The 54,080-nt window shown below is 51.7% G+C and carries 53 protein-coding genes (1 of these 53 only partly in view); 18 read left to right on the plus strand and 35 right to left on the minus strand.

The genetic code is table 11. The annotated features are described in order from the left end of the window. Both TSP01S_RS09730 and thrS read right to left on the minus strand, forming a co-directional pair. Positions 1-499, minus strand: partial view of an HD-GYP domain-containing protein gene (locus tag TSP01S_RS09730; protein ID WP_041078116.1) — the 5' portion only. It extends 377 nt beyond the left edge of the window; 499 of the gene's 876 nt are visible here — the first part of the coding sequence; it begins with the start codon at positions 497-499; the stop codon falls past the left edge of the window. A 3-nt stretch (positions 500-502) separates the two neighbouring features. Continuing rightward, entirely contained in the window at positions 503-2,419 is a 1,917-nt protein-coding gene (gene thrS / locus TSP01S_RS09735; RefSeq protein ID WP_041078117.1) for a threonine--tRNA ligase, read from the minus strand. 81 nt (positions 2,420-2,500) lie between these two features. Here thrS and nagA point away from each other — a divergent pair, with 81 nt between their 5' ends. The 11 genes from nagA to TSP01S_RS10120 are packed head-to-tail and all read left to right on the plus strand — an operon-like array spanning position 2,501 to position 14,954. Then, entirely contained in the window at positions 2,501-3,628 is a 1,128-nt protein-coding gene (nagA, locus tag TSP01S_RS09740; protein WP_041078118.1) for an N-acetylglucosamine-6-phosphate deacetylase, read from the plus strand. A gap of 16 nt (positions 3,629-3,644) precedes the next feature. Next, a complete protein-coding gene (smc, locus tag TSP01S_RS09745; RefSeq protein ID WP_041078119.1) occupies positions 3,645-7,196 on the plus strand; it encodes a chromosome segregation protein SMC in 3,552 nt (1,183 codons plus the stop codon). Then, entirely contained in the window at positions 7,177-7,704 is a 528-nt protein-coding gene (locus TSP01S_RS09750; RefSeq protein ID WP_041078121.1) for an NUDIX domain-containing protein, read from the plus strand. Before smc ends, TSP01S_RS09750 begins: the two co-directional genes overlap by 20 nt. A 5-nt stretch (positions 7,705-7,709) precedes the next feature. Beyond that, a complete protein-coding gene (locus TSP01S_RS09755) occupies positions 7,710-8,291 on the plus strand; it encodes a hypothetical protein (RefSeq protein WP_144380662.1) in 582 nt (193 codons plus the stop codon). Then, positions 8,288-8,692, plus strand: a complete 405-nt coding sequence (gene fliS / locus TSP01S_RS09760; RefSeq protein ID WP_041078125.1) for a flagellar export chaperone FliS — start codon at positions 8,288-8,290, stop codon at positions 8,690-8,692. Before TSP01S_RS09755 ends, fliS begins: the two co-directional genes overlap by 4 nt. 12 nt (positions 8,693-8,704) lie before the next feature. Continuing rightward, on the plus strand, positions 8,705-9,544 hold the full coding sequence (locus tag TSP01S_RS09765) for a GNAT family N-acetyltransferase (protein WP_041078127.1): 840 nt from the start codon (positions 8,705-8,707) through the stop codon (positions 9,542-9,544). Between the two features lie 10 nt (positions 9,545-9,554). Continuing rightward, entirely contained in the window at positions 9,555-10,526 is a 972-nt protein-coding gene (locus TSP01S_RS09770; protein WP_041078129.1) for a 2-hydroxyacid dehydrogenase, read from the plus strand. Further along, positions 10,523-10,927, plus strand: a complete 405-nt coding sequence (locus tag TSP01S_RS09775) for a hypothetical protein (protein ID WP_041078131.1) — start codon at positions 10,523-10,525, stop codon at positions 10,925-10,927. Before TSP01S_RS09770 ends, TSP01S_RS09775 begins: the two co-directional genes overlap by 4 nt. After that, positions 10,914-12,569, plus strand: coding sequence for a penicillin-binding transpeptidase domain-containing protein (locus TSP01S_RS09780; RefSeq protein ID WP_041078133.1), 1,656 nt, complete (start codon positions 10,914-10,916; stop codon positions 12,567-12,569). Before TSP01S_RS09775 ends, TSP01S_RS09780 begins: the two co-directional genes overlap by 14 nt. Further along, complete coding sequence (locus tag TSP01S_RS09785) at positions 12,566-14,356, plus strand: TIGR03960 family B12-binding radical SAM protein (RefSeq protein ID WP_041078135.1); 1,791 nt, start codon at positions 12,566-12,568, stop codon at positions 14,354-14,356. The genes TSP01S_RS09780 and TSP01S_RS09785 overlap by 4 nt, the downstream gene beginning before the upstream one ends. Beyond that, positions 14,343-14,954: a CPBP family intramembrane glutamic endopeptidase gene (locus TSP01S_RS10120; protein ID WP_052463587.1), complete on the plus strand. Its 612-nt coding sequence runs from the start codon at positions 14,343-14,345 to the stop codon at positions 14,952-14,954. The genes TSP01S_RS09785 and TSP01S_RS10120 overlap by 14 nt, the downstream gene beginning before the upstream one ends. Here the strand turns inward: TSP01S_RS10120 and TSP01S_RS09795 are convergent. The 8 genes from TSP01S_RS09795 to TSP01S_RS09830 form a co-directional block, all read right to left on the minus strand. Next, positions 14,883-15,245, minus strand: a complete 363-nt coding sequence (locus TSP01S_RS09795) for a hypothetical protein (protein WP_041078136.1) — start codon at positions 15,243-15,245, stop codon at positions 14,883-14,885. The two genes, TSP01S_RS10120 and TSP01S_RS09795, sit on opposite strands and share 72 nt — an antisense overlap. Continuing rightward, the gene (locus tag TSP01S_RS09800) at positions 15,242-15,673 is read right to left on the minus strand and encodes a hypothetical protein (RefSeq protein ID WP_041078138.1); all 432 of its coding nucleotides are present in this window, start codon (positions 15,671-15,673) and stop codon (positions 15,242-15,244) included. Before TSP01S_RS09800 ends, TSP01S_RS09795 begins: the two co-directional genes overlap by 4 nt. Further along, positions 15,651-16,823: an ABC transporter ATP-binding protein gene (locus tag TSP01S_RS09805; protein ID WP_041078140.1), complete on the minus strand. Its 1,173-nt coding sequence runs from the start codon at positions 16,821-16,823 to the stop codon at positions 15,651-15,653. The genes TSP01S_RS09800 and TSP01S_RS09805 overlap by 23 nt, the downstream gene beginning before the upstream one ends. After that, on the minus strand, positions 16,813-17,811 hold the full coding sequence (locus tag TSP01S_RS09810; protein WP_082021700.1) for an ABC transporter ATP-binding protein: 999 nt from the start codon (positions 17,809-17,811) through the stop codon (positions 16,813-16,815). Before TSP01S_RS09810 ends, TSP01S_RS09805 begins: the two co-directional genes overlap by 11 nt. 5 nt (positions 17,812-17,816) lie before the next feature. After that, the gene (locus TSP01S_RS09815) at positions 17,817-18,788 is read right to left on the minus strand and encodes an ABC transporter permease (RefSeq protein WP_041078746.1); all 972 of its coding nucleotides are present in this window, start codon (positions 18,786-18,788) and stop codon (positions 17,817-17,819) included. Between the two features lie 23 nt (positions 18,789-18,811). Then, positions 18,812-19,963 carry an ABC transporter permease gene (locus TSP01S_RS09820; protein ID WP_041078142.1) on the minus strand — a complete coding sequence of 384 codons (1,152 nt, stop codon included), beginning with the start codon at positions 19,961-19,963 and terminating at the stop codon, positions 18,812-18,814. Between the two features lie 76 nt (positions 19,964-20,039). Further along, complete coding sequence (locus tag TSP01S_RS09825) at positions 20,040-21,872, minus strand: ABC transporter substrate-binding protein (protein WP_041078144.1); 1,833 nt, start codon at positions 21,870-21,872, stop codon at positions 20,040-20,042. Between the two features lie 66 nt (positions 21,873-21,938). Continuing rightward, on the minus strand, positions 21,939-23,177 hold the full coding sequence (locus tag TSP01S_RS09830; RefSeq protein ID WP_041078146.1) for an aminotransferase class I/II-fold pyridoxal phosphate-dependent enzyme: 1,239 nt from the start codon (positions 23,175-23,177) through the stop codon (positions 21,939-21,941). An 88-nt stretch (positions 23,178-23,265) separates the two neighbouring features. Here TSP01S_RS09830 and tdh point away from each other — a divergent pair, with 88 nt between their 5' ends. Continuing rightward, positions 23,266-24,324: an L-threonine 3-dehydrogenase gene (tdh, locus tag TSP01S_RS09835; RefSeq protein WP_041078147.1), complete on the plus strand. Its 1,059-nt coding sequence runs from the start codon at positions 23,266-23,268 to the stop codon at positions 24,322-24,324. Here tdh and TSP01S_RS09840 read toward each other — a convergent pair. Genes TSP01S_RS09840 through TSP01S_RS09880 form a run of 9 tightly spaced genes read right to left on the minus strand, consistent with a single transcriptional unit; the run spans position 24,297 to position 35,480 of the window. Next, complete coding sequence (locus tag TSP01S_RS09840; RefSeq protein WP_231848638.1) at positions 24,297-25,889, minus strand: DAK2 domain-containing protein; 1,593 nt, start codon at positions 25,887-25,889, stop codon at positions 24,297-24,299. The genes tdh and TSP01S_RS09840 overlap by 28 nt on opposite strands. Positions 25,890-25,912: 23 nt before the next feature. Next, complete coding sequence (locus tag TSP01S_RS09845) at positions 25,913-26,242, minus strand: Asp23/Gls24 family envelope stress response protein (RefSeq protein ID WP_408033229.1); 330 nt, start codon at positions 26,240-26,242, stop codon at positions 25,913-25,915. Further along, on the minus strand, positions 26,214-28,091 hold the full coding sequence (gene dxs, locus TSP01S_RS09850) for a 1-deoxy-D-xylulose-5-phosphate synthase (protein WP_041078748.1): 1,878 nt from the start codon (positions 28,089-28,091) through the stop codon (positions 26,214-26,216). Before dxs ends, TSP01S_RS09845 begins: the two co-directional genes overlap by 29 nt. After that, positions 28,072-28,293, minus strand: a complete 222-nt coding sequence (gene xseB / locus TSP01S_RS09855; RefSeq protein WP_052463590.1) for an exodeoxyribonuclease VII small subunit — start codon at positions 28,291-28,293, stop codon at positions 28,072-28,074. The genes dxs and xseB overlap by 20 nt, the downstream gene beginning before the upstream one ends. Continuing rightward, positions 28,268-29,470, minus strand: a complete 1,203-nt coding sequence (gene xseA, locus TSP01S_RS09860; RefSeq protein WP_041078152.1) for an exodeoxyribonuclease VII large subunit — start codon at positions 29,468-29,470, stop codon at positions 28,268-28,270. Before xseA ends, xseB begins: the two co-directional genes overlap by 26 nt. Next, entirely contained in the window at positions 29,457-30,959 is a 1,503-nt protein-coding gene (locus tag TSP01S_RS09865; protein ID WP_041078154.1) for a MutS-related protein, read from the minus strand. Before TSP01S_RS09865 ends, xseA begins: the two co-directional genes overlap by 14 nt. Position 30,960: 1 nt before the next feature. Beyond that, positions 30,961-33,012 carry a sodium-translocating pyrophosphatase gene (locus TSP01S_RS09870; RefSeq protein ID WP_041078156.1) on the minus strand — a complete coding sequence of 684 codons (2,052 nt, stop codon included), beginning with the start codon at positions 33,010-33,012 and terminating at the stop codon, positions 30,961-30,963. Positions 33,013-33,024: 12 nt separating this feature from the next. Beyond that, entirely contained in the window at positions 33,025-34,329 is a 1,305-nt protein-coding gene (locus TSP01S_RS09875; RefSeq protein WP_041078158.1) for a nucleotide sugar dehydrogenase, read from the minus strand. After that, a complete protein-coding gene (locus TSP01S_RS09880) occupies positions 34,323-35,480 on the minus strand; it encodes a DegT/DnrJ/EryC1/StrS family aminotransferase (RefSeq protein ID WP_041078160.1) in 1,158 nt (385 codons plus the stop codon). Before TSP01S_RS09880 ends, TSP01S_RS09875 begins: the two co-directional genes overlap by 7 nt. Before the next feature lie 293 nt (positions 35,481-35,773). Between TSP01S_RS09880 and TSP01S_RS09885 the strand changes: the two genes are divergently transcribed. From TSP01S_RS09885 to TSP01S_RS09905, 5 genes are read left to right on the plus strand one after another with little or no spacing between them, the layout of a single operon-like run. After that, entirely contained in the window at positions 35,774-36,148 is a 375-nt protein-coding gene (locus TSP01S_RS09885; protein WP_041078162.1) for a cyclophilin-like fold protein, read from the plus strand. Between the two features lie 31 nt (positions 36,149-36,179). Beyond that, on the plus strand, positions 36,180-36,761 hold the full coding sequence (locus tag TSP01S_RS09890; RefSeq protein WP_041078164.1) for a DUF4897 domain-containing protein: 582 nt from the start codon (positions 36,180-36,182) through the stop codon (positions 36,759-36,761). Beyond that, entirely contained in the window at positions 36,758-37,486 is a 729-nt protein-coding gene (locus TSP01S_RS09895) for an NAD-dependent protein deacylase (protein ID WP_041078166.1), read from the plus strand. Before TSP01S_RS09890 ends, TSP01S_RS09895 begins: the two co-directional genes overlap by 4 nt. A 26-nt stretch (positions 37,487-37,512) precedes the next feature. Beyond that, complete coding sequence (locus TSP01S_RS09900; RefSeq protein ID WP_041078168.1) at positions 37,513-38,445, plus strand: carbohydrate kinase family protein; 933 nt, start codon at positions 37,513-37,515, stop codon at positions 38,443-38,445. Next, the gene (locus TSP01S_RS09905) at positions 38,442-40,016 is read left to right on the plus strand and encodes a CTP synthase (RefSeq protein WP_041078170.1); all 1,575 of its coding nucleotides are present in this window, start codon (positions 38,442-38,444) and stop codon (positions 40,014-40,016) included. Before TSP01S_RS09900 ends, TSP01S_RS09905 begins: the two co-directional genes overlap by 4 nt. Before the next feature lie 212 nt (positions 40,017-40,228). On the opposite strand, the gene TSP01S_RS09910 is transcribed toward TSP01S_RS09905, so the two are convergent. The 16 genes from TSP01S_RS09910 to TSP01S_RS09985 are packed head-to-tail and all read right to left on the minus strand — an operon-like array spanning position 40,229 to position 53,808. Then, positions 40,229-41,176: a radical SAM protein gene (locus tag TSP01S_RS09910; protein ID WP_041078172.1), complete on the minus strand. Its 948-nt coding sequence runs from the start codon at positions 41,174-41,176 to the stop codon at positions 40,229-40,231. Further along, positions 41,173-41,973, minus strand: coding sequence for an NAD(P)/FAD-dependent oxidoreductase (locus TSP01S_RS09915; RefSeq protein WP_041078174.1), 801 nt, complete (start codon positions 41,971-41,973; stop codon positions 41,173-41,175). The genes TSP01S_RS09910 and TSP01S_RS09915 overlap by 4 nt, the downstream gene beginning before the upstream one ends. Further along, positions 41,934-42,524 (minus strand): isochorismatase family cysteine hydrolase, encoded by a 591-nt coding sequence (locus TSP01S_RS09920; RefSeq protein WP_041078175.1) that lies wholly within the window; start codon positions 42,522-42,524, stop codon positions 41,934-41,936. Before TSP01S_RS09920 ends, TSP01S_RS09915 begins: the two co-directional genes overlap by 40 nt. Positions 42,525-42,563: 39 nt before the next feature. Next, the gene (rny, locus tag TSP01S_RS09925) at positions 42,564-44,087 is read right to left on the minus strand and encodes a ribonuclease Y (RefSeq protein WP_408033239.1); all 1,524 of its coding nucleotides are present in this window, start codon (positions 44,085-44,087) and stop codon (positions 42,564-42,566) included. 2 nt (positions 44,088-44,089) lie between these two features. After that, complete coding sequence (locus TSP01S_RS09930; RefSeq protein WP_052463591.1) at positions 44,090-44,524, minus strand: regulatory protein RecX; 435 nt, start codon at positions 44,522-44,524, stop codon at positions 44,090-44,092. Continuing rightward, the gene (gene recA, locus TSP01S_RS09935) at positions 44,511-45,554 is read right to left on the minus strand and encodes a recombinase RecA (RefSeq protein WP_041078178.1); all 1,044 of its coding nucleotides are present in this window, start codon (positions 45,552-45,554) and stop codon (positions 44,511-44,513) included. Before recA ends, TSP01S_RS09930 begins: the two co-directional genes overlap by 14 nt. Further along, a complete protein-coding gene (gene thpR, locus TSP01S_RS09940) occupies positions 45,547-46,110 on the minus strand; it encodes an RNA 2',3'-cyclic phosphodiesterase (RefSeq protein WP_041078179.1) in 564 nt (187 codons plus the stop codon). Before thpR ends, recA begins: the two co-directional genes overlap by 8 nt. 3 nt (positions 46,111-46,113) lie before the next feature. After that, positions 46,114-46,632, minus strand: coding sequence for a CDP-diacylglycerol--glycerol-3-phosphate 3-phosphatidyltransferase (pgsA, locus tag TSP01S_RS09945; protein WP_041078181.1), 519 nt, complete (start codon positions 46,630-46,632; stop codon positions 46,114-46,116). Then, positions 46,629-47,921 (minus strand): 30S ribosomal protein S12 methylthiotransferase RimO, encoded by a 1,293-nt coding sequence (gene rimO / locus TSP01S_RS09950; protein WP_041078183.1) that lies wholly within the window; start codon positions 47,919-47,921, stop codon positions 46,629-46,631. Before rimO ends, pgsA begins: the two co-directional genes overlap by 4 nt. Continuing rightward, complete coding sequence (locus tag TSP01S_RS09955) at positions 47,833-48,468, minus strand: DUF4416 family protein (RefSeq protein WP_041078185.1); 636 nt, start codon at positions 48,466-48,468, stop codon at positions 47,833-47,835. Before TSP01S_RS09955 ends, rimO begins: the two co-directional genes overlap by 89 nt. Continuing rightward, positions 48,456-49,037 carry a helix-turn-helix domain-containing protein gene (locus TSP01S_RS09960; RefSeq protein WP_041078187.1) on the minus strand — a complete coding sequence of 194 codons (582 nt, stop codon included), beginning with the start codon at positions 49,035-49,037 and terminating at the stop codon, positions 48,456-48,458. The genes TSP01S_RS09955 and TSP01S_RS09960 overlap by 13 nt, the downstream gene beginning before the upstream one ends. A gap of 22 nt (positions 49,038-49,059) precedes the next feature. Continuing rightward, the gene (locus tag TSP01S_RS09965; RefSeq protein WP_041078189.1) at positions 49,060-49,734 is read right to left on the minus strand and encodes a deoxynucleoside kinase; all 675 of its coding nucleotides are present in this window, start codon (positions 49,732-49,734) and stop codon (positions 49,060-49,062) included. Next, the gene (locus TSP01S_RS09970) at positions 49,727-50,386 is read right to left on the minus strand and encodes a deoxynucleoside kinase (RefSeq protein WP_052463592.1); all 660 of its coding nucleotides are present in this window, start codon (positions 50,384-50,386) and stop codon (positions 49,727-49,729) included. Before TSP01S_RS09970 ends, TSP01S_RS09965 begins: the two co-directional genes overlap by 8 nt. Continuing rightward, positions 50,383-51,147: an inositol monophosphatase family protein gene (locus TSP01S_RS09975; protein ID WP_041078191.1), complete on the minus strand. Its 765-nt coding sequence runs from the start codon at positions 51,145-51,147 to the stop codon at positions 50,383-50,385. Before TSP01S_RS09975 ends, TSP01S_RS09970 begins: the two co-directional genes overlap by 4 nt. Next, entirely contained in the window at positions 51,131-53,107 is a 1,977-nt protein-coding gene (gene uvrB / locus TSP01S_RS09980; protein WP_041078193.1) for an excinuclease ABC subunit UvrB, read from the minus strand. The genes TSP01S_RS09975 and uvrB overlap by 17 nt, the downstream gene beginning before the upstream one ends. A 29-nt stretch (positions 53,108-53,136) precedes the next feature. Beyond that, positions 53,137-53,808 (minus strand): lipid-binding SYLF domain-containing protein, encoded by a 672-nt coding sequence (locus TSP01S_RS09985; RefSeq protein ID WP_041078195.1) that lies wholly within the window; start codon positions 53,806-53,808, stop codon positions 53,137-53,139. An 89-nt stretch (positions 53,809-53,897) separates the two neighbouring features. On the opposite strand from TSP01S_RS09985, the gene TSP01S_RS09990 reads away from it, so the two are divergent. Beyond that, on the plus strand, positions 53,898-54,080 hold the full coding sequence (locus TSP01S_RS09990; protein ID WP_041078197.1) for a ferredoxin: 183 nt from the start codon (positions 53,898-53,900) through the stop codon (positions 54,078-54,080).

Genomic DNA, 54,080 nt, shown 5'->3' on the forward strand with positions numbered 1-54,080 from the left:
GAGTGTACATCATCAACTGTTCTATGCCTATCTTTCCTACGTCGTGAAGCATCGCACACTCTTTCAACAGAGTTTTCTGCTTTTCATCCAGTCCGAGCTCTTCAGCCATCTCGAGACACAAACGTGCCACTCTCTGTGAATGACTGAACCCTTCCTTGTCCTCCGTCTCCATCAGGACAACCATCGCCTGCAGTATGCCGCTGATCACTCTCCGAGCGAGTCTGTAACTGGTCAGCGAGGCTTTAGAGTCTTCCCTGTCAACGTAAGATTTCACGAACGCCCAGATCGAATCGTAACTGCCAGGCTCGTTCACGAATCTGGCTACCAGCTTTCCAGCATCGTACAGTTCCACAGATTCCTTCTTTACGACCAGCTGCGGCGATAGGCCTTCTTTCAAAGAATCGGTGATGAACAGAGTGGAAGTTGGTTCTTCTGCCAAACACAACCTTTCAAAGCGTTCACTCAACGCATCTTTCTCCTTGAGAATTCTACACACCATCCTTCATCCCTCTAACAAATTCTTCAATGAACGAGTCTTTATTTCCTCAACAATAATACTCAAAACTTGATCGACATGCTTGGGCCCGAGATCTGTTCCTTTCCTCGTCCTCACGGAGACCTTGTTCTCGTTCATTTCCCTGTCACCAACGATGAACATGTAGGGTATCTTCATCGTCTGCGCTTCTCTCACCCTGTAAGACAGAGTTTCATGACGCGCGTCGAGCTTGATTCTAACACCGCTGTTTGAAAATTTCTCAACGATCTTTTCTGCATAATGTGTGTGACGATCAGAAATCGGTAGCACCACGACCTGCGTCGGAGCGAGCCAGGTGGGGAATGCACCGGCGAAATGCTCTATGAGTATTCCCAAAAACCTTTCCAAGCTTCCGTACTTGGCCGTGTGTATCATCACGGGCCGAACCTGTGAACCATCCGAATCGACGTAGTAGAGGTCGAACCTCTGCGGCATGAGAAAGTCCAGCTGTACCGTCGCACACTGCCAGGTCCTGCCTATGGAATCCTTCACGTGAAAGTCGATCTTGGGACCGTAGAAAGCCCCTTCGCCCTCTTTTATCGTGTAAGGTAACTTGATGGAGTCCAGCGCATTTTTCAGCGACTCCGTGGCCATGTTCCATGTTTCCACGTCACCCATGTGGTTCTCCGGCATGGTGCTCAGCTCGACGGAGTATTCAAAACCGAACTGTGCGTAAATTCTTTCGATGAGTCTTATGATGCCGACGATCTCTTTTTCTATCTGGTCTATCCTGCAGAAGATGTGCGCATCGTCCTGTGTGAAGCTCCTCACGCGCAACAAGCCGTGCAGCACTCCGCTCCTCTCGTACCTGTGGACCCTACCGAACTCGAAGTACCGGATCGGCAAATCCCTGTAGGACACAGGCCTGCTCTTGTATATGAGTATGTGGCCTGGACAGTTCATCGGTTTTATGGCGAAGTTCTGATCTTCTTTCGATGTGAAGTACATGTTTTCCTTGTAGTGATCCCAGTGGCCCGACATCCTCCAGAGTTTTTCACTCATCACCAGAGGTGTCATGACCTCCTGATACCCGCTTGCCAGATGCAGCTCCCTCGAAAAATCCATTAGCTCGCGCAGGATGATCGTTCCAGCGGGTGTGAAGATGGGCATACCGGGCGCGTTCTCGTGATCTATGAAGAATATACCGAGTGCGGGCCCAAGTTTTCTGTGGTCTCTCCGCTTGGCTTCCTCGATCATCTCGATGTATCTGTTCAACTCGTTCTCGTTCGCAAAGGCTGTTCCGTAAATCCTCTGGAGCATCGGGTTGCGCTCATCACCCCTCCAGTACGCCCCAGAGAGCGAGAGCAACTTGAAATGCTTCACCATTCCGGTGGAAGGAAGGTGTGGACCTCTGCACAGATCGACGAACTCTCCCTGCTTGTAGAACGTCACGGTCTCTTCCTGCATCTCGCTCAGCAACTCCACCTTGTATTTCTGACCTCTGCTCTTCATGAACTGGATGGCTTCATCCCTCTTCATCGTGAAACGCTCTATCGTAAGGTCTTCTTCGATGATCTTTCTCATCTCCTCTTCGATCCTTGGAAGGTCTTCTTCCACGATCCTGCCATCGACGATCTCGAAATCGTAGTAGAAACCGTTCTCGATGACCGGGCCTATGCCGAGCAGGACTCTGTTTTCACCGAAGATCCTCATCACCGCCTGGGCCATTATGTGTGACATGGTGTGGCGGTACACCTGGGGAGCCACAGGGTGATCGAGCGTGACGAACTCTATCTGTCCAGAAACGACTTCGTCCCGAACGTCGATCAGCTTCCCATCGAGCAGTGCCGCTATAACTCCGCTGTATTTCATTCTCTCCGCGAGGGCCTTCACAGAGATCGGAGCCTCAAGCTTCACCTCTCCTGTGTTTTTCACGATCAGCATCCCAACACCTCCTCTTTTAGATCAATAGTACCACATAGGTGTATCATAATTGTTGAAGTGAAGAGTGGGGAGCTGGTGCGATTGAGAATAAAAGTGAAACGGTTGTTCACCCCAATCAGAGAGCTTCAGGATGTTTCTATCACTGTGGAAAACAGCAAAATCGTCGCGATAGAAAAAACTAAGCTTCACGCTGATCGATACTATCCGATAGTTGTACCCGCGTTCGTGGACAGTCACACACACGGTGCTGCGGGCATAGACGTGATGAACGCGAGCTTCGAAGAATTTTTGAAGCTCTCCTCCTTTTACGCCCAGCACGGTGTGGGACGTTTTTTTCCAACGACCGTGTCTGACACCTTCGAAAACATTGCACGCGTGGCAGAAAAGGTCAAGAAGGCGATGCAGATCAAAACTCCAGCTGCAAAGATCGCAGGCCTGTACATCGAAGGACCGTACCTCAGTCCCGGCAAACGCGGTGCTCACAGACGAGAACTTTTGAAAGAACCGGACCCCGACGAACTGGAAAAATTCCTCTCTCGGTACGGCGACATCGTGAAGGTGTTCGCCATAGCGCCGGAACTGAAGGGTGCGGAGCGAGTCATCAAGCTCTTGCGGAGGCGTGGAATAATCGTGAGCATCGCGCACACGAACGCCACCTTCAACGAAACACTCGACGCCATAAAAGCCGGGGCAACCAGGGCGACGCACGTGTTCAACGCGATGAGGGAGTTCAACCACAGAGAGCCCGGTGTGGTTGGGGCCGTTCTGACGAACAAACGAGTCTATTGTGAGATCATATGTGATCTGGTTCATCTCCATCCAGCGACGGTTCAGATCGTTACGAAAACGAAGGGACCTTTCAAAACTCTCCTGATCACCGATTCGATGTCCGCCACGGGACTCGACGATGGGGTGTACGAGCTCGGTCAGATGAAGGTCGAGGTCAAACATGGTGTAGCGAAGCTTTATGGTCAGGAGACACTCGCCGGTAGCACGCTCACCATGGATCGGGCCGTCAAAAATCTCGTCTTCGAACTCGGTGTGCCCCTGAGATCTGCGTTCATCATGTCGAGCTTTACACCTTCCAGGGCGAGTGGTATCGAACCGAACCTGCTCGAAGAAGGTACGATGGCGGACTTCGTCGCACTGGACGAAGAACTGAACCTGCTGGCAGTTTACATCGATGGTCAGCTGGTTCACGGAGTTTGATCGAGGGGGCAGGGCGATGAAACTCAAAAGCATGTTCCTGCACGGGTTCAAATCTTTCGCCAGACCGACACGACTGAACTTTTCAGAAGGCGTCACCGCGATAGTCGGTCCCAACGGAGGGGGAAAGTCGAACATCGTCGATGCGATCCGCTGGGTCTTCGGTGAACAGTCGATGAAACAGCTCCGCGCGGAGGAAAAGTTCGACATCATCTTCGCAGGTTCCAGCACCACCCCTGCCAGCTCGTCCGCCTACGTTGAGCTGACCTTCGAACACGATGGTGACACTTTCACCGTCGCACGTTCACTCTCCTCTGATGGGAAGAACGTTTACATGCTCAACGGTGAACCGGTACGTTTGAAAGACATCCACGAAAGGTTCGCTGGCACGGGGGTGGGCAAGGAGCTCTATTCCATAGTCGGTCAGGGACAGATAGAGAGAATCACCAACGCGACGCCCGAGGAGATGAGGGCCCTTCTCGAGGAAGCGGCTGGAACTTCCTTCTACAGGGAGAAGAAGAGAGAGGCCCTGCAGAGACTCGAAAACGTCTCCAGCAACCTGACGCGCATACAGGATCTTCTGGTAGAGCTTGACAGACAAAGAAAATCGCTCTATCTGAAAGCGAAAAGGGCGGAACGGTACAAAGAATACTCGGAAAGGCTCGAAGAAGTGAGAAAGTTCTTCTTCGGAAACGTTCTGAAGAGGGATTTAAGAAGGTTGGAAAACCTTGAGGCGCAGTTCGCCGAGAACCAGGAAAAGATCAACCAGGTGCAGAAAAGGCTCATAGAACTCGAATCTCAATGGTCATCGATCAAAGAAGAATTCGCAGAGGTTGATAAAGGTATAGAAGCTTTCACCAACCTGCTCGAGGACTACAAGAAACGTCAAGCTGCCCTCAGCGAGATGAGGGAGATTTACAGCAAAAAGCTGAACGAAATGGAAAACCGGTACGTTGAACTCACAACGAAGGTCTATCTGATAGACGAGCAGGTGTCACAGTTGAAGAAGAGAAAAGATGAACTCAGTCTCATCTTCAAAGCCCTGCTCGAAGAGGTGAATCAGAAAGAAGAACAGCTCAGAGAGGTGGAGGCGATCAGGCAGGAAATACTGTCCAGATACTCGGAAAAGGAAAAGAACGCGTTGCTCTTGAGAGAACAGCTCGCCGGTGTCGAAAAGAAAAAGATCGCTCTGGAGAACGAGCTGACCAAACTCGACGAGACCATGGAAGATCTCAGAAAGAGGCTCTCCATGTTGCAGACACAGCTTGCGGCGAAGATAGAACGTTTGAACGCACTTCAGTACGAACTTTCCACCCTGTTTGAAAAATCAAGCAAGGCGAGCGATCGCAAGAACAAACTTTCCGAGGAGCTCAAACAGATCGAGTTACGAACCAGCGAATTGAAGACCAGACGGGAACAGCTGGTTGCGGACCTTGAAGAAATTCGCAGGAACCTGAGATACCTGGACGAAGAAGAGAGAAGACTGCGCAATTTGATCGCCAGTTACGAGGGCTATTCCCGAGCGGTGAGAGCCATCTTTGCGAAGAAAGCCGAGGGGGAATTTCCCAACGTTCATGATGTGGTCGGAAACCTGCTCAGCTTCCAGCTCGAACACGCGAAGGCGATAGAAGCACTGCTGGGTGGGGCTGTACAACACGTTGTGGTCGAAACTGCGGAAGACGCTCAGAGAATCATAGAGTGGCTCAAGAACGAAAAGATCGGTCGCGTGACGTTCCTTCCTCTGGATCTGATAGAACCGCAATTCACGAGAATGAGAGAGGCGGAAAACCATCCCGGTTTCGTGGGTTACGCCGCACAGCTGGTGAAAGTCTCTCCACAGTTTTCGTCCCTGCCGAGTTACCTGTTCGGAAGCGACATAATCGTGAAAAAACTGGAAGACGCGATAGATATGAAACGAAAGTACAGGCTGAGATGCAGGGTCGCCACGCTCGACGGAGAACTCGTTGGACCACACGGTTCCATAACGGGCGGCGAATCTTCACTCGACAGGTCCGATTCTCTCATCGTGAGGAAGGCCAGGCTCGGCGAGATAGCAGCGCAGAGGATGCAGTTAGCGTCGAGCGAAAAACGGATAGACTCGGAGTTGAAAGAAGTGGAAAGGGAACTGGAAGAGCTCAAAAAGCATCATGAACTCGTCGAGAGGGAGCTCGTGGAAGTCATGACACAGGACAGTCTGACGAAGAGGATGATAGAGGAACTGTCCAGGAGTTTCGAAGATGTGAAGAAGGAACTCGATTCGCTCCAGCAGCTGGAAAGGGAATACAAGAGCCGTTCTGAGGGATTGAAACTCAGAAAACAGGAAGTTCTGAACCAGCTGGACGAACTGCGTCTTCAAGAAGAAAAACTACATGAAAGCATCGAAGGCTTCGACAAAGAACTGCAGCTCGAGAAGCAGTCGCTCGATGAGATCTCCACAAGGTATTTCGATCTGAAAGCGGAACTCACAGGAGCCTTGGAGAAGAAGCTGCACTACGAATCTGAACTGGAGAGGATAAAGAACCAGACGGAGAAACTGGCTGAAGAAAAGCTGAACCTGCAGAGGCAGAGCGTTGAACTCGAGACACAGATAGAAAAGATCAAAGTTGAGCTTCTGGAGAACGCAAAGGAACTCGAATCGATACGCAAAGAGACCGAAGAGCTCTTTGAGACCATGAGGATGCAGAGGATGGACAAGGATCAAAAACTCGCCCAGCTGAACGATATAGAAATGAGGATGAACGAACTCAAGGAAGAAAGGGAAAGGCTCAGAGAAAACGCTCACCATTTAGAATTGCTCGTTCAGGAAGTTAAAAACCGTATAGAGCAACATCTGAAGGAGATCGACATGGAATCTGCGCAGAAAGTGGAAGAATTGAGCGAAGAGGTTCTCGAATCGCTGAAAAACGAGATGGAGGATCTCCAGAACAAGATAAAGTACCTCGGTCCGGTCGATCTGACCGCCATCGAGGAGTACAACGAGATCGAAAGAAGGTACGAAGAACTGCTGGTGGAGAAAAAAGACCTTGAGGATTCCAAGAGAAAGATCGAGGAGCTCATAGAAAAAACCGATGAAGAGGCACGGAAGAGGTTCCTGGACGTGTACGAGCAGGTCAACGCGGCCTTCTCTCGCTACATCTCGCAGCTCTTCCCGGGAGCCGAGGGAGAAATCAAGCTGGAACCGGGCAAGGACCTGCTCGAGGCGGGCCTCGAGATATCCCTCAAGAAACCTGGAAAGAGGGTTCAGAAATTGCAGCTGCTTTCTGGCGGAGAAAAGTCCCTCGTTGGCATAGCGTTGCTCTTCTCACTCATGGAGGTCAATCCGAGTCCCTTCTACGTACTCGACGAGATCGACGCCGCGCTCGACGAGTTCAACGCCGAGAGATTCAAACGCATGCTCACGATAAACAAAGAACGCGCACAGTTCATCGTGATCACGCACAACAAGGTCGTCATGGAGGCCGCGAGCACGCTCCACGGTATAACTATGGTGGATGGGGTATCGAACGTGGTCCCGGTGGAGCTGGAAACGCTGGCCGTTCGGGAGGAGACGTATGGAAGAGAAAACACTTGAAAGCAAAACCGTTTTTGCTGGTAGAATCATCACGGTCAAGGTCGATCGTGTGTCGCTGACCAACGGGCGGACTTCCTTAAGGGAAGTCGTGCTGCATCCCGGTGCCGTGGCGGTACTTCCGCTCTTCGATAACGGTGACGTGGTCTTGGTGAAACAGTTCAGATATCCTGTGGGAGAAGTCCTGATCGAGGTACCCGCAGGCAAACTGGATCTGGGTGAGAAACCGGAACAGTGCGCTCTCAGGGAACTTCGCGAGGAGACCGGTATAAATGCGGGCAAACTTGAGTACGTCGGTTTCTTATATACCAGTCCAGGTTTCTCCAACGAGAGGATACACCTTTACATCGCCGAGGAGCTCAGCCAGCACGAACAGGATCTCGACGTCGATGAAATCGTCGAAACGATCAGATTACCTCTCAAAGATGCGCTCAGGATGTGTATCGATGGTGAGATAACGGATGCGAAGACGGTGGCCCTGCTGTCACTGGCATTCTTGAAAAGGGGTTGAAGAGCGTGGTTAAGGTTTTTCTCAACGGTCAGGAACTGACGTTTTCGAAAGACGAATTCGGCAATCTCGGAGAGCTTTACGAACGCGTCGCCCCGAAAGGCATGGTACTGAAAACGATCAGCATAGACAGCGAGAGAGTCGAACCCCACAAGCTTTCGGAGAGGCTTTCAGAACCACTCCACGAAGACGAAACGATCACGATGGAGTTCGCCACCCCGCAGGACTATCTTGAAGAAATGTTGCCCAGCATCCTGCACTACATAGACACGGTGATCAACTTGCTGCCGAACGTGGCCGCAAAGGTGAGGGAGCTGGAACCCAGCGCGTTCAAGGACATAGAGGATCTATCGAACGCCATCTCGGCACTCGATGATTTGAGGCAGAGTGTGCTGGCAATCGTACCGATGGAGATGGATGACAATTCTGAAGTGGTCGCCAAACTGAAGAACTTTTTGAAAGCGCTCGAGCGGCAGGATATGTCCTCCATAGCCAGCTGCTTGGAACAGGAAATACCGCAGGTCATGAAATTCTACTCGAACCTCTTCCAGAGGGCTCTCTTGAAACTGAGGGAGGCGAAGCTTTCATGATGAAGGACCACTATCTCGAAAATGCGGTACTGACAGCCAGCCCTGCCAAGCTGATCGAGATGCTGTATGAAAGATCTGTGGAGCTTCTGAAGGAAGCGAGGGAGTTCATAGAAAAAGAGTACTTCATAGAGGCCAACGAACGGATCAAGAAAGTGCAGGACATACTGATAGAGCTGAACGCTTCCTTAGACATGGAAAAAGGTGGGCAGATCGCGCAGTCTTTGAGGTCGCTGTACCTTTACATGTACAGAACGCTGGTGGAAGCGAACATCAAGAAGGACTTGAAGAAACTCGACGAGATCTTAGGTTATTTTGAGGAACTCCTCGAAGCTTGGCGGACCGCGATGAAGTCTACCAACGTCGATAAAAAGTCCCAGGGTGGGTTCAACATCTCGGTGTGACGGGGTGAACCCATGTACGAAACGGTTAGGGTTTCTGAGTTTCCGACACTCAGATTCTTGCAGCTGGTGAACCAGATTTTTGAAGATTACCCGATACCTATCAAGTGGGATCTGTTTTCCTTCAATCTGGATGTGCGTGAGAACTCCGTTTCACTCACGGATTCCTACGTCTTTTTCAAAAACGGCAAGCCCGTGGGATTCGTTCTGTGCTGCATCAGAAAGAACAGGGGAAGGATCGATTCGATGGGAGTCGTCAAGGAAGAGAGAAACAAAGGGCTGGGAGGGGAAATCCTGTCTTTCTGTCTTGAAGCAATGAAGAAGAGAAACGTCACAGACGTGGTGCTCGAAGTTCTCGCGAACCAGGAGAAGGTTGTACGTTTCTATTCCCGCTTCGGATTCAGAGTCTCAAGAAGGCTCGTCTCCATGATCAGACACCTGCCAGTCCCGTCGGTCTCTGCCAGGTTTCTCAAAGCGGAGAGAGAATCCATTCACAAAAGTGCGCTCGAAGCTCTGGTGAAATTTTCCAGACGCCCCAACTGGCAAAGAGAGCCTCTCACCCTCTTACTGTCCGCCGACAGGTACAGGATGGCCAGAGCCGCACATCCTCTCTCTGGTTATGTCGTCTGGGGAAGGAGCGAAGAAAACGCGTTCATCGTGGACTGTGCCCCAACCAGCACAGAAACTTCTTACACAGAGCTTTTGGAGCAAGCCGTCAACTACGTCTGCTCGATCGAGAACAGAAAAGTTTGCTTCATGGGGAACGTTCCTGAAGACGATCCGCTCTACGAAGCGGCGGATCAGACGGGTTTTAAACCGCTCTTCGAACAGTACGAAATGATTCTCAAGCTCTGAGGTGATGTTGATGCTGGTACTCTTTCTCAACAGACTCGACGATCGATGGCTGAAAAGGATCGAAGAGATGAAGAACAAGTATCCCGGTATCACTTTCAAAACGCGCCACGAAGGCTCTCTGGATTCTCTCCTCAGCATGGCCGACGTGGTGGTTACCGCGAGGCTCTCCGCAGAGGAGATTCAGAAGGCGCAGAAGCTGCGATTGATCATCGTTCCGATGGCCGGCGTCAACGCCTTGGACTGGCAGGCAATCAGAGAAAGAGGAATACAGGTGTGCAACTGCCATTCGAACGCTTCCGCCGTTGCCGAAAGGGCGCTCGCACTCGCACTCTCTTTACTCGGCCGCGTGGTCGAATACGATCACGATCTGAGGTACGGCGTATGGCACGGCTATTCGGTGCACGGGGGAGAGAAAGACTACTGGGTCAGCTTGCAGAAAAAGAAGGTTTGCATCGTTGGCTTTGGGCACATCGGTCAACACCTCGCACGACTTCTACAACCGTTCTCCTGCGAGATCGTGGCGGTCAAAAGGACTGCCCCCATGGTGAAGGATCGGATCACCTCCGATTTGGATTGGGCGATCGAAACGAGCGATGTGATTTTCATAACCGTACCGCTCACCAAAGAGACCAGGAACCTTTTCAACAGAGAAAGATTGTTCAGAATGAAGAACAAGTTTCTCATCAACGTGTCGAGGGGCGAGGTGGTCGACGAACAGGCGTTGTTTGAAGCCCTGAGGGACGGCGTGCTCGCGGGTGCCGCGATCGACACCTGGTACACGTATCCCTCTACCGACAGGGAATGTGTCCTTCCGAGCAGGTTCCCATTCAACACGCTCCGCAACGTGGTCATGTCGCCGCACGTCGGTGCTCACTGTGAAGAGGCTTTGAACAGCTTGATGAACGAAACGTTCGAAATCCTTGAGAAATACATTGTCACCGGTGAGCTGATGAACCGGGTGGATCCAGAGTGTCAGTATTGAAAAGTCGCCTTTCAAGGAATTTGACCCTGTTTGGCATCGGAACGGCGTGCATCGTTCTGGATGGCGGGTTCTTCGATCTTTTTCCTTCTTTGATCCTCTACATGCTGCTGGAATATCTCTGGTTCGAATCCGTGTTCGATCCTCTGCGTGTCATGATCGTCCTCATGTTCCACTCGATAGCTTGTTTTGCCGATCTACACATCGGTTACATTGTCCTGTTCATTCTCTACGTTCTATCTCTGGTCTGGCGGGAATATTTTCTGAAAGCTTTCGTTCCATTCCTGATCTATTCAGCTGCACTCTGTGTGAGCTTCGTTTTCATGAAGAGCCACTGGATCGGTGCGGTAATCTTCTCGTTGCTGGGCTTAACGCTGTGGAGGGTCAGAATTGAAAAGGTCTAAGATCGCCGTGTACGTGCTGCTCATCGCGCCGTTTCTCCTCTTGCTCGGCCGGGCGTTCGTGCTTCAGGTCCTTGAAGAGAGAGCGCACAGAGAATACGTCGAATCGCTCAGAATCCATTTGAGGAGTCTGGATGCCCCGCGCGGTCGCATACTGAGCAGAGATGGTGTGGTGCTCGCGTGGGATGAAGAAGAACTCGTGGCACACGCCACGCTCGCGACGGATTTCGATGAAGTTGAGAAGATATTGGGACAGGAAAGAAAGCTCCAGCTCATACTCGAAGGCAGACTGACCGTCACGCAAGTTGAGGCGGCGAGTCTTCAGAAGGCGGGAGTCTACATAGAAAAACGTTATGTGCGTAAATACAGAGGAACAGCGCCGCACGTTGTTGGCTACGTCGATGCTTCCCGAAACGGTGTGGCTGGGGTGGAGAAACAGTACGATTCCCTTCTGAAAGGCAAACTCGGATACGAACTGGTGAGCATTTCTCCTTCGGGAAAAACCCTGGGCAGGTTGCTCACCTCTCCTCCGCTCCCTGGAAAAGACGTGGTTCTCACGATAGATTCAAGACTTCAAGAGTATGCAGAAGAACTCCTGAAAGAGTCAAATCACAGGGGAACGATCATAGTTCAATCCATCAACGGAGAGATCCTCGCGATGGCATCGAATCCCGGTTTCAATCCGAACGATCTGGTTGGCGGTATCGAGCCAAGACGATGGGAAAAACTTGTAAACGATCCCAACGCACCGCTTCTGAACCGTGCAACGAGTTCGCTTTATGCTGTCGGTTCGGTGATAAAACCACTCTACGCGATCGCGTACTTGGAGGAGTTCGGTTCGGAACAATTCGTGGTGAACTGTCCGGGTTACTACGAATACAGGACGTCCGACGGTAGAGTCGCAGGGGTGTACAAAGACTGGTACAGTCCTGGACACGGTGTGACAGACCTGCGAAAAGCACTGCGCGTTTCGTGCAACGTTTTCTTTTACCAGCTCGCTTTGAAACTCGGCATCGAAAAGATGAAACTGTGGGCGGATAAGTTCAGGATCGCCTCCAGAACGGGCATCGATCTGCCGGGTGAAGTGGAAGGATTGTTTCCAGATCCATCCTGGAAACAGAGAAGGTTTGGAGAGATTTGGTATCCCGGTGATACGATCCTCTGCGGTATAGGCCAGGGTTTCATACTCATGAGTCCCATACAGGTTCTCAATTTCTTCAACACTGTAGCGAACAGAGGAACGTGTTACACACCGCACGTACTGCTCGAGATTTTCGATCCGAACACCAGGTCGAAAGAGACAGTCCAACCTGTGGTCTCTTTCACAGTTGATCTGGAACCCTCGGTTTGGTCTTTTCTTTCGAACGCGCTCGTCGAGGTGGTTTCTTACAGGGACGGTCCGGCCGACGAAGGCACGGCCTATCAGGCATTCAGGGGTGCGACGTTTCAAGCGGCTGGAAAGACTGGAACGGCCGAAGTGGGTAAGCCTGGAGAAAAATCACATTCGTGGTTTGCCGGTTTCAGCCCCGTCGAGAAGCCGCAGGTGGTGGTCACGGTGTTGCTCGAGAATGCGGGTGCCGGTGGTGAAGCGGCCGCGCCCGTAGCGAGGAAAATTCTGGAATACTACTGGGAGTTGAGAAAATGATCCTGAGACGGCTCCACGAAATTCTCGAGAGTGTCGAAAAGCCCGCAAGGTACATAGGCGGTGAATACAACCAGATCGTCAAAGATCCATCCCGTGTGAAGTTGAGGGTTGGACTGCTGTTTCCGGACGTCTACGAAGTTGGCATGTCGAACCTCGGACTGATGATCATCAACGATGTGCTCAACAGTATGGAAGAAGTGTGGGCCGAGAGGATCTTCATGCCCTGGATCGACATGATGAACGAGATGAGGAGGAAAAATCTTCCTTTGTTCACCCTCGAATCGAAGACAGCGGTCAGAGATCTGGACGTTCTTGGAATTTCGCTCCAACACGAATTGCTGTACACCAACGTACTCCACGCACTCGAGCTCGCAGGGATACCCATCCTCGCGAGAGAAAGAACGCAGGTCGATCCCATCGTGATCGCCGGTGGTCCGTGCACGGTGAATCCAGAACCGATCGCACCCGTGTTCGATGCCATGGTGATCGGGGATGGAGAGAGTGTGGTGAGAGAAATCGTACAGGTTCTGATCGAGACGAAGGGCATGGAGAGAAGCGAGAGGTTGAAGGTTCTCTCAAAGATCGAAGGTGTCTACGTTCCTTCTCTCTACAGCGACGACGTTCCACCGAAACCAGTCGAACCTGGCGTTCCCGAGAGAGTGAAAAGAAGGATCGAACCAATGCTCAAACGAAAGCTGATCAGACGCATCGTACCACACATGCAGCTCGTCCACGATAGAATCTCCATCGAAATCATGCGCGGTTGCACGAGGGGATGCAGGTTCTGCCAGGCAGGATTCATCTACAGGCCTGTCAGGGAAAAGTTCTCGAGCGAGGTCCTCGAGGAGGCGTTGCAAACCCTGGCATGTACAGGTTACGAAGAGATTGGATTACTTTCACTTTCCAGTGCGGACCACACGGCGATAATCAAGATCGTCGAAGATCTCAAACAGATCTCAGATTCAAGGTTCATATCCGTTTCCATACCTTCGACCCGTCTGGATGCCTTCGGTGTCACGCTGGCAAACAACATCGGTGGGGCGAGAAGAACGGGTTTGACGTTCGCTCCCGAAGCGGGAACGCAGAGATTGAGGAACGTCATAAACAAGAACGTTTCGGACGAAGATTTCGTCCGGGCGCTGGAGCTCGCAAGAAAAAACGGCTGGCACAGGGTGAAACTGTATTTCATGGTGGGACTCCCGACGGAAACAGACGAGGATCTCAGAGGCATAGTTTCCATGGCGAAGATCGCGAAGAAAATTGGATTCGACCTCGTCACTCTGTCCGTAGCGATGTTCGTTCCCAAACCCCACACACCTTTCCAGTTCGCCGAACAGAAGGATCTGGAGTACTTCGAACATGCGAAGAGTGTCCTTTCAGAAGCCAAGAGATTCGCGAAGCTCGACTTCCACGATCCGAAGATGAGTATGGTTGAGGGTTTGCTGTCGAGGGGAGATCGAAAGGTGTTCTCCGTAGTCATGAAAGCTTACGAGCTGGGCGCGTGTTACGACAGCTGGCAGAATTTGTTCGATTATTCGAAGTGGACGAAAGCCCTGGAAACGGTAGGTTTAAAGCTGGAACAGTTGCTGAAAAGCAGATCGGTCGATGAACCCTTACCCTGGGATCACATCGACATCGGTGTGGACAAATCTTTCCTGGTGGAGGAATTGAAAAAGGCTCTGAAGGCAGAGACCACACCGGATTGCAGGGAAATCTGTCAGCTCTGCGGCGTGTGCAGTTCCAGGGTGAGAAACGTTCTGGAGAGGAATGTCCTTGAAGCTCGCTGAGGTTTTCTTCATTCTGGCAGGTCTGGCCGTGATTCAAAATCTGTTCAGGTTCGTGGGGTTCAGGTCGAGACTCGTCTACCTTTCCATCGCACAGATCTCTTACTCTGCCCTGATCTACATTCGACAGCCCATGTTCGGTTTTTCACCCCATCTGAAAGGTTTTATCCCTTTCGCGTTGCTGTTCGCTTTCACGATGATTCTGGGAAAATTTCTTGGGGCAAAGGCTGCGAACGTGAACATCGAACCTTCGACCACGAACATGCTCACGCTGGGTCTGCTGTTACCCGTGTCCGAGGAACTCTTGTTCAGGGGAGCCATACTCACACTGTATCCGAACGCGTTCGTCAACGGTCTGATCTTTTCAGCGATACACCTGTTCAACGTTGTCTCCGGCTTCGAACCGTTTTCTTATTACAACATGATCTACAGGCTTGCGGCCGGATTCATCTTCGCAGATTCCACGTTGAAAACTGGCAGCCTTTTCTCCGCGACGGTTTGCCACATCCTCAACAACTGTCTTGGAATCTTACTGCCTTGGTTTGAACATGAATCCGAGAAACGCCGCCATGATGCTGGACGTGAAAAAGACGAGCAGTGAAACGGACACCGCCTTCATCGTCAGCGTCTGAACGATGAACTGAATGGTCTCCTTCATGTAGTAACCTATCAAAACGTAGCTCAAAACTCCCGCGATGATGAAAGAGACCGTGAGTACGAGCAGCGTTTTAGAAAAATGTTCAAGTTCTCTTCCCGCCCACCAGGATAAGACGAGCGAGAGCAACCACACCACACTCACCGGCAACGGGGAAAATTGGTCCAGAAGCAGTTCGAAAACAAAGGCGTGGTAAGAAAGGATCGTGACCGCGACAAAGAAGGCGATCTTTCTCATTCGATCTCCACCTCTAAGGGGAGATACAGGTTTATCTTCAACCAGAGCCATTCGATCGACACGTTACTGTAACCCTGAGCGTGCCAGCTTCCTTGTTCGTAGCCTGCCCACGCGTCTGTGACGAATTCGGCTTCCTTTTGGCCAAACATGGAATTGGAAACGAGTTTCAGAACGTTTCCCCTTCTGTTGTCCTGGAAATAGACCTGATAATCCACAGGATGGATCTTCAAACCACTGAAACCTTCGATCACAACTCTTCCGCGGATGGTTCCATCTTCGAAGCGAACCTTGCAGACGGCCTTCGCTTTCGAGAGTTTATCCGCGTAATTTCTATAAACGAAAACCCCGGTGGTGTAGTTGAGCACCACCAGGGCCAGCGCGATCCAGAAAACGAACTTCCAGAACTCAGCTCGCTTCGCCCGAGACAACATAGCACGCAACGAAATGTTTCGGCGCAACTTCCTTCAAAGGAGGATGATCGTTCTTCTCGCAAAAGTCAACGGCATAAGGGCATCTCTCGAAGAATCTGCAACGTGGAGGAGGATTTATGGGCCTTGGGACGCTACCTTTTATGTTCGGCTCTCCTCGCTTCACTTCGGGATCGGGGATCGGAACGGCCGCGAGCAACGCCTGCGTGTAAGGATGCAGCGGATTTTTGAGAACCTCCTCCGTTGGACCCTTCTCGACAATCTTGCCAAGATACATGACAGCTATGTCGTTGCTCATGTACCTGGCAACCGCGAGATCGTGCGTGATGTAAAGGTAACTCATCTCGTGTTCTTCCGCAAGCCTCATCATCAGTTTCATCACACCGGTCCTTATCGAAACGTCGAGCATGGAGGTTGGCTCGTCCGCGACCACGAAAGAAGGATTCAGTATGAGCGCCCTGGCTATCGCCACGCGCTGCCTTTGACCGCCGGAAAGCTCGTGCGGGAAACGGAACATGAAAGTTTCCGGTGGGGTGAGCCCAACATCCGCTAATATTTTCGCGACCATTTCCTCCCTCTCTTTGAGATTGCCAATTCCGTGTATGTTCAGTGGCTCCGCGACGATATCGAAAATCGTCATCCTCGGGTTCAAAGATTCGTACGGATCCTGAAAGATCATCTGGATCCTCCGCCTCAACTGCCAGATGCGCTCTCGCCTGTTTTTGAGCAAATCATCCACGAATTTGGCTTCGTTTCTGCCAAGATCGAGAAACCTCTGCGCGTAGATGGCATCTATGCCCTTCAAAGACTTCAGCTGTTCGTCACTCATGCTCGCAAACCTCTTCACGTAAGTCTGCTGCACGTATCTTCGCGCTGCCGATTCGTCTTCGTACAGCAACGGTGTCACGTCTTCCTGCTCGACTACGATCCTGCCAGAGGTCGGTTCTTCCAGTCCGACCAGCACTCTCCCGGTGGTGGTCTTCCCGCAACCGGATTCACCCACCAGAGCGAGCGATTCCTTCCTTCTTATCTCGAAGCTTATGTCATCAACTGCGTAGACGAAATTTTTCACCTTTCCGAAGATCTTCCGCTCCGCAGGAAAGAGTTTTCTAAGGTTCTCTATCTTCAGCACCACATCGTTAGTCTGCATAGAAACGCACCACCTCGTTAGGCTGGACAGGATGATGACAGGCCAAAAAGTGGCCTTTCTCCACTTCACGGTACTCCGGTTCGATCTCCATACACGTTTGATCCGCCTTGGGACATCTCGGTGCGAAGCGACAGCCCTTCGGTGGGTTTAAAAGGTTCGGTGGCTCACCGGGTATCGTCACGAGCTCGGTCTTTTCACCGACTGTGCTCGGGAACGCGTGCATCAAACCGTACGTGTACGGGTGCATGGGCCGTTTGAAGATCGTCACAGCATCGGCCAATTCTACGAACTTTCCAGCGTACATGACAGCGATTTTATCGCTCACCTCGGCGATCACAGCGATGTCGTGCGATATGTAGATCATCGCCATGTTCAGTTTCTTCTGGATCTTTCTTATCTCCTTCAAGATCCTGTCCTGAACGATCACGTCGAGTGCCGTGGTCGGTTCGTCCGCTATGATCACCTTTGGATCACAGGCGAGTGCCATGGCGATGACGGCCCTCTGTTTCATCCCACCGCTGTACTGGTGTGGATACTGCTCCATGCGGGACGGATCGAGCCCAACCAGGGTGAAGAGCTCCGCAACCTTTTGCTTGGCCCTGTCTATGGGCATGTCCGGGAAGTGGTTCTGGATGGCCTCAACGATCTGATCGCCAACCTTGTAGACGGGGTTCAGAGAGTTCATGGCCGCCTGGAATATCATGGAGATTCCGCGCCATCTGTATTTCCTCATTTCCGATTCCGGCAACTTCACCAGATCCACAGGCCCATTTCCCATATCGAAGAGCACGCTGCCGGATACGAACTCGGCGTTTTCTGGCAACAATCTGAGGATCGTCATCGATATCGACGTTTTTCCACAACCAGACTCACCCACTATACCCAGGCTTTCCCCTTGATCCAGATCGAAGTTTATACCGTCCACAGCCTTCACATATCCCATCTTCGTCCTGTAATACATCCGCAGGTCTCGCACGGACAGGAGCACCGAGATCACCTCTTTCTCAATCTTGGATTGACGATCTCTTCAAGTCCTCGACCCAAGAAGTAGAACGACGAGCACAGCAGCGTGATACACGCACCCGCCGGGAGCCACAACCACCAGTACGCCCCAATGCTGCTACCCATGAGATAACCGGAAGATTCAGCCATCTGGATGATAACGCCCCAGCTCATGCGTATGTTGGCCAACCCGAGGAAAGAGAGGACCGCTTCTGTGAATATCGCGCCGGTGACGTTGAACATCATGTAAAGGAAAGAAAGGGGAAGGATGTTCGGGATGATGTGGCGGAATATGATGTACGCATCGCTCGCGCCCGTCGATTTTGCGGCATCTATGAAAGGTCTGACCTTGACAGTCAATGCCTGAGCCTTCAAAACCAGTGTTATGGACCCAAAGCCCGCAAGGATGCCCATGATGAGGGCAAGTCTGAACAGAGTCAGTTCCATGAACGCGCTCAGGACCATGAGCAGTGCCAAGCTTGGGAATAACATGATGATGTCCGCGAGCCGCATGAAGAACGTGTCTATGACCCCACCGTAATACGCAGCGCTGGCTCCTATGATCGTGCCTATGAAGACGGTTATCAGAGCCGCAGTGATACCGAGCACGAACTCTCTCGGCGTACTGTACATGATCATCGCGAAGATGTCCCTACCCAGCGGATCGGTACCCAGAGGATGTCTCAGCGACGGAGGCGAGGGATGGCTCACTATGTACGGATCAAAACCGACGATCGGATCGTACGGCAGGAAGGTCTGGTATGTGAACAAATCGTTTTTCCAGAAGATGTTCTTCATGATCAGTGGATAAACCGGGTAAAGAAGGCCAAAGATCGCGAAGAATATTATCACGCCCAGGCCAAAAAGAGCGAGCTTTCTCTCTTTGAAAAGTTCCCAACCGGTCCTGAGAGATCTCAACCAGAGTTTGAACCTTATCTTCCAGAGCGGCTCAACAACGACCATCTCAGTCACAATCGATCACTCCCTCAATACCTTATGCGCGGATCGAGCACCGCATACATTATGTCGGCCACCAAATGTGCGATGAGGACGAAGATGCCAGTGAAGACCAGAAGGCCTATCAACAACGGGGTATCTTGACTGTTGAGCGCTTCCAGATAGGCACGCCCCATTCCGGGCCAGGAGAACATGGTTTCGGTGATGATACCCCCACCCACCGTGGCACCAAGACTGATGACGAAATTGGTGACAAGAGGTAAAAGCGCATTTCTCGCCGCGTGTTTGTCTCTAACGACGCCGTCTGGTAAGCCTTTGGCCTTCGCGGTGGTTATGTAATCTTCCTTTATCACATCGAGCATCGTATCGCGCATGACGAGCATGCTACCGGCAAAAGAGTACAACGTGAGTGTGAGCACGGGAAGCACCATGTGCTTTATGATATCCCAGGCGTAGATAGAATAGCCTGAGAGGATCCATATCGAAACTGATACAACAATCGTGGCAATGGAAGAAACGTAAAGTGTGAGCTTTTTTGCGGGAATCGTCTTGAGTCTGTTGGAAACCAGCAACGCTATTAGAAAAACTATGAGGAAAACCAGAGCGTTTGAAAGAAGCCTTATAAAAATCGTTTGGGCGGACAAAGGTGCGTTCTTCCATAAGTTCGGGTCGATGAACTGGTTCAAAGGTAAGATCTTCAGGATCACACCGAACAACCATATGTTGAAGATGGCGAGCAACGGTAAGAATATCGTCCAGAAAACTATGCCAACGAAGGTGGTCGCTTTGTCCAGCACGCCACTCCTCTTCCACGCTGCGCGTTTACCAAGGCTGTATCCAAGGGCATACGACACAAGCGTCGAAGTGACGAAAAGAAAAACGGTCCTGGGGAGCCTTTCAGCGATTATCGTTGTAACCTTCGTGGGAAAGTAAGAAAACGAGATTCCTAGGTCCAGTTTCAGGAAGTTTCTCATGTATATCAAATACCTCATGTGAGCAGGTTTGTCGAAACCGAACTGCCTCTTCAAATTCTCTCTGATCTCGGGCGTGAGTTTCGGATTGAGAAGGTACTGATCGACAAAACTTCCTGGCATCGCCTCGATCAACCAGTAGACCACGGTCACGTAGATGAAGAGTAGTATCACTATTTGCAACACTCTTTTTCCCAGAAATTTGAGCACGCGCGATCTCCTCCCTTTCCAAAAACCCAACCGCCCGGAGAGGGCGGTTGGGAAATCCTACGAGTCTAACGTTCCATCACTGAGCAGCTTTGACCAGAGCGGGAACACCACTGACGTACTGCAATCCAGACAGTGTTTGCTCGTACGGGAAGACGATCTGATCAATCCTGTAAGCTTCGATGATCGGTGTGTCGAAGAGGACGATGTAGGGCAGATCTTCCGCCAGGATTTCCTGCAGCTTGAAGCCAAGTTCTCTCGCTTTGTTTATGTCAGAAGCGGCAAGGAACTCATCAGCGAGCTTGTCGAACTCTGGATTGTTGTAGCCAGCTGCGTTGAAGTCACCAACACCAGCGCGCTTGCTGTGGAAGAAGTCCGCCATGTGGTCTGGATAATATCCCAAGCTCCAACCGAGCATGTAGATATCGAAGTTGAACGGTTCGTCCCAGACCCTCTGCACGATGTAGTTGAAATCGACCAGGTTGGCTTTGATGGGTATACCAATTTCGTTGGCCCATCTTTCGATGTAGAGTGCCATCGTCGCCCTCATCGGATCGTAGCCGGTACCGGGAGCAAGCAATTCAATCTGCTCAATCCTCTGTCCATTCGGTGCGATGAGGCCCCTACCCTGTCTAACCACGTTGTTGCCCTCGATCTTCGGTTCAACAACCCATTTGAAGCCCGCTTTCTTGAGCAATTCTATGGCGAGTTTTCTTCTCTCACCGTAGCTGAGACCGTAACCGGGCGTGAGTTCTGGAACCTTCGGGTTGTACCAGAACGCGTTTCCAACGGGCACCACGCTGTACTGCGGGAACGCCTGACCACCGAGCACTCTGGAGCACAGGAACTCTCTGTCGATGAGCGCCGCTATGGCCTGCCTGAACTCTTTGATGTTCATCGGATACCTTCTCATGTTGAAGCACATGTACCTGAAGCCGTTGGTCGTGTTGCTGATGACCTTCACACCGCTCGCCTTGGCCAGCTGGTCTGCCTCGCCTTTCTGCAGACCGAGCGAGTTGAACACGAAGCTGACATCACCGTTGATCAGTGCCGTGATCGCGGCAGCCCTGTTCAGATAGATTCTGTAAATGATGTCATCGACATACGGACCGGTGACGAGCTCGAGCATCTTTTCACCGGTGGGTTCTCCGTAGCCAACCCAGTGGAAGCCCGTGTTGGGATTCTTGATCTCAACGGCTCCGTTCTTGTAGAGAATCAGCGTGCTTCCTCTGTCGAAATAGTCAGGTCTTGCAGCCTGTTGTACGAACGCACCTTTTTCCCATTTGACGAGCTTGAACGGGCCTATGATGGGCTCGTCGGAATTGTCGTAGTTGTAGAGTGTCTGCAGCGGAGCACCGGTCTTCAAAGCTTCCTGAACTTTTGGCTCCCAGTACTTCTTTTGCAGTATGGGCGCCATCAGAGCTCCAAAGTTTGCCTTGGCCAAACTCGGCTGGGTGAAGTACACCTTCACTGTGAAATCGTCAACTTTTTCTGCCTTGACAAAGTAGTCTGGATCGATCATGCTCGCCCAGTTTCCACCCAGGCCGTATTCCTTGATGAGCTTCAACACCGTGTTCATCGTCCAAACAACGTCATCTGCCGTGAACTTCGTCCCATCGGACCACACAACATCCTGTCTGAGTGGAATCGTGTAGACCCACAGGTCCCCTTCCTGTTCGATCTTCGGAAGGTCCGCTGCCAGGCTCGGGATCCAGTCAAACCTCACGTCGGAATAACCGTAGAGTGCCCCGTACCAGGTCCCGAGTACGTAGCTGTTCCAGACCGTGGCGTTCGGTCCGTAGTGGTTCCACGGGTTCAGAGTTTTTGGCTCCTGCAAGAGCGCCCAGTTGAGCGTTTGTGCGAAGACTGAGAGCACAGCGAGAATCACAGCAAATACCAGCAGTTTCTTCATTCCCTCTACCTCCCTTCACAAGGTTTTGGGTTCGCATAATTATAATACCACATGTTAGCCAGACAATCACACGTTCCAGCGTTCTTTTCTGTACTTCTCGAGCACGCTCAGAACGTAATCAATGTCTGCTGGGGTGTGGTCCGCGTTGATCTGGAACCTTATCGTTTCGTCTCCCTTAGGGACCACCGGGTAGTTCAAACCCGTCGCGAGCACACCGTGTTCGATCAGGTAGTTCACCAGATCCGCCGTTTTCTTCGTGTCCCTGACGAGGAGCGGTACGATGGGATGTTCGCTTTCGATCGTCTCGTAACCCAATCTGATCAGACCTTCACGGAACCTCCTCGCCAAGCCTCTCAGATAAGAGAGTCGTTCCCTTCCCTCCTGGCTATCCAGAATCTGCAGAACCTTCAACGCGCAGGCGGCCTCGGCGGGCGTGATCGGGTTCGAGTATATGTACGTGATCGCTTTTTCTCTCAGATAAGTGATTATCGTTTCACTCGAGACAACGTAGCCACCGTTGACACCGAAGGCCTTACCGAGCGTTCCTACGAGAAGGTCCGCCCTGCCGTTGGTGACTTCCTCCGTTCCCCTACCCGTCGGGCCGAAGGCGCCCACGCCGTGTGAGTCGTCCACGACGGTGATGATGTTCTGAGGGAAATGATGATCGTACTTCTCTGCAAGTCTCTGAATCACGTCGAGCGGTGCGTAATCTCCCCTCATACTGAAGACCCCATCCGTCACTATGATCAACCTTTCAGCCTTGTTGATGCTCTGAACGATCTTTTCTTCAAGGTCTTTCATGTCCAGATGTTTATAAATGAACCTCTCCTTTGGACGGGCCAGCCTTATGGCGTTTATGATGCAGTTGTGGTTCAGCTCGTCGCTGATCACTATCGTTTCGGGCGTGACGAGCGACGCTATGACACCTATCACCGTCACGTATGCGGCACTGTAGATCATGGCTTCTTCCCGTCCGTGGAACCGTGCCAGGGCCTTTTCCAGGTCTCTGTGTGGCTGGAAAGTTCCACTTATGAACCTGACGGCACCGGGTCCAACCCCGAACCTCCGTGCGGTCTCTTCCTCGACCTTTATGATGTCCTCTCTCAAAGACATTCCAAGGTACGAATTCGAGTTCATCCTTATGAACTCTTTGTCTCCGAAGCCTTTGATCAGATACCTTGGACCTTTGCCATTGGCTGGTTTTTTCACATCCACTATTATGAACTCTTTTCCCTTCGCCCTTCCTTCACTTCTGAGTTGTTCGAGTTCCGCATTCAGAACCTTTTCCAATCTATCTGTCGCCAAGAATTCCACCTCCTCCGAACCCATTATACAATGTTTCGTTTTTGAATCCGTTTGTTGTACACTGTGTGGTGGAAGAGGAGGGATAGAGATGAAAGCGTTGATGAAAACATCCATGGCGGAAGGTCTGACGATGGTGGAGGTACCGGAACCCGGTGAACCCGGGCCGACCGAAGTCCTGATCAGGGTGAAAACGGCTTCCATATGTGGCTCCGACGTGCACATCTTCAGATGGGATAGCTGGGCACAGAGTCGCATAAAACCCCCCCTCATCATCGGTCACGAGTTCTCCGGGATCGTTGAACGGGTCGGGGAAGCCGTTCAAACTGTCAAGGTCGGAGATTACGTCGCCTGTGAAACTCACATACCATGTCTGAGCTGTGTTCAGTGCCGCACGAACAGGATGCACGTCTGCCGAAACATGAAAATTCTCGGCGTCGACACCAACGGAGCTTTTGCAGAATACGTGAAGGTGCCACAAACAGTCGTGTGGAAGTTGTCGAAAGAGATCGATCCCATCTTCGCATCTGTGATGGAACCTTTCGGTAACGCTGTTCACACAGCGCTCGTCGAAGATCTAACGGGTAAAGTTGTCCTCATCAGCGGTGTGGGACCCATAGGTGCCATGGCGATACAGGTGGCGAAGGTTTCTGGAGCCGCTCTGGTCATCGCCTCGGAGATAAAGGATTACAGAAAAGCCCTCGCGCTGAAAAACGGTGCGGATATCGTGATAGATCCCACAAGGGAAGATCTCGAAGATAGGGTGATGCGTTTGACCGAAGGAAACGGTGTCGATGTCTTTCTCGAAATGTCCGGTAGCGTGGACGCACTCAAGCAGGGCTTGAAGGTGACGACCAACGGTGGAACGGTGGCGATCCTGGGACTGTATGGAAAAGAGATCTCATTCAACGTGGACGAGCTGGTCACGTTCAAGGCCCTCAAGGTCTTCGGCATAACGGGAAGAAAAATGTTCGAGACGTGGTACATAGCCGATAGACTCTTGAAACACAAAAGGATCGATCTCTCAAAGGTTGTCACCCACGTGATCAGCTTTGACGAGTGGGAATATGGATTCGAATTGATGATGAAGGGAGAATGCGGCAAGGTGGTCATGAAGTTCGATCATTCGATCATCAAAAGGTACGGATAGTGCGGCTGACCACCTTCATGAATGTCTATCTGCGGGTTGTCCATGACTTTTCTGAAAACGCTTTCCAGGATGGCCACCTCTTCGTCGGTGGCCTCCTGTCCTTTGAAGATGGTGACGACCTCCCTGTTTCTCAAATCCAGCGACAGCAGCGCCCTGTGCAACGCCTGCTTCAGTGATTGGCCGTGGGCGATCAGTGACTTACCTTTCAGGACCATGTACTCGCCCTTCTTGATCTTCGTACCGTTGTGTTTTGCATCCCTGACAGCCCTCGTGATGCTGAGAGCTATGATGTACTTCGCGGCCTCGTTGAATTTATCGGTGAGAACGTCCTCAGATTCGTTCGGATCGAAGGCCATCATGGCGGAGATACACTCCTGAACGGTGTTGGTGGGTATCAGAATGACTTTCTTACCGTTTATCTGCTCTGCGGCTTGCCTGGCAGCCATGTGAATGTTCGGATTGTTCGGGAAAACGAAGACCACATCCGCGTTGACCCTCTCGATGGCGATCTTCAGATCTGCCGTGCTGGGGTTCATGGTCTGTCCGCCCCTGACGATCTGATCAACACCCAGATTCCTCAGTACCGCGGTTATGCCCTGACCCGGTGAGACAGCCACAAAACCGTACTTTCTCCTCGGTTCACTCTGCTGGACAAGGTGCTCGTGCTGAAGCTTCATGTTGTCTATCTTCACCTTCAGCAGTTCGCCGTACTTCAGAGCTTCCTCTATGACCACGCCGGGGTTGTTCGTATGAACGTGAGTCTTCAGAATCGCAGAATCGTGCACAACGACGGCTGAGTCTCCAACGCTCTCGAGAAAGCTCCTGAATTTTTCTACCTCGGTGTCGGAAAAATTGTTTTCCCTCTTTATCATGACCTCGGTGCAGTACTGGAAAGTCAGTTCTTCGATTGGAAGTTCTACCGTCACTTCTCCGCTCTTGGTCGCGACCAGCTCCAAGTTGGCCTGCTCACCGAGTGAGGCGGCGTGGAAACCTTTGAATATGTAGAACAATCCCTTTGCACCTGCATCCACCACGTTCGCCTCTCTGAGCACGGGCAAAAGCTTTGGTGTCTCTCTCACGGCCTGCTCCGCAACCTGGACGATCCAGCCAAAGACTTCGGGAAAATCTTGAAAACTCGCGGCCTCTTCCGATCGTTCGACAATCCTCCTCAGCACAGTGAGGATCGTACCCTCAACCGGTTTCATCACGGATTTGTAGGCCACGTTCTTTGCCTCTCTGATCATGCCGAGAATGTCCTGCGGTTCCAGAGCTTTCTTCTTCTCACAATAGACCGCAAAGCCTCGAAATATCTGTGAAAGGATCACACCAGAATTTCCGCGTGCTCCCATCAACGTGCCGTTCTTGATGGCGTCCATAACGGACTTCAGGTCCGTTTTTGTCAGTTGCTCTAAGTATTTACATCCTTCGCGCATGGTCGCAAGCATGTTCGAACCTGTGTCTCCGTCGGGCACGGGGAAGACGTTGAGTGCGTTCAGCTCGTCCACATGGAGGGCAAGTTCTTCTGTTGCCTTCTCGAACGCAAGCTTCATGAACTTCCCGTTCACCTTTGGCAAGCCTGAGCACCTCCTCAGCGAACCCCTGTCACGTGCACGTTGACCTCAACGTCCTCGTAACCACCTATATTTCGCATGACGTGAGACACACTCTCCATTATGTTCTTCGCCACCTCGGTGACCTTCACACCGTACTCGACCTCGATGTAGATGTCAACAACGATCTTGCCATTTTCAAGCTCTTCGACCTTGATACGTTCCTCTTCTTTCTCACCGAAAAGTTTCCCAAAAAAACTCTCTGAATCGATTTTCACAGGTCCATAACTCTGGAGTGTCGCTATGTATGCAAGCTTCTTGAGTGCTTTCAAACTTATTTCAAGATCTCCATATTCCAGCTTGATCACCACAGGTACCAACCTCCTTTCTCAAGAATGATACCACACGTTCGCGAATGCCTTCCGGATCGAGTCCTTTCAGCTTCAAAAGTTCCTCTCTGCTACCGTGTGACACGAACTCATCGTTGATCCCCACGATGAGTACACTCCCGCGCCAACCTTTTCTGTTCAGACAGCTCAGCACGGATTCTCCGAATCCACCGCTGACGATACCCTCTTCCACGGTTACAATCAGTTCGTGAGTTTCTGCCACCCTCTCCAGCGTGGTTTCGTCCAACGGTTTAACGCATCGTACGTAAACGACGGTGGCATCGAGATCAGCCTTCAAAGCGTTCTGCACCATCGTGCCAACGGCCAGGATGGCCACGTTTTTCCCCTCTTTGACTATCTCCCAGCGGAATGGATCAATCAAAGCCGATTTTTTCCACATATCGTCGAAGTTTCCTTCCTCTGCCTGCCTGGGATACCTGATCGCCACGACTCCTTTTACATCCTTCTCCACAACCGATCTCAGCACATTGATCAGTTCCTGCAGACAACACGGAGCGAATATCTTACTGTTCGGCACAGTCCTGAAAAAGGCTATGTCGAACACCCCGTGGTGCGTTGGTCCGTCCTCCCCCACCAGTCCCGCACGGTCCACAGCGAAAATCACGTTCAGATCCTGCAAAGCTACGTCGTGGATGATCTGATCGTACGCGCGCTGTAAAAACGTCGAGTAAATCGCGACGATTGGTCTGAATCCAGCAATCGCGAGTCCAGCCGCGAACGTCACGCAGGATTGCTCGGTGATGCCGAGATCGACGAACCTGTCCGGAAACACCTCCGAAAACTTCCTCAACCCCGTTCCATCGGGCATAGCTGCGGTTATGGCGAACAGTCTTTCATCCTTCCGAGCCAATCTGACGAGAGTCTCTCCGAAAACATCACTGTAAGAGAGCCAGCCCTCTCTGACGACTGGCTCTCCCGATTCTGGGTCGAACCTCGGTGAGCTGTGGAAGAACACGCAGTTCTCCTCGGCCGGTTTGTAACCTTTGCCTTTCTGTGTGACGACGTGCACCACCACGGGATAATCGTAATCTTTGATCCTCTCGAACATCTCGACAAGCAATTTCAGATCGTGCCCATCGACGGGTCCTATGTGCTTCAAGCCCAGGGCCTCAAAGAAATCGATTCCTTGAATGAACTGTTTCAGGCCTTCTCTGAACCTTTTCAATTCCTCTTCCAGGTTTTTACCCGTAGAGGAAGCAGACAGCACTTTTTTCACGAGGTTTTTGAACATCACGTACGCCTGACTCGTGCGCAATCTCGCGAAAGCCTCGGACAGAGCACCAACGTTCTTCGAGATGGACATACCGTTGTCGTTCAGGACGATTTTCAGTTTCGAGTTCAAACTCTTCAGCTGGTTCAGACTCTCCAGGGTCTCACCGTTGGTCAGTGCGCCATCACCGAGAACGACGATGACGTTCTTCTTTTGTCCCAGCAGGTTCAAGGCTTTCTCGATACCGAGGGCAGCAGCGATCGCAGTTCCTGCATGGCCCGCACCGAACCTGTCGAATGCGCTCTCTTTGATGGAATTGAAGCCACTTATGCCTCCAAGCTTTCTCAGTGTGGAGAATTGTTCCCACCTGTAAGTCAAGAGTTTGTGCGCATAACATTGATGAGAAGTGTCCCAAACGATGATGTTTTCCCTCGGGTCGAACACCTTGTAGAGTGCAAGTGTGAGTTCCACCACACCCAGATTTGACGCCAGATGCCCCCCGTTCTGGGAAACGACCTCGATTATCCTTTTTCTTATCAATTCAGCGAAGCGCTCAAGGTCTTCGATTCGCGCATCCTTAAGTTGGTCTATCGTTATCACTCTCTCCCACCCCGTTTCGATGCAACTGAGCGTAAAGATCTTCCACTTCTATCTTGGCTCTGTTCAGAGCTTCCTGAAGCCTCTTGTAGATCTCCACACCTTTCCTGTAAAGTTCCAGAGACTCGTCCAGCGACAGGTTTTGAGAGTTCAACAGTTCCACGATCCTTTCGAGTTCATTCATCAGCTCTTCTATCTTCATCCACTACCACCTTCACCGATCCATCGTGGAATCTTACCATCAAAACGTCTCCCGGGGACAGTTCCCTGCTCGAGTGAACCCTGACCCCATCCTTCTCAACGATCGCGTAACCCCTTTCAAGTTCGGCGACGGGATTCAAAAGGTTCAACCTGGCACCCGCCAGCTCGAGCTTCCGGTTCAAAGAATCGACTTTGCCGTCGATCAGTGTTTTCAGTTTCTCAAGACTCTGCTTTGAAGACTTCTCAAAGTCATCCAGCAACTGGGTCACGCCCCTTTTCATCTCGAGCAGAAGCTCGTCTGAGCGTTCCTTGGTGCGATTCCAGAGTCTGATGATGTTCGTGAAGCACGTCTGCAGAGAACGCTCGACATTTCCAACGATCTCTCTCATATCTGGCACGGCGTTCTGAGCGGCGGCTGTTGGTGTGTGGGCAGCCACGTCAGCCACCAGATCGACCAGCACAGAATCTATTTGATGGCCTACACCAGTTATCACGGGATGTCTCAGGGCGTACACACCCATCACTACCTCTTCGTCGTTGAACAACCAAAGATCCTCGGTCGCACCTCCACCACGGGCTATTATCACAACGTCGAGTTCATCGAGATTCGCATCGTACAGGGCCTTCAAAATCTCTTCTTTGGCTCCCTTTCCCTGAACACTCGTGTGGTAGAGCACCACCTTCACGAATGGAAATCTTTCGGATATGGTCCTGAGGATGTCTTGAAGGGCGGCCGAATCCCTGGACGTGATCACCCCGATCGTGGACGGGAATTTTGGGAGTCGCTTCTTTGGTTTGTCAAAAATTCCCATCTTGCTGAGCCGTTCGTACGTCTCTTTGAGTTTCAGGAACATGAGTCCTCTGTCAGGGAGATGTCTCAACCTTCTGCACACCAGTCTGTACTGTCCCCTTGGTGGATAAACCCTCACGTCACCGTTCGCCTGAACCATCATCCCATCTTCCAGATGGATTCCCATGTGCGCTCCCTGGAACATCACGCAGCCGATCGAAGCCTGTTCATCCTTCAGCGAGAAGAACAGATGATCGTTTCTCGTCTTGCAATCGACCACCTCACCGACCACGGTCACGTCGGTCAGATTCTCATCGCTCTCAAAGAGATTCTCTATGTAGAAGGTGATGTCGCTCACACTGTAGACCCGCTCTTCACCCCACTCCACAGTATCTCCTCGCCCTTTCCAGCACGTCGGAAGGCAGGCCGAGTTTACCGGCGATGATTAATCCTATCTTTTCAACATGCTTGACGTTCGGAACGAGCGAATAATCAAACATCTTGTGTGGATCGTCCTCGTCGATATTTTTGATTCTTCCACAGCCATAGACGTTCTCCGCTTTCAGGACCACCCGGGGATAGTGCGTCGTCAAAAAGACGTAATCCTGCGAAGCAGAAAAATGTTCGACGACGGCGAGTACCAGCGCTTCACCCTCGATCGGATTGGTACTCGCGCCGAACTCGTCGAGTAGAAGCAACTTTTTCCCTTCAAGCTTCAAGGCCTGAACCAGGCTGCGGATCTCCATGGCGAACGAACTGAACCCGATTTCTTCCCCCCTCGAGACGAATCGAACGGCGTTGAAGATAGGACTCGTGAACCTATCAGCTGGGACGGGATAACCGAGCTGAAACAGCAACACGAAAGCCCCCACCGTTCTGAGAGCCGTCGTCTTTCCTCCCATGTTGGGCCCGCACAGCACGGTGACCCCACTCTTCGCATCCAGATCGATCGGATAATACTCGTATCCGTTCTGCTCACAATAGTTCAGTGTGGGAATGAACCTGCCTTTGACCACACGCAGAGTTTCCCCAACTTCGGGCCTGCAACATCTGTACGCGAAATACATTTTGTAACGTGACAGGTCCAGATCGATAGTTTCAATGGTTCGTTCACACGCTCTGAGAAGATCGAGAGAACCTTCAATCTGTCGCCTGATATCTTTCAGCAACTTTTCAGTTTCGTCCTGCATCTTTTCTTCCAGAGCCTCAAGATCTCGCTTCAGCGAGGTCGCTTTCTCGGTGTCTATCAAGCGCATGTGCCAGCGCTCACCGTAGTCCTTCAGGAGCTGTGCCAGATTGGCCTCAGTTAGCTTTCTCCCGATCTCTACAGAAACGGTGAACTCTTCACCGAGAGGTCTCAGGCCAACCAGACTGTACACTCGATCACACAGGTGAGAAAACTCTTTTTTGAGTTGTTGCGTTATTTCAAAATGTGCCTTTCTGAGGTTGAGCAACGTTTCCGACTGAAGCTGAAGAGTTTCTCCTTCGCCGAAGAAATGAGAAAGGACCTTCCAGAAACCACTGACATCCGGAAGGTCCCAGATTTGACCAGCGATCTTGCTGAGCGACATGAAATAGAACACGAACCTCTTCAATTTGGCGAAGTCAGATATCTCCGCAAAGCCGTGTTCGATCTGATGGCTCAGATCCGGAACCTTTTCCAAGATCTTTTCCATTCTTTCCACAGATTCTGGACTGAGTGCGAGAACCTTTTCCAGTCGAGCCCAGTGGGATAAAAACTGCTCCTGAGATGTCAGAACACACGAAAAATCATCCAGGGCCCTCCTCCCATACGCGGTTTTCGGTGAGAAGGGCCCCAGAATCTCGTCAACCATCGTGAAGGACCTGGTCGGTCCATCCACGAAACCGCTCATCATATCACCGGCTCACCACGAGCAGCAGCAGCGGTGCAAAGACTTCTGCCACCAGCGACATCACGGTGATCATCGTGTTGAGAGACGGTCCTGCCGTGTCTTTGAACGGATCACCCACGGTGTCTCCCACGACGGCTGCCTTGTGCGCCTCGGAACCCTTTCCACCGAAGTGGCCTTCTTCGATGTATTTCTTCGCGTTGTCCCACGCACCTCCAGAGTTGGCCATGAAGAGGGCGAATATGATACCGCTCACGATGCTGCCGGCAAGGAATCCCGCGAGTGCTTCTCTCCCGAGGACCACGAGTGTGAGTGCGGGAGCCACGATTGCGACTATACCCGGAAGCAACAATTCTTTCAGGGCCCCGGCGGTCGCAATGTCCACACACTTCGCGTAGTCTGGTTTCGCCTTGCCTTCCGCAAGACCAGGTATTTCACGGAACTGTCTTCTTATCTCCTCTATCATCCTTTCAGAGTTCTTGCTGACTGCGAGTATCAACATGGCCGACAGCAATGGCGGCATCATGGCCCCAATGAATATTCCTGAGATGACTTGAGGAGACATCAGATCCAGCGTTGTGATGTCAACCAAGTGTGCATAGGCGGCGAACAGTGCCAGCACGGTCAGTGCAGCCGATCCTATGGCAAAACCTTTCGTTATCGCTTTCGAAGTGTTCCCAGCGGCATCCAGCATGTCCGTCACGGCAACAACGTCTTCGCCGAGACCAGACTGCTCCGCAACACCTTTGGCATTGTCCGAGATGGGCCCGTAAGCGTCGGCGGAGATGATCGTACCCACGATGGACAGCATTCCGAGTGCGGCAGACGCTATGCCGTAGAACGGATCGATGCCGAAAGCCTTCGCGAGGTACCAGGCGGCGATCGTCGCGGCAGCTATGCACAGAATTGGCGGAACGATGCTGATCAAACCGTAAGAAAAGCCCATCAGTATGTTTATGGCTGTACCCGTGACGGACGCTTCAGCGATCGTCCTGGTAGGTTTCTTCTCTATGGAGGTGAAGTAATCCGAGGTCAATCCTATCGCCACGCCCGCACCCAGACCGGCGAGCGTTGGCAAAAACACGCCGAGCCACGAATTTCCTTCAAGGTTTGAAAAGCGCGTCACCAGGAAGAGCAGCACGACGAAGATGAGGCAGGTCAAGAATGTTCCAAGGTTCAGTGCCTGACCCGGACTCCTTTTGATGCTGCGCGCGACGAAGATGAGGGCCAGCATCGAAGCGAACAGACCAGCCGCCGCTATGGTCAAAGGTAACACGGTGAGCGTTTCGTTCGCGATCTCCGCTCCGATGATCATCGTCGCGACAACGCTCGCGATGTAGGAATCTGTCAGATCTGCACCCATACCCGCGACATCTCCAACGTTGTCTCCCACGTTGTCCGCTATGACTGCTGGATTTCTCGGATCGTCTTCGGCTATCCCGAGCTCAACCTTCCCCACCAGATCGGCGCTGATGTCGGCCGTTTTGGTGTAGATTCCCCCACCGGCCTTGGCGAACAACGCCAGCGCGCTGGCTCCAAAGCTGAAACCGAGCACAACACTCGCCGCATCAGGATCCGACCAGCCCAGCAACACCTTGAACACGAAGAACAGCAACGAAATCCCGAGTAAGGATATGCCTACCACGAAGAGACCCATGACCGCTCCACCGTAGTACGCAACCGGGAACGCCGCCTTCAAACCTTTCTGTGCCGCAGCCGCAACCCTGACGTTCGCCTCAACTGCCGCCCGCATACCTATGTAGGCGGCGAGCGTCGTACACACGGAACCCAGCACGTAGGCGATCGCCATGGATAGGCCTATACTGGTTCCCTTGAGAAAGCTTCCTACAGTTCCAAGCACGATCGCCATGACCAGGACGAAAACCGCGAGGGTCCTGTTCTGCCTTTTCAAATACGCCAGAGCACCCTCTTTGATCGCTGCGTGGATCTGCCTCATCCTCTCGTTACCCGTGTCTTTTTTGAGCACGTAGAACATCAATGAGACTGCTAAGACCATCGAGCCTGCCCCTGCCAGCAAACTCAGCACGAACCTGCCCACAACCTCACCCCCTCAAAGCACCACGATGTTTGGCCCCTGGAGATTGAAACTCTTCAGAACGTTCTTCGTATCGAAGATCAATGAACAGTTTTCCACCAGAATTCTGTAATCGATGCGTTTTCTGTGTGCGGTCGTTATGACGGCTATGTCGGCCCATCGTGCCAGGTCCGCCGTCAGTGGTACTGTGTTCCTTTCTGAACCTTTCCATTTGAAAGATTTTACGTAGGGGTCCACCACCACAACCTCAGCCTGTTCTTCTTCCAGAAGCTTGAGAACTTTGAGGGCGGGAGATTCTCTCACATCGTCCACATCGCCCTTGTACGCTATCCCGACGAGCAAAACGTGTGCACCGTTCAGACACTTCTTCCTCTGGTTCAGCAACTTCATGATCCTGTTCACGACGTACGAGGGCATCGAGTCGTTTATCTCACCTGCAAGTTCGATGAGCCTGGTGTGGTAATCGTACTGCCTCGCTTTGTAAGTGAGATAGAACGGATCTATCGGGATGCAATGACCCCCAACGCCTGGACCGGGATAGAAAGGCATGAACCCGAAAGGTTTCGTCGAGGCTGCCTCTATGACCTCCCATATGTTTATCCCCATCTTCTCCGCGATGATCGCCATCTCGTTGGCCAGAGCGATGTTGACGATTCTGAACGTGTTTTCAAGTATTTTTGTCATCTCCGCGGCCTTCGCCGAGGAGACCACAAAAACCGGTGCATCGAGCACGCTCTCGTAGAGCAACTTAGCGAGTTCTGCAGATTTCTTCCCCACCCCGCCCACAACCTTGGGTGTGTTCTTGGTTTTGTAAAGCAAGTTTCCTGGATCGACCCTCTCCGGGCTGAAGGCCAGATAGAAGTCCTCTTCGCATTTCAAGCCACTCGATTCCAAGATCGGCTTGACGACTTCCTCGGTGGTGCCAGGATAGGTTGTCGATTCGAGAACCACGAGCATTTCTCTGTGCAACCTCGATGCGATCTCTTTCGATGTGTTCACGACGTAAGTGAGGTCGGGCTGTTTGAATTCGTCGAGGGGTGTTGGAACACAGATGGCGACCACGTCGCACTGGGCAAGCTCATCGTAATCGTTGGTCGCACGCAGTTTGCCCTCCTTCACGAGCCTTTCCAGATCCTCAGGCACCACATCACCGATGTAGTTTTCTCCACGGTTCACCTTATCCACACGTTCCTTCTGAATGTCGAACCCTATGACCGTGTAACCCGCCTTCGCCTTCTCCACCGCGAGTGGAAGGCCCACGTAACCCAGACCTATCACACCCACAACTGCAGTCTTGTTGATGATTCTGTCCCTCAGCATGCACATTCCCCCTCAAAATAATCCCTGATACACTCTACGACGTATTCGACCTCTTCTTCGCGAAGTTCCGGGAACATCGGCAGGGCGAGAACTTCTGCACAGGCTCTGTCCGTTTTCTCGAGCTTGACGGCCGGCAGATGTGAAAAACACCGCTGTCTGTGAAGACCGAGTGGATAGTAAATCGCCGTCTCCACTCCATGCGATTCGAGATAGGACTTCAACCTGTCCCTGTGCCCATTCTTCACCCTTATCACGTACTGGTGAAAAACGCATTCGAAATCTTTGCCCACGGGAGGACACACGATGCGGTCTGTCAAGCCGTGTCTTTCAAAAAGTTCGTTGTACAGCCTGGCGAGTTCTATTCTGCGCCTGTGGTACTCGTCCAGCCTTCTGAGCTTCACACGCAGTATCGCGGCCTGCACTTCATCGAGCCTGCTGTTGATCCCTTCGATTTCGTGGAAGTACTTCACCCTGGCGCCATGGACCCTGAAGATCCTGCAGAATTCTGCCAGATCGTCGTCGTTGGTGAGGATCATGCCAGCATCACCGTGGGCGCCAAGATTTTTCGTTGGAAAGAAAGAGAGCGTGGAGATGTTGCCGACACTGCCACTCTTTTTCACCGTGCCATCGGAGAAACGCCACGTGGAACCGACCGACTGAGCGCAATCCTCCACGATCCTGACGCCGTATTTGTCCCTGATGCGCTTCAACCTCTCCAGGTCCACCGTCCGTCCGAACAAATGAACCGGTATCACCGCCTTGATCCTCTCCCGCGATGGATGATTCTCCAGAACGCTTTCGACCTGATCCAGATCGATGTTGAAAGTACGCTCGTCTATGTCCACAAAGATGGGCGTGGCACCGTTTCTGGTTATGCAGCTCGCCGTGGCGAAGAACGTGAAGGCAGTCGTGATGACGAAATCGCCGCTTTTGATACCCAGCGACCTCACCGCTATGTACAGTGCATCGGAACCGTTGGCCACTCCTATCGCATGCTTCACGCCCAGATAGTCCGCCATCTCCCGCTCGAACGCTTTGACGTTCTCCCCCATGATCACTCTGCCCGAGCTGAAGACAGCATCAACCGCGCCGAGTAGCTCTTCTTTGAGTGTTTCGTACTGCCTGGTCATATCGAAAAGGGGCACCCGCATCCCAACGTTTCCCTCCTTAGAACCATTTTACATAATGCAAGCCAGAAAGCACACTCCATTCATGGAATCGTGGTGAAAAGGTGGGTTATCTTCATTCGCGTGGTAAAAATCTTGAAAGACCGAAAAAGATAGGAGTAAAGACCTTCGCCAGCCCGGTGGGTTAAGGAGTGTGAGCTGGGCACACGACACGAAAAATCCCATCCTCTTCAAAGGATTGGGTGGAAGTCAAACCGCAGAATTGTTGAATTTGCCGAGCGTTTGCTCTAAAATTCTTGGACGGGAGGTGAGATGCTATGAAACTGAGATTCATCTTCGGACAGGTCGAGTGCGTGGCCGAACTCGACGAGAAGAAAGCGCCTCTGACGATCGAGGCCATTGCGAAAGAACTTCCGATCAAATCTGTTGCGAACCGCTGGGGTGACGAGATATACTTCGAAACACCCGTACGTCTCTCCGTCGAGGAGAACAGCAAAGACGTGGTTGAAGAGGGTGACGTGGCTTTCTGGATCCCGGGAAGGGCCATATGCATCTTCTTCGGTAAGACTCCAATAAGCGATGACAAGATCAGGCCCGCGAGTGCGGTGAACGTCATCGGGAAAGTCAAAGAAGGATTAGATCTGCTGAAAAACGTCAGGACTGGGACGAAGGTCATCGTGCAGGCGGAGTGATTGTGTTAACATATCTTGGGAGGCCGAACGATTGAATCAACGAACTCTGCTTTACCTTTTGATCGCTTTCATACTCTTCTTCACGGTCATGCAGTTGATCGGCGTGTTCCTGCAGCGGCCGGCCTTTGAGATCGTCTATTACAGGAGCAGGATGGAGTACGATTACGCCGGCAACGCTACTTTCACGACCACGGCCGGCCTTTTCTTCAAAGATTCGGCAAAACAAAATCAGTACCTGCAGAATTACAAACAGGGTTCAATCGAACAGTTCAAGCAATATTTCGCCGAGGTCAGCAAGAGGGTTGGAAGGCAGATCGAGGTCGTCTCGATGGAATCGACCGTTACCGAACGATCCGGAATATTGGAAGTGGTTGAAAAAGCCACCCTTTCAAACGTGGCGCTCGTTGAGAACGACGTGGTTGATACCGGCCTGAAAGATCTGTCGATCAACGCTGTGGCCGATTCAGAGATCGTCGTGGTTCTTCCAGAGGATGCGATCGTGCTGTCCGTGGAACCGACTCCGACTAAAGCTCTGAACAATCAGATCTACTGGAAACCCACCGGCTCGATGAGTTTCCCTCGAGTCGTGTTCAGAAAAGGTGAAGGACCGTGACGGAGAGAGAACTGGTCGAAAAAATAAAAACTTCACGCAGAGTGGTTGTGCTCACTGGAGCAGGCATAAGCACCGACAGCGGTATCCCCGACTTCAGGAGTCCAAACGGGCTGTACTCGAAATACCCTGAGTACGTTTTCGATATCGACTACTTCTTGAGTGATCCAGAAGGTTTCTACCGATTCTGGAAGGAAGCGCTCCTCCCCATGAGTGAGGCGCAGCCAAACAGGGCGCACCTTCTGCTGGCCGAGCTGGAGCGCAGAAACTTGATAGAAGCCGTCATCACACAGAACATAGATGGATTGCATCAAAAGGCAGGCAACAAAAAAGTGATAGAACTCCATGGGAGCATCTTCGAATATCACTGCATGGAATGTGAAAAACCTTACACACTCGAGCAGGTAAAAAAGATTTTGGACTCCGACACGATACCCCGTTGTGGTTGCGATGGATTGATCAGACCGAACATCGTCTTCTTTGGCGAGAGCTTACCCGTACATGCCCTGGACGAAGCCATGCGTTACGCACAGAACTGTGATCTGATGATCGTTATGGGAAGCTCCCTTCTGGTGTATCCTGCGGCACAGCTGCCCGTCATCGCAAAGAAGCACGGCGCAGGACTCATCATCGTCAACAAGGACAGGACCGGGCTGGACGAGCTCGCAGACGCCAAATTCGATGTGAACCTCAGCTCTTTCGCTGAGGTGCTGATGCAACTTCTCTGAAAAAAATAAAAAAAGGAGATGAGTCCATGAGCGTTACAGTGTTTGGTAAGATCAATATCGACACGTTTCTCTACGTCGATCGAATACACATCGGGGAAAACCATCTGTGCACGAAGACCTTCACGGATATAGGTGGGAAAGGCGCCAACACCGCGATCGCCCTGGCGAAACTGAACGTTCCGTGCCAGCTCGTCGCGATGATCGGAACCGATTCGGTTTCTCAGACCGTGCTAAAACGGTTGGAAAAACACGGTGTGGGCATCGATTCGATCCAGAGCTGTGAAGAACAGATAGGAAAGACGTTCATCGTCGTCGAGTCGAATGGGCGAAACACCATGTTCCACATACTGGGTGCGAACGCACATCTGACTCCCGACAAGATCGACTGGACTTTTCTTGAAAGGTGCAAAGCTGTGTTCGTTCAGATGGGTATCCCAAGCGAGACGGCGCAGGAAGTCATCATGATGTCGAAGAGAAATGGAAAATATGTCTTCGTTGATCCTGCGGGCTTTTCTGAGACGATCGAACTACAGACTCTCGCGTACGCAGACACCGTCGCACCGAACGAACTCGAACTTTTGAGAATGACCAAGGAAACCGAGATCGAAAAGGCTGTGAAAAAGCTCCTGAACGTGGGGGTGGAGGAGGTAGTTGTGAAGCTCGGTGGAAAGGGTGCGACGCTGTACACGGAAAAGATGTCCTACCACGTCGATGCCTACGATGTGGAAGTCGTCGACACCACTGGGGCGGGAGATGCGTTCAACGCCGCTTACATCCTCGCGAAGCTGAAAAAAATGAACGTCAGGGATGCACTGAAGCTCGCCGTCGCCGCTTCCGCACTGGCTGTGACGAAAGTGGGAAGTTCCAGCGCGAGTCCGACCCGCGACAAACTCGTGGAGTTTCTGAAATCGAAAGGTGAGGAGAGTCTGGCCAAAGCTGTCCTGGAGGGATCTCTGTGAAGAAGTTCATCGTCGTAACAGGTGGAGTGCTCAGCGGCGTTGGTAAAGGAATATTCTGCGCGTCGCTGGCCAGGTTGTTGAAGGAATGCGGTGTGAAGGTGAACGTGTTGAAGATAGATCCTTACCTCAACGTCGATGCGGGCACGATGAATCCCAACCAGCACGGTGAGGTGTTCGTCACCGAAGACGGTTACGAAGCGGATCTGGATCTGGGTCATTACGAGAGGTTCCTCGGCGAGGACATGAGCAGGAGGAACAACATAACGGCGGGTCAGATATATTCGACAATCGTCAAGAGGGAGAGGGACGGAGGCTATCTTGGTTCGACCGTGCAGATAGTACCGCACGTTACCGACGAGATAAAGCACAGAATAGAGTCACTGGAGGGAGAAGTGAACGTCATCGAAATCGGAGGTACGGTCGGCGATATAGAGAGTGAGGTGTTCCTGGAGAGCGTCAGACAGCTCGCCTTGGAGAAACCCTTCGGAGATTTCATGTTCATCCACGTCACCTACGTTCCTTATTTGAAAACCTCAAACGAGTTCAAGACTAAACCCACTCAGCAATCGGTTCAGTTGCTCAGGAGGGCTGGGCTCAACCCAGACATGATCGTGGTCAGGACGGAAACGCCAGTCAACTCGGAGACGATAAAGAAAGTGGCCCTGTTCGGTGGAGTGCCTCAGGACATGGTCATAAATCTGCCAGACGTTCCGAACGTCTATTCGATAGTTGAACTGCTCAAGAATCTCGATGTCCACAGAAAGGTCGCAAGAAAGCTCAACCTGATCATCGACGATACGAAGTTAAGCTGGGACTATCCGAAAGAATTCAAGCAATACAGAATAGCGTTGATCGCGAAATACCTTGGAACAGACGACGCCTACAAGAGCATCATAGAGTCCATATTCCTGTCCGGTTGCATCAAACCCACGGTGATTGACGCCCAGAACTTGGAGAGTATGAACTACGAACAAGTTTGTGACGTCCTCTCCAAGTTCGACGGTCTGATCGTGCCCGGTGGATTCGGTAAAAGAGGCATCGAGGGGAAAATCAAAGCCATACAGTACGCGCGAGAACACGGTAAACCCATACTCGGCATTTGCCTCGGCATGCAACTGATGGTAGTTGAGTTCGCAAGGAACGTCATGGGTTACAGACAGGCCAACTCCACAGAGTTCGATCCCGACACACCCTACCCAGTGATAACGCTCATGGAGGAACAGAAGAAAATCTTGCAGCTTGGCGGAACGATGCGACTCGGCGCACAACCTATGCGCATCCTCAGTGGAACAAAACTCTGGCAGATATACGGTGGTATCGAAGAAACCACAGAAAGGCACAGACATCGTTACGAGGTGAACTACGATCAGTTCCCCGAGCTGTTCAAAATGCCTGGTGAAAAGGGTTACAAACTGACCATCAGCGCCAAATCGAACTTCATCGAAGCGATCGAACTCGAAGATCATCCTTTCTTCATAGGCATACAGTACCATCCGGAACTGAAAACGAAGGTTGGAAGACCGCATCCACTGTTCAAAGCTTTCGTGGATACCCTGTCACGGCTCACTTGATACGGGCCGTTACCGCAGGTTGGGCCGGATCACTGTCTCACTTTCAAACCCATTTCGTGCTCCTCGACGAGTGCACGATGCCATGCTTCACCGCACGAAAGGTCAGTCTTCAGGACACGATAGTGCCCCATGCGTGAGGTCGACGTTCAGTGCTTTTTGATAGGGGTGCTCTCCCCTCACCGTTCGGCAGAGATAGTTTTTCTCTCAGCACCTTAAGAAGACTGTATTTGCGCATTCAAGTAAGTGTACGCGCAGGGATTTTCGAGACGTTCCGACAGGTGTCTTCGAATGTACATGCCACAATTGCTACCGATTTTGTTTTCTTCGAGATGTCCAACGCTCAGAATCACTTCAAAACCGCTGTCTCTAAGTTCTTCCACGAACTTCCGATGTTTGATGGGCATCCCGGTGGTCACATCCACATCGGACTTCAATCCGTTTCGCTGAGCGCTGTACGTTGGATTGACAGGCGTCACCTTCACGAGAAACTTCTCCTTGGAGAAGATCTTCAGAATTTTGCGGGCGTCCAGAATGGATCCTTCCGACACGGCGAAGTTCAAAGTGATCTTTCGATCGTTCTCCTTCACGAACTTCTCACCGTACTCGGCGATCTGTTCCAGCGACCACTTTCTGACAGGCATGAGCCGGTTTCGCTGCTCTTCGTCTGTTGAATGTACGGAGAACTGCAGTTGAAAACGTCCCCTGTAGCGTTCGTCTTTTACGAGCTGCAATCGTTCGAAAAAGTTCTCACGGCCGGCGGGGGCAACTGTCGAAATGCACGGTATCAAGTTACGATAACCACTCAATTTTTCCAGAACGGTGAGCACGTTTTCGTTGAGAGCAGGTTCTCCGACGCGTGCAAACTGTATTTTGAACTTCTTGCTGCTGACATTCCCGTCGGGAAACCTCCGCTCGATCATGTATTGTATCTGCTCCATGATTTCATCCTCGTCCAGCACTCCTTCGTAGTATCCGCCCGCATCGCACATCTTGCACCTGATGGGACAGCCTTTCAATGTGGAAACGATCAACACCCACTTTTCACTGACGGGAAACGGTGGTTGCAACGCCTCGACGAACTCGACGAGACTTCCTTTCGAAGTCTCACCCAGATAAACGACCGCGATGTCTTCTCTACCGTACTCGGCCAGCACTCTCAAGAGCACCACCCTCCTTGGAGGATCTTCATACAGGCATCGACCGCCTGTCCCATGGCGATCGCAAGCTGTCTGAAACTTCCACTCGCATCACCCACCACGTGGACTCGCTGCGAGGGTTTCGTAATGACAGGAACGTTTGGAACCCTTCCTATGCAGATGAGCAGGGCATCAAAATCGTAACTTCCAACGTCCGTGAACAGTTTCACCCTTCCTCCAAACCCTTCAACAGCCCGTATCGGTTCGGCTTGATGACAACGAACACCCAGATCAGATGCCAGCTGCACCAATCTTGGCACTGCCTTCATTCGATCGGATCTGCTGAAGATGTGAACCTCACTGATTCCCACGTGTTTCGCTTTCAAAGCTCCATCGAACGCAACGTCTCCCGCACCATAGATGGCGAGCGATTTGATCCCGCGGGGCAACCTTTTGAATTCGTAGACCACGTTTTGATTCACCTCGAACTCTTCGATCCTCTTAGGTTTCGTTCCCGTTGCAACGATTACGCCGTCGAAGTCGTAGGTGGCTGAAACGGTTCTTACGGACCTTTCGTGTACGCTGAGCACTTCTTCGTGGATCAACCTGGATCCGCTTTCTTCAAACCTTTCTTTCAGCACCTTCACGAGATCTTCTCCACTGCACGGTGAAAACACAGGCAGATTCTCGATCCGCCACGCGTTCACTATGAGACCTCCAACCTCTTCTTTCTCGAAGACCGTCACTTCGACACCGTATCTACTCAGAAACACTGCCGCCGTTACACCTGCCGGACCGGCTCCAACGATTCCAACGCGCATATCAGTTCACCCGAATTCGCGATGACAGCAAAACCGTGCGCCAAATTTTTCAAGGAGGCGAAATGGTACCAATCTTCCTTGTCCCAGCATGCGTCTTCAACGACGACCACATCGAACCCTCTGACGAAAGCACTCCTCGCCGTTGTTTCAACACACAGATGCGTCATGACTCCTCCCAAGACTATCTGTTCCACCTTCTTCTCCCTGAGTATCTCTTCCAGATTCGTCATGTGGAACGCATCGTAAGAGTCCTTGTAAAGGAGGATGGCACCCGTACAATCTAAACACGGCTCTGCTTGATCATCTTCGATGGAGTTGTTCCACCATTTGACCATGGATGGGCTGTTTCCTCTGTGGATCGTTACGATCACGGGCAGCTCCTTGTTTACAAAGATTTTCAAGAGCTTTTGTGCGACTGGGAGCATTCTTTCGACACCAGCGAGGTAGGCTTTCCCGTCTTTCTGGCAAAAATACTTCTGAAGGTCTATCAGTAGCAGAGCGGGTCTTGTCAGCGAGAGTCGGTGCTTAGCCTTTTCTTTCTCAAAATACACAGCACCACCCCATGAAAAAAGGGGGACGAACGTCCCCCCTCATTTCGCATAAGCCACGGACCTCTTCTCCCTTATGACGACCACCTTCAAAACTCCCGGATATTCCACCTCTTCTTCTATCCTCTTCGCAATTTCGTAGGCCATCTTTTCTGCCTCGGCATCGTCCACCTTGTCGGGCTCGACGATGACCCTCACTTCCCTACCTGCCTGTATCGCGTAAGCTTTCTCAACGTTCTTGAAGCTCATCGCGATCTTTTCCATCTTCACCAAGCGTCTGATGTAGTTTTCAAGGTCCTCACGTCTGGCGCCTGGTCTCGCCGCCGAAAGTGCGTCCGCTGCAGCCACCAAGACCGACTCGGGGCAGGAAGGTTCGACTTCTCCGTGATGACTCATGATCGCATTCACGACGTATTCAGGTTCACCGTAGCGTTTCACTATTTCGGCGCCTATCTCTGTGTGCGAACCTTCAACTTCGTGATCGAGCGCCTTGCCTATGTCGTGCAGCAGACCTCCACGTTTGGCCTTCTCCGGATCGAGTCCCAGCTCTTCGGCCATGAGCGCTGCGAGTTGCGCGACTTCTATGGAGTGCGCGAGCACGTTCTGACCGTAGCTGGTCCTGTATTTGAGTTTGCCCAGGAGCTTGATGAGCTCTGGATGTATCCCCGTCACACCAACCCTCAAAGCGGCTTCCTGGCCGGCTTCTCTGATCGCTTTTTCCACTTCCTGTTTGGCTTTCTCGTACATTTCTTCGATCCTCGCAGGATGTATCCTACCATCGGCGACGAGTTTTTCAAGCGTGATGCGCGCGATCTCTCTCCTGATGGGATTGAAACTCGAAAGCACGACGACTTCAGGAGTATCGTCGATCACCAGGTCGACACCCGTGATCTTTTCGAAGGCTCTGATGTTTCTTCCCTCTCGACCTATGATCCTTCCTTTCATCTCATCGTTCGGAAGGCTGACGGTGGAAACAGTTATCTCACCTATGTATTCGGGCGCGTAACGCTGCACAGCGGTTGCGATGATCCTCTTCGCCTCCCTTTCAGCTTCCTCTTCGTAGCGCTCTTTGATCTGCTTGAACATGAGCGCAAGATCGTGTTCGTATCTGTTTCGAGCCTCTTCGAGCACGATCTTCCTCGCATCTTCCACGGTCATACCGGCGAGTTGTGTGAACTTCTCGTCGAGTTCCTTCTCCCTCTGCTCGATCTTCCTTTTCGCGGCTTCGAGCTGTACCCTCAAAGATTCCAGAGACGCTTCCTTCTTCTCAACGGCTTCCTCTCTTCGAGAGAGCATTTCTTCCCTTTTCAAAAGCCTTTCTTCTATCGCTCTTATTTCCTGTTCTTTTTTTCGCAGGTCTGATTCGATCTCTTCTTTCAGTCTGTGCGCCTCTTCCCTCGCCTCGATGATCGCTTTCCTCTTCATCTCAGCTATCTCCTGTTCCGCCTTCTTGATGATGCTCTCGGCGTCCTTCTGCGCACGCCTGTAGGCCTTTTCTATGTTCGATTTCGCTATCAAATATCCGAAGAACAGACCTGCAAATGCACAGATCACAGCAACAACCAGCGTCATGTCTCAGCACCTCCTTCTTCGAGCAAATCTATTTCTTTCGTTGTGAAACCCCGGCGAAAGAGAAATTCTCTCGCTTCATGGCCGGAGAGTTTTCGACTTTCAAGAAGTTTCTTCATCACTTGCCTTACGTCCGTTTCCTGCATGACCCTTTCCAGCACCCTATCGATGATCTCACCGTCCACCTTGAGCTGCTTCAACTTCATCTTTATCCTGACAGGTCCATAACCGTGAACGGCGAGCATATCGCTGGCGTAGAGATAAGCGAACTTCTCATCGTCGAGGAAACCCGATTTTTCAAGACGATCTATCACGGCTTCGATCGTTTCTGGATCGAAGCCCTTCATCGAGAGCCTGTCTCTGATCTCAGCCCGGGATCTCACTCTGAACTTCAGCAATCTTTTCGCATATTTCAGCGCGTCATTTAGCTGCATTTCTTTCACCCATCGGCAAATTGTACTTCTGCCTTATCTTCCTCTCTATCTCCATGGCGATGTCTGTATTCTGGGCGAGGAAGAGCACAACGTTGCTCTTACCCTGTCCGAGCGTGTATTCTTTTCCATCATCCGCGACGTAGAAGAACCAGCTTCCTTTCTTCTGTATGATTTCCTCGGCCACACCCAAATTGAACAGCTCGTTCTCCCTCACGATCCCTTTGCCGAATATGATGTCCAGATCGGCCTTTTTGAACGGTGGGGCCACCTTGTTCTTGACCACCTTCGCCGTAACTGTGATGCCGATCGATTCCGTCGCGTCCTTGATCGTGTCAGCCTTTCTGACTTCGATCCTCATGGTCGCGTAGAATTTCAGCGCGAGGCCTCCCGTGGTGGTTTCGGGGTTGGCGAACATCACCCCGATCCTCATCCTTATCTGGTTCGTGAAGATCACGACGGCTTTGGATTTGCTCACGCTGCCGGCGATCTTCCTCAAAGCCTGAGACATCAAACGGGCCTGGAGACCAACCTGCATCTCACCCATGCTGCCTTCGATTTCGGAACGGGGAACTAAAGCCGCCACGGAGTCGACGACGATCAGATCGACCGCATTGCTTCTCACAAGTTCATCGACGATCTCGAGAGCCTGCTCACCGTAATCCGGCTGGGAGATGAGCAGACGTTTCAGGTCCACCCCGAGCGCTTTGGCGTAGAGCGGATCGAGGGCGTGTTCTGCGTCTATTATTGCAGCGACGCCTCCGGCCTTCTGTGCCTCGGCTATGGCGTGAAGCGCGAGAGTGGTCTTACCGCTGGCTTCCGGTCCGAAGATCTCTATGATCCTTCCCCTGGGATAGCCTCCCACACCGGTTGCTATGTCCAGCGCGAGTGAGCCGGTGGATATGACCTCCACAGGAGCAACCTGCGCCTCTTCTCCCAGTATCATGATCGAACCTTTACCGTAGTTGCTTTCGATTTTCTTGATAGCCTTCTCAAGAACCTCGAGCTTCTCTTTCTGTTCCTTCTCAGCCATGCTTGATCAGACCTCCTTCGAAAAGGCATTCGTAAACCTTTCGGTAGATCGAGCCTGAGGGTGTCAGCGTCGATGAGTACACAACGATCCGATCCACAGCGACGATTATCGGATCGTAGGTTATGTCCTCCACGAGCGGTTGCCAGGCTGGTGGAAAATCCTTGATTCTGCCGATGGTTATGTGGGGTGAGAACTTCTCCTCAAAACTGAAGTTGTGCTTGACGAGCTCAGCTTTCGTCTCCTCGTAGAGTTTGTACAGGAGCTGGTTCGCCTTCACACCGAGCCAGATCACCCTGGGCTGGTTGTTCCGGGCGAAGTATCCAACCTTCTCGACGACGAAAGAAAAAGAAGGAAAACCTCGAATTCTGTGGGAGATGTGTTCAGCGACCTGATCGATCCTCTTCGGATCCACTTCCCCGAGGAAGAACAGAGTCAGATGGACGTTCTCCCTGCTGACCCAGTTCGCTTTGAATCCTCTCCTCATGAGCTTCTCGATGACCTGCTGAGACACATCCCTCACAGCGTCGTTCACGTCGATCGCGATGAAGGTTCGCACGTTTCATCCCCCCAGCATTTTCCTGTTCTGGTAAAGATAGACGATGGCCGACAACATCGTGAAGAACGCACACAGATAGATCAATATCACTTCCACCACGATCGCAGAAACGGAGAAGCTTCTGAACAGAAGAACCGCGACTATGAGTGTCATCTGAACAACGGTTTTCACCTTCCCGTACACGTTCGCCTGCACGATCGTTCCTTTACCGGCCGCCAGGATTCTGACCGCACTCACGAGCGTGTCCCTCGCCACGATGAACGCCACCAGCCAGGCAGGAACGAAAGGTATCAGTGCTATCAGTGTGGAATTGACGAAAACCTTGTCCACGATCTGATCGATCACCTTGCCAAGGTTGGTCACCTGGTTCAACTTTCTCGCGAGCAGTCCGTCGAGATAATCGGTCAGGGCACCCAGTGCGAAGAAAAACAGTGCTAACTTCCACGCACCCGCTTGGATCGCAAGGAAAACGGGTACAGTCAGTACGAGCCTCGAGAGTGTGACGATGTTCGGCACGTTCATAGTGCTACCCCCTCGAAATCGAAACCATCGGTGTCGATCACTCTGACGCGATGGTAAGATCTCAGACTCAGTCTCTTGCTTTTGCGAACTTTGACTATCCCGTCCACCTCCGGTGCATCGAGGTGAGATCTGGCTATGTAGTGGTTCCTGGCCGCTTTCTCCACGAGAACCTCGAGTTCTTTGTTGACGAACCTGGACAGGCTCTCTTTCGCCAACTCCGACTGAAGCGAAAGAACTTCTTCCAGCCTCTCTTTCGCGATCTCTTCATCGACCTTCTCATTCATTCTGCTCGCTGAAGTTCCCTCTTCATCTGAGTAGGTGAAGCATCCGAGCCTTTCGAATTTCGCCGCTTTCAGGAAATCCAGAAGTTCTTCGAAGTTTTTCTCCTTCTCTCCCGGGAATCCGACGATGACGCTCGATCTTATCGCCGCATCGGGTAGAACTCTGCGTATCGAAGAAATCAGGTTTAGAAGTTGGTCACTCTTTCTGATCCTCCCCATCTTTGCGAGTATCTCATCGCTTCCGTGCTGAACGGGTAGATCGAAATAATGCAGAACCTTCTGTGTGTTGCAGAAAGTGTCGAGTATCTCTTCATCGAAATGGTCTGGGTGCATGTACATGACCCTAATGCGAAAATCACCCTCGATGTTGTCGAGAGTCTTCAGAAGGCGAGGCAGGGAAGGTCTGCCGTACAGATCGACACCATAGGCGGTTGTATCCTGAGCGACGAGAACGATCTCTTTGACGTTTCCTTTCACCAATTCCCGTACTTCCGCTTCTATACTTTCGACACTGCGACTTCTGAACCCGCCCTTGAACGAAGGGATCGCGCAGAAAGTGCAGCTCCTGTCACAACCATCGGCGATCTTGACATAAGCGTAGCTGCCGAACTTCGAACGTGGAGCACAATCGTAGACCGCCTCGGGTTCTCCCACCAGATAGGTGACTCCCTGTTCGAGGGCCTCGGCGATGCGCTGGGGTGAAACTACACCGTACCAGGCGTCCACCTCGGGGAGTTCTTCAACGAGCTGGCGTGCGTACCGCTGTACGAGGCAACCCTTCACGCAGAGGAAGAAAGGTTTTCTTTTTTTGTACTCTATGAAATCAAGGATCTCATCTATCGATTCCTTCTTCGCATCCTCTATGAAACAACATGTATCTAAGATCACGACGTCCGCTTCGTCAACAGTGCTGACTATTTCATGGCCCTTGCCCCGAAGGATCGCCTCCAGGACATCGCAATCTGCCTCGTTCTTCGGACAACCCAAAACCTTTATTCCTATTCTCATCGATCTCACCCTTCAAGAAACGCTTCCTTTTCTTCATGTAAAGGTCTCTGATCTTCTTCAGTTCCTGCTTGTACTCCTCATCCCTGTAGTTCTGATAAGTGAATTCCCAGTGCTTGAACTCTCCAGACAGATACAGCAAGGTCACCTCAGCGTAGATACCGTTTTTCAAATACACCCTGTTTCCCCAGGATTTCGTTGAAGCGAGAACGAAGTTCGAATGGTGCACGTACCCCGGATCGAGATTGAATTTCCGTTTTCCTTCAACGCTGTACTTCTTCTCCAGTTCGTTCGTGTACATCTTGACATCCGCGAGCAACGACGGATGGATCAGCTCCTCGAAGCTCATCAGCACACCCCAGAGATCCGAACCCAGCTCCGTGTCGTAGTAGCTCGTGTAGATGCTGAACGGCAATTTCTTCGAAATGTAATCTATTTTCCCAAACGCCAGCTCGAGCTCGGGTCTCAAAGCCTCCACCCAGTAGTCCACGTACTGTGAGAACATGAATATAACGAGGTTCACCAGCTCGGGCTGCTTCACCTCTCCCACAGGACCACCTCGAAGTTTTCGACCCTTATCACCCACCGTCTGTTCATCGTAACTATCGTGCAACCACCCTTGTTGTTCTCCACCTTGTACCTGCTGCCAACCTTCAGCAGGACCGATTCACCGGGCACAACGGGTTTTCCGTCCAGCAAAATCGCCTGATTTCCAGTGTTCACGAGCTTTGCACTCGGCTGGTTCAGCACACCGAAAAACCTAACAGCAGAATAGATGAACATCACCAGAGCGATGAGGCAAACGACCATCATCAATGTGTTGAGGAACCCAGCCGTGGAACGTTCCTTCCGTCTGGATTCCGGTTCAACGTGTTCCTTCGACAGATCTTCTGCACCTATGAGTTGATCCGCATCCAAACCAAGTTGCTGGGCACACAGCCTTATGTAATGCCTGACGTAAAAGGGTGCGTCCACCCTGTCGAACTGCCCTTCTTCTATCAATCTGAGTTTCCACACGGGAATGTCTGTCTTCTGTGACAGCTGTTCAAGCGTTAAACCAAGCGCTTCGCGCGCTTTCCTCAGCGTTTCACCAACGATGACCCACTTTTCCTTTTCCAAACCGATCACACCTCAAACCCAGCTAAACTTTATTATACCAGTTCTCCAGAACCCTGAGTCCCCCGCTGTCCAGCCAGTGCACGCCTTCGTTCTTCAGACTTTCCCGAACGGCTTCGAGCACGAGTAGCTTGTGATGGTCGTTTTCAATGAAATCCAGTTCGTCACCATTTATGATGAGCACATTTCCTGTCAGGCCATCGAAGAAGGTTTCATCGTAAAACTTCACCAGTTGTTCCCAATACTGTTCTTCAACGTTCAGCTCGTACGGTCGACCTCTCTTTCTGATGCGTTTCACAGCCGTTTCAACGCTGCATTTGATGTACACGAGCAGCTTCGGTCGCGGTGAAATCGCGGACATGGTCCGGTAGAATTGCTCGTAGATGGTGTATTCCAGTGGCTGGAGGAAACCCATGTGCCTCTGCATCCTCACGAAGACGAAGTCCCCTATCATCGATCGATCCATGACCGCCCGCTCGGTCCGGTTCGCCTGCTGGAGCTGAAGGAACCTTTTGTGCAAAAAGTAGAGTTCCATGGTGAGACACCATCTGTGTCGGTCGGAATAGTACCTCTCCAGCAGTTGATCGGCCAGCTCGTCGTTCATCTCGTAGAAACCCTTCATACCCCATTCCTTTTCGAGTATCTCAACGAGCGCAGTCTTACCGGCTCCCACCGTTCCTTCGACTACGATTTCAAGCACATCGATTCCTCCTTTTGATCTCGTTCCCATCGTACAGCCAGACTCCCTTTTCTTTTGCTTCCAAGGCGAAGATTACAGCCTCTTCAGCACCCAAGAAATCTTCGCCCATGGAATCTGAATCGATGATCAGCAGACTCGACAGATCGTAATCCGAAAAGTACCTTTCGTACTCCTCGTTCAGGCTATACCAGTAATCCTCGTCGATCGCGAGTTCCCACTCACGCCCCCTCTTCTTGATCCTTTCTATCGCTGTCCGAGTCGAGCAGCGCAGATAAACCATCAAGGAAGGTGGGACAGAATACTTCAAAAACTCCCGGTGAACTTCTCTGTATATCTCGTACTCGAGCTGGTTCATCTGCTTTCTCTTCAAAAGCACTGTGGGGAAGATGTGATCGCAGAATATACTCCTGTCCATGACGACATCTCCGATCTGCTTCGCCAGTTCCATCTGCTGGAATCTTTTCGTGAGAAAATAGATCTGTAGGTGAAAACCCCACTTCGCAGGGTCCGCGTAGAAGCACGCGAGAAGATCAACCAGCTTTTCATCTGTAAGCTCGAAGAGAGGTTTCAGACCGAGTCTTTTCGAAACGACCTCGATGAAGGTGGTCTTGCCAGCTCCAACGGTTCCTTCAACAACGATTTTCGGTCTCACAGCTCGATCAGAGCAGATCTCAACTGCTCGAACAGTGTGGACGTCGCTGCAACTATTTCTCCACTCTCGAGATCGAATTCCCCGTTCAATCCTCCCACGACGACCCCAGCTTCACGTGCGATCAGAACGCCAGCGGCAACATCCCACGGTTTCAGGGCGATCTCCCAGTAACCATCGAACCTACCACACGCAAGGTAACAGAGTTCCAAGGCGGACGAACCTATGATCCTGACCTCCTGACACAATTTGCTGAGTTTCTCCACACTCCTCAACGCCCAGTCCATCTTGCCCTCATCGTACGGCCAGCCGGTCACCAGGAGGGCTCTATCCATGCTCGGTTTCTTGTCGTTCACGATGCGTCTTCCGTTCAGGTATGCGCCCTTTCCTTCCTCTGCGTAGAACATTTCGTCACTGAAAGGTAAGTAGACTGCTCCTTCGACGATCCTTCCGTGACTCATCCTGGCTATACTCACCGCAAAGTAAGGCAAAGAATGCGAATAGTTCAGTGTTCCATCTATGGGATCCACAACGAAAACAGTCTCACCGTGAGGTATCTTTCCCCCTTCAAAACCTTCTTCCAGAACGAAGATCGCACCCGGATAATGGGCCTTCAGGACCTCGACTATGACCCTCTGACACTCCACATCCGCCTGAGTCACAACGTCTGCCCTCATACTCTTCGTTTTTATCGAGAGTTCTTTCTCGAAAAACTCCATGGCGATTTCTCCAGCTTTTCTGGCAGCTTCACAGATGGGTTTCATTCTTCCTCAACTCCTCCCGCAGTCTGAAAATTTCGTCCCTCAGCACGGCAGCATCCTCGTACCTCAGCTCGCTCGCGGCCCTGTACATCTCTTCTTCCAGAACCGCTATGCGTTCTTCCAGACTCAGATCCTTCACGAGATCGAGGTACTCCAGTTTGGGCTTCTCGTCCATGAACTTTTCGAATATTTCTATCTGCAGCGGCTTTATGATCGGCTTTGGAGTTATGTTGTGCTTTTTGTTGTACTCGATCTGAATCTGTCTCCTCCTGTTAGTTTCTTCTATCGCTCTCTGCATCGCTGGCGTGACACGGTCTGCATACATGAGCACCTTACCGTTGAGGTTCCTCGCCACCCTGCCCATGATCTGTATGAGCGTGGTTTCCGATCTCAAGAAACCTTCCTTATCCGAATCCAGGATGGCCACGAGAGACACCTCAGGAAGATCCAGTCCCTCCCTGAGAAGGTTGATTCCAACGACGACATCCACATCTCCCCGCCTCAGTTTCTTGAGAACTTCAATCCTCTCGATCGCGTCCAGTTCTGAATGTATGTAGAGCGATCTGATACCAAGTTCGGTCAGATACTCGCTGAGCCTTTCGGCCGTTTTCTTCGTGAGCACGGTCACGAGTGCCCTTTCACCCCTCTCGACGACCTTCTTGATCTCGAAGACGAGATCGTCTATCTGTCCCTTGGTGGGTCTCACCTCGACCTCCGGATCGACGAGACCCGTTGGCCTGATCAGCTGCTCGACAACCTGTTCGCTCACCTGCAGCTCGAAAGGTCCTGGCGTCGCCGAGACGAAGATGATCTGCGGTACCTTTTTCAGAAACTCCTCGAAGGTGAGTGGTCTGTTGTCGTAAGCGGAAGGGAGTCTAAAGCCGTAGTCCACGAGATTCTTCTTTCGAGAGAACTCCCCGCGCCACATGGCCCTCAGTTGCGGTACCGCGATGTGTGATTCGTCTATGAAAACGATGAAATCTTTGTCAAAATAATCCAGGAGCGTGTAGGGTGGCTCACCCGGCCTACGTCCATCGAAGTGCCGCGAGTAGTTCTCTATGCCTGGACAGTGTCCTACGGACATCAGCAATTCTAAATCATGCATCGTTCTCTGCTGGAGCCTTTGCATCTCCAGAAGCTTTCCCTGCTTTTTCAGTTCTTCAAGCCTCTGCTGCAGTTCTTCTTTGATCGATTCGATGGCGCGCCTGAGTTTCTCCTCGGTGGTTATGAACTCCACAGCCGGGTAGATCGTGATCTTTTGATAATCCTCTATGGTTGTCCTGTTCAGCTTGTCGAAGGATTCTATCCTTTCCACCACGGAGCCGAAGAACTCGACGCGGATCGCCTCGTCCTGGTAAGTTGGGTATATCTCCAGCACGTCTCCCGCGAGCCTGAAACAACCTTTGAGAGTGATCTCGTTGCTCCTCGAGTAACCTATCCTCGCGAGTTTCTGTGCCACTTCGTACGGTTCGATCCTCTGACCAACGTGCAGCTGGATGTTCATCGTGTCGAAATCCGTGGGATCGCCTGAGGCGTAGATGCAGGAAACGCTCGCCACCACGACGACGTCCCTGCGCGTTCTCACGGATTTGAACGTGGACATCCTCATGCGCACAAGAACGTCGTTGATGTCTGCGTTCTTTTCTATGTAGAGGTCCTTCGAGGGCACGTACGCCTCCGGCTGGTAATAATCGTAGTAACTGATGAAATACTCGACTTTGTTCTTAGGAAAGAACGACTTGAACTCACCGTAAAGCTGCGCGGCAAGAGTCTTGTTCGGCGAGATGACCAGTGCCGGCCTGTTCAGGCGCGCGATCACGTTGGCCATCGTGAACGTCTTGCCGCTGCCAGTCACACCTATGAGCGTCTGGAACCTGTAACCTTTGAGGACGCCTTCCACGAGTTTTTCTATGGCCTGCGGTTGATCACCGGTGGGTTCGAAATCGCTAACCAGCTGGAACAAACTCTCAATTCCTCCCGATCGAGATCCTGTCATTCACCAGGTTGCAGGTAAATCAAGCTGTTGAGGAACTTGACCAGTTCTATGGCTTCCTTCGTCCCGGGCTCGCGTTTCAGCATTTCTTCACTGGTCAAAAGTGAACCGTAGTATTCTTTGTTGGCGTCGTTATCAACCTGAACGATCGATCCTTGCAGGGAAAGACCCGCGAAAAATCCTTTGCTCACAGAGTAAGAATACATCGATGCCTGGAGCTTGTAATCCGTTTCCGCAGAGAGAGACCTACCCATAGGACCTGCGGCGATGCTCACACTACCGCCGAGAGTTATGTTGCCTGAGACCAGATTCTTCACAGCCTGTTCGTTCATCAGCACGAGCACCAGTCCGACGTTCTGAATCCCCACCTGTGCGCCAAGACTCAGGCCTGTGAGCTTCAGAAATACCGGTCCGTACCATTTACCAGTATCAACATTGCGCTTGAGCATGAAACCTTCACCGTACTGACCACCGATGACGAGACCCACCTTGATCAGGCTCGGAAAGATGGCGATGCCTTCCGCCTGCCTCAACAGCTCAACGAAAGCCCCACTGTCTGGAATGTTCGACAGCTCTTTCAGAATGGTTAAAGCCGAGCTCAGACGCTCGTTCGCGGAAACAGCGAAGATGAACAGAGGAACACAGACCAACAAAATCACCACCTTCTTCATGGTGACACCTCCCCAAAGAAGTTTACTACGTTCCGTTGTGTTTCTACTATAATAAGACTTAGGTTCAAAGAACACAGGAGGTGTTTGGAATGAGAGTCAGGGTTGACGAAGCCGCTTGCATCGGTTGCGGTGTTTGTGAGAGCCTTTGCCCCGAAGTTTTCAAGCTTGCAGACGATGGCAAGGCAAAGGTTCTTCAACCCGAAACGGAAGAAAGCTGTGCACGTGACGCTGCCGACAGCTGCCCCACAGGTGCGATCCACATCGAAGAGTGA

It is taken from the genome of Thermotoga caldifontis AZM44c09 (assembly GCF_000828655.1).
Classification (GTDB): domain Bacteria; phylum Thermotogota; class Thermotogae; order Thermotogales; family DSM-5069; genus Pseudothermotoga_A; species Pseudothermotoga_A caldifontis.

Coding starts and splice junctions, on each gene's coding strand:
- TSP01S_RS09985 (WP_041078195.1), bottom strand. CDS start 53,808: ATGAAGAAGGTGGTGATTTTGTTGGTCTGTGTTCCTCTGTTCATCTTC.
- smc (WP_041078119.1), top strand. CDS start 3,645: ATGAAACTCAAAAGCATGTTCCTGCACGGGTTCAAATCTTTCGCCAGA.
- fliS (WP_041078125.1), top strand. CDS start 8,288: ATGATGAAGGACCACTATCTCGAAAATGCGGTACTGACAGCCAGCCCT.
- TSP01S_RS09875 (WP_041078158.1), bottom strand. CDS start 34,329: ATGCTGAGGGACAGAATCATCAACAAGACTGCAGTTGTGGGTGTGATA.
- TSP01S_RS09975 (WP_041078191.1), bottom strand. CDS start 51,147: ATGAAACCCATCTGTGAAGCTGCCAGAAAAGCTGGAGAAATCGCCATG.
- TSP01S_RS09765 (WP_041078127.1), top strand. CDS start 8,705: ATGTACGAAACGGTTAGGGTTTCTGAGTTTCCGACACTCAGATTCTTG.
- TSP01S_RS09770 (WP_041078129.1), top strand. CDS start 9,555: ATGCTGGTACTCTTTCTCAACAGACTCGACGATCGATGGCTGAAAAGG.
- TSP01S_RS09795 (WP_041078136.1), bottom strand. CDS start 15,245: ATGAGAAAGATCGCCTTCTTTGTCGCGGTCACGATCCTTTCTTACCAC.
- TSP01S_RS09880 (WP_041078160.1), bottom strand. CDS start 35,480: ATGCGGGTGCCCCTTTTCGATATGACCAGGCAGTACGAAACACTCAAA.
- TSP01S_RS09815 (WP_041078746.1), bottom strand. CDS start 18,788: ATGGTCGTTGTTGAGCCGCTCTGGAAGATAAGGTTCAAACTCTGGTTG.
- pgsA (WP_041078181.1), bottom strand. CDS start 46,632: ATGAACGTGCCGAACATCGTCACACTCTCGAGGCTCGTACTGACTGTA.
- TSP01S_RS09825 (WP_041078144.1), bottom strand. CDS start 21,872: ATGAAGAAACTGCTGGTATTTGCTGTGATTCTCGCTGTGCTCTCAGTC.
- TSP01S_RS09915 (WP_041078174.1), bottom strand. CDS start 41,973: ATGCGCGTTGGAATCGTTGGAGCCGGTCCGGCAGGTGTAACGGCGGCA.
- rimO (WP_041078183.1), bottom strand. CDS start 47,921: ATGAGAATAGGAATAAAGGTTTTGGGTTGTCCGAAGAACGAGGCAGAT.
- TSP01S_RS09750 (WP_041078121.1), top strand. CDS start 7,177: ATGGAAGAGAAAACACTTGAAAGCAAAACCGTTTTTGCTGGTAGAATC.
- recA (WP_041078178.1), bottom strand. CDS start 45,554: ATGGCTGAGAAGGAACAGAAAGAGAAGCTCGAGGTTCTTGAGAAGGCT.
- TSP01S_RS09900 (WP_041078168.1), top strand. CDS start 37,513: ATGAGCGTTACAGTGTTTGGTAAGATCAATATCGACACGTTTCTCTAC.
- TSP01S_RS09990 (WP_041078197.1), top strand. CDS start 53,898: ATGAGAGTCAGGGTTGACGAAGCCGCTTGCATCGGTTGCGGTGTTTGT.
- TSP01S_RS09785 (WP_041078135.1), top strand. CDS start 12,566: ATGATCCTGAGACGGCTCCACGAAATTCTCGAGAGTGTCGAAAAGCCC.
- TSP01S_RS09930 (WP_052463591.1), bottom strand. CDS start 44,524: ATGCAGCTAAATGACGCGCTGAAATATGCGAAAAGATTGCTGAAGTTC.
- TSP01S_RS09865 (WP_041078154.1), bottom strand. CDS start 30,959: ATGATGAGCGGTTTCGTGGATGGACCGACCAGGTCCTTCACGATGGTT.
- tdh (WP_041078147.1), top strand. CDS start 23,266: ATGAAAGCGTTGATGAAAACATCCATGGCGGAAGGTCTGACGATGGTG.
- thrS (WP_041078117.1), bottom strand. CDS start 2,419: ATGCTGATCGTGAAAAACACAGGAGAGGTGAAGCTTGAGGCTCCGATC.
- xseB (WP_052463590.1), bottom strand. CDS start 28,293: ATGAAGATAGAAGAGCTGATGAATGAACTCGAAAGGATCGTGGAACTG.
- TSP01S_RS09805 (WP_041078140.1), bottom strand. CDS start 16,823: ATGCAGACTAACGATGTGGTGCTGAAGATAGAGAACCTTAGAAAACTC.
- TSP01S_RS09885 (WP_041078162.1), top strand. CDS start 35,774: ATGAAACTGAGATTCATCTTCGGACAGGTCGAGTGCGTGGCCGAACTC.